We start from the raw sequence: 54202 nt of genomic DNA, 5'->3' as shown, positions 1-54202 counted from the left end.
CACCCGCCCGCCCATGCCCGGCGACTACGAGGAGCGGATCCGCGCGTTCATCGCCGGTGACCGCCGGGCCGACGCGATCCGCTACTTCATGCGGACGGGCGTCGGGCTGCCCGGCATCATGGTGGCCCTGATGAGGCTCATGCCGGGCTGGTCCGGCATGAAGGCGGTGGCCCACACGCTGGCCTACGACGCGGCGCTCGTGGCGCGGTTCGGGCAGGGCCGCCCGCTTCCCGAGAGGGAGTGGGACGGCGTGAAGGTGCCCGCGCTGGTGATCGACGGCGGCAAGAGCCCGGCCTGGATCCGCAACGGCGCCGCCGACCTGGCCCGCGTCCTGCCCGACGCCGAAACGCGCACCCTTGAGGGCCAAACGCACATGGTCAAGCCGCGCGCCCTGGCTCCCGTCCTGAAGGGGTTCTTCCGATGAGCTTTCGCACCACCGTTGAACTGGGCGGCAAGACCGCTACCGGGATCGAGGTGCCGGCCGGCGTCGTGGAGGCGCTCGGCTCGGGCAGGCGGCCCGCCGTCACGGTCACGATCAACGGCTACAGCTACCGCAGCACGGTCGCCGTCATGGGCGGCCGCTACCTGCTGCCGCTCAGCGCCGAGCACCGGCAGGGCGCCGGGGTCGCCGCGGGTGACGAGGTCGACGTGACGGTGGAGCTCGACACCGCGCCGCGCGAGGTGACGGTCCCCGCCGACCTGGCCGAGGCGCTCGACCGGGCCCCCGAGGCGAAGGCGTTCTTCGACAGCCTCTCCTACTCCCGCCGGCTCCGGGTCGTCCTGCTGGTCGAGGGCGCCAAGAAGGCCGAGACCCGGCAGCGCCGCGTCACCGACGCGATCGGCAAGCTCACCGCCGGCGAGGCCTGAGCATCGGCCGTGACGGTGAGGCGGGCTCGCTCTTGAGAGCGAGGGCGAGGATCGCTCCGGGCGGCGATCCCTTTCGCGGCGGAAAATCCGAGGATGAGGGGGATCAACCAGCCACTCTCCCCAGGAGGAGACCATGCGCGTTCGCCCCGCCTACCTGGCCGCACCACTGCTCGCCATGGCCTACGGGCTGCTGCGACTCGTCGACGGGCTCGACGGCAGCCGGGGGCCGGGATTGGCCTGGACGGCCGGACACCTGGCCTTCATGGGTGCCCTAGTGCTGTTTGTCTACGTATTTCGGGATATGTGGATGATGCTCGGGCGGAGCCGGGGAGCCACCGCCACGCTGGTCGCCGGGGCGGCCGGGGCCGGGCTGATGTTCGTCCAGTTCGCGATCGACGTCGTCGTCGGGTTCATGGCGGCCGACCACGAGGCCATGGGGCCGCTGTTCGACCAGGTGCAGGCCGTGCCGGGGGTGTCGCCGCTGGTCTACCAGGCCGGTCCGGTCGTGTTCTACGTCGCGATGTTCGCGCTGGTGGCCCAGCTCGGCGTCCGGCGGCTGGTGCGGCCCTGGGTGCCGGTGCTGGTGCTGGTCCAGGTGCTGCTGCCGTTCGCGTCGATAGACCTGATCACCGTCGGGGCGCTGCTGGCGGTGATCGCCTTCATGCCGCTGGCGCTGCGGGACAAGCGGGTTCCCGCGCATGCCTGATCTTGCGGGAAAATGGGACATCGTGCCCGAACCCCCGCTCGTCACCGTGCTGCGCCGCCGGTTCCGGGCGCTTCCCCCGCTGCTGGTGGACGCCGCCCTCACCGGCGCGATCACGCTCGCCCAGCTCTGGCCGCTGATGTCGAGCACCAGTTACTTCGGCGTGCCCTGGTCCTGGTGGGGCTATGTCGTGGCGGTCGCCGCCTCGCTGCCGGTGCTGTGGCGCCGCCGTTTCCCGGTGACCGTGCTGCTGACGTCCCTCACCGTGAGCGGGCTGTACGACCTGGCCGACAACGTCGCCGACCAGCCGATCTGGTACGGCTCCCTGGTCGCCCTCTACACCGTGGCCGCGTGCTCGCCCCGCTGGGTCCGGGTCACCGCGCTCACGCTCATGGCCGGCGGCATGCTCGTGCTGGTCGGCTCGTCGGAGACGGCCCTGCGCAGCACCGTGCTGTACGTGGCCGCGTACGCCATCGGGCGGGCGGCGGCCACGTCGCGCGCGCAAGCGGCGGCGCTGGAGGAACGGGCGGCGAGGTTGGAAAGGGAACGTGAGATGGAAGCCGAACGCGCGGCCGAACGCGAGCGGGCCAGGATCGCCCGCGACATGCACGACATCCTCGCCCACGCGGTCAGCCTCATGGTCGTGCAGGCCGAGGCCGGGCCGGTGGCGGTGCGGACGAACCCGGCGCGCGCCGAGGCGGCGTTCGACGCCATCGCCGGCGCGGGCCGCGACGCGATGGTCCAGCTCCGGCGCATGCTGGGGGCGCTGAAGGAGGAGCAGGCGCCGCTCGCCCCGCAGCCGACCATCGACGAGCTGCCCGGCCTGGCGGACCAGGTCGCGAACACGGGGCTGCAAGTGGTGTTCGAGACCGTCGGCGAGTCGCGCCCGCTCAGGCCCGACTGCGCCGTCGCGGCGTACCGGATCACGCAGGAAGCGCTCACCAACATCGTCAAACACGCCGGCGCGACCCGCGCGGACATCCGGCTCACCTGGGAGGACGACGCCCTGATGATCGACATCACCGACGACGGCGAGGGCTCCGGCCTGGCCCTGCCCCCGGGCGGGCACGGGCTGATCGGCGTCCGCGAGCGCGCGGCCTCCTGCGGCGGCGCCGCCACCGCCGGCCCCCGCTCCGACGGTCCCGGTTTCCAGGTCTCCGTACGGCTGCCCGCATGACGGTCCGGGTGGTCGTGGCCGACGACCAGGAGCTGGTGAGGGGTGGGTTCGCGATGATCCTGGACGCGCAGCCCGACATCGACGTGGTGGCCGAGGCCGGTGACGGCGTCGAGGCGGTGGCCGCGGTCCGCGAGCACGCCCCCGACGTGCTGCTGCTCGACATCCGCATGCCGAGGATGGACGGCATCGAGGCGGCCCGGATCGTGTGCGCGGAGACCGGCTGCCGGGTGCTCATGCTCACCACGTTCGACCTGGACGACTACGTGTTCGACGCGTTGCGGGCGGGAGCCAGCGGATTCCTGCTCAAGGACGTGCGCCGCGACGACCTGGTGAACGCCGTGCGGGTGGTCGCCGGGGGCGAGTCGCTGCTGGCTCCGGCGGTCACCACGCGGCTGATCCACGAGTTCACCACCCGGCCGGCGGCGAGGCCGGGCGCAGCTCCGGGGGCGCTGGACGTGCTGACCGCCAGGGAGCGCGAGACGCTGCAGCTGATCGCCCGCGGGCTGTCCAACGCGGAGATCGCCGAGGCCCTGGTGGTCAGCGAGCACACCGTGAAGACGCACGTCAGCAACCTGCTGACCAAGCTCGGGCTGCGCGACAGGGTGCAGGCGGTGATCGCCGCGTACGAGTCCGGGCTGGCCGTGCCGGGCGCGTAACGGACCGCGAGGCGGGTAGGCGGGCTCGTATGAGTGAGGGTTTCGACGCGGACATGCTCTGGGACGAGTTCCACCGGGTGGTCAACATGAACTCCGAGGAACTGCGCACTTACCTGCTGGCCGACGCCTCCGGAGAGGACGGCTTCAGCGCCGATCCCGACCTGGGCATCGACGAGCTCGGCAGGGGCGTGCTGCACGTGCTGAGGAAGCGCAAGATGGATCTGACCGACGACGACCGCGACGTGATGCGCCGGGTGGTCGAGCTGGTGGAGACGGTCGGCAACAAGAGCGACGACCAGGCGCGGCACATGCTGATGTCCGCGGGGCACGACCCGTTGCGGGCGTAGGCGATGATCCAGCCGCAGTCCTGGATCGAGGGCTATCTGCGGGCCTGGGAGTCCAACGATCCGGACGAGATCGCCGCCTTGTTCACCGACGACGCGGTGTACTACAACGAGCCGTACAGCATGCCCGTGCGCGGCCGTACCGAGATCGTCGCGAACTGGCTGGCCAGGCAGGACAAGCCGGGCCAGACGACGTTCGAGTGGCATCCGGTGTGCGTGACGGCCGAGGTGAGCGTCGTCCAGGGCGTCACGACATATCCGGACAAAACGTATAGCAACCTTTGGGTGATCCGCTTCGTTCCCGACGGCAGGTGCCGGGAATTCACCGAATGGTGGATGGAGCATGACATCAGGTGATGCAATGAGCCGACAACCATCCGAGGAGGCCCGTTGAGAGACAACCTCGACCTCGCCGCGAACGCCCAGCAGCTCGCCGACGCCGCACCGGCCGGCTCGCTGGACCGGGCGGCGGCGTCGTCCGTGGCGATCACGCTGGCGACGACCCGGGACATCACGCAGGCCAGGCAGACCCTGGACGGCGTCGCGCCCGACGAGGTACGGCAGGCGGCGCTGGCGTTGTTCGAGCGCATCTCAGCGGACTGACCCCGGGGCCGTCCCCAGCCCGGTCCTGATGGAGGCCGGGCCTTTCGTCATGCCCCGGCCAGATGGGTCACCAGGCGGCGGATCTGCTCGGCGTAGTGGGCGGCGAACTCCGGCGAGTCCGGGTCGAGACCGGTGGCGGCCCTGACGACCTGCGGGAACGTGATGCCGGCCGCCGTCATCGCGAACAGCGCCACCAGCACCGCCGCCGGGTCGAGGTCGGCCGGCAGCTCCCCCGCCTCCTGCCTGCGGCGCAGCTGCTCGACGTCGCGGCGCAGGTCGTCGGCGAACCCGGGATCCGGCGGGGCGTCGTCGGTCAGCCCCTGCCAGGCCATCAGCCTGCCGTAGTCACGGCGCTCGGAGTTGGCCCGCACGTAGCCGGCGGCCAGCTCCCCGAGCGTGGCGTCCCGGTCGGCGAACGCGCTCTCCTCGCCCTGCCAGCTCGCGTTGAGCGCCTGATACAGGCCCTCTTTTCCGCCGAAATAGTAGGAGATGAGCTGTTTGTTCATCCCGGCTCTGGCGGCGATCTCGCTCACCCTGGCTCCGGCGAACCCCTTGGCCGCGAACTCTTCCAGCGCCGCCTGAAGGATGCGGGCCTTGGTCCGCTCAGGGTCGCGCTGCTTCTCCTCCGGTGCTCGCCTCATGCCGGGCAACTTTATCATCCATCCGTTTGGTTGACAGTTTCATCCGTGCGGTTGATAGTTGTGGCATGACGAACGACATCGCGATCATCGGCGGCGGGATCGGCGGGCTCTGCCTGGCACACGGGCTGCGCAAGGCGGGCCTCCCCGTGACGGTCCACGAGCGGGACCGCACCCCCGCCGACCGGCTGCAGGGCTACCGGGTGCACATCGACCCGAACGGGGCACGGGCGCTGCGCGACTGCCTGCCGGCCCACCTGTGGCAGGCGTTCCTGGACACGACCGGGCAGGGCGGGCAGGACTTCGGCTTCCTCACCGAACGGCTGGACCTGCTCGCCCTCATCGAGACGCCGCCCGCCGCCGACCCGGTCGACGACCACCACTCGGTCAGCCGCATCACGCTCAGGCAGGTGCTGCTGTCGGACCTGGACGACGTCGTACGGTTCGGGAAGGCGTACGAGAGGTACGAGCGGCTGCCGGACGGGCGGGTCAGGCTGTTCTTCGCCGACGGCACCAGCGAGACCGCCGGCATCGTGGTGGCGGCCGACGGCGGCAACTCACGGGTGCGCCGGCAGTACCTGCCGCACGCCCGGCGGGTCGACACCGGCATCACCACGGTGGCCGGCAAGTTCCCGCTCACCGCGCGGACGCGGCGGCTGCTGTCGCCCCGCCTGGTCGACGGGCCCAACAACGTCATCCCGCCGTCGGGCATGGGGCTGTTCTGCGCCCCGCACGACCTGGCCGACGCGCCGGCCACGGGCATCGGGAGCACCGAACAGGAAGGGGCGCTGATGGACAACGGCAGCAGCTACATCCTGTGGGCGGTCGGCGCGGCCCTCGGCCGCTTCCCGGCCGGCCTCTCCGCGATGTCGGGCGGGCAGCTCCGGGACGCCGTCTCGGGCATGATCGCCTCCTGGCATCCCGACCTGCGCCGCCTCGTCGCCGAATCGGACCCGGAGACGGTCTCGCTGCTCCCGATCCGCACCTCCGTCCCTGTAGACGCCTGGCAGCCGTCGAACATCACCCTGCTCGGCGACGCCATCCACAGCATGACCCCGATGCGCGGCATCGGCGCCAACACCGCGCTGCGCGACGCCCGGCTCCTCACCCGGGCGCTCACCGGCGGCGGCGACCCCGTCCGGGCCATCGGCCGCTACGAGGCGGAGATGCGCGCGTACGGGTTCGCCGCCGTGCGCGACTCGCTCCGGGCGGCCGAGCAGTTCGCCGGCGGCGGCCGCCTGGCCCGTCTCGGGTTCAAGACCTTCCTCCGCACCGCCCAGCGCATCCCGTCCCTCAAGGCGAAGGCCTTCTCCTGAACCTGCGAGCTCCTGAACCCGGCGCGGAACGCCGGGGCATGGGGCGGGCTCGGGTAGTCTCCGGGTGACGTGCTGCGTTCGGTCATCCCGGTGGCCGCGCGTACCCCGCAAGATCCCCCATCGCAAGGGGCGGATCGCACTAGCATGGACGTCGTCCTCCTGGCCGGCGAGGGCGATTCGTCGGCCGAAGTGGCCGCTTTGCGACATCCGGTGGTGGTCTTTCGCAGACAGGCCCGCGGCCGGATGACAGCGATCTTCCGCATCGACGGCGGATAAGCCAGTCTGGGGACAGCTTCCGTCGCAACATGAGGAGACCAGTGGCCGATCCCGTCAAGCTAGAAACGCGGGGCAGCGATTTCGCCAGACTCGCCACCAAGATCACCGAAGCCGGGCTCCTGAACCGGCGTCCCGTCTATTACGCGATCAGGATCAGCCTCGTCATGGCGGCCTATCTGGGCGGCTGGGCGCTGTTCGTCTGGGTCGGCGACTCCTGGCTCCAGCTTCTCGTCGCCGTCCTGATGGCCGTGGTCTTCACCCAGATCGGGTTCGTCGCCCACGACATCGGTCACCGGCAGGTCTTCCGGACCCGGCGGGCCAGCGACATCACCGGGCTGCTGGTCGGCAACCTCGCCATCGGGCTGGGCTGGGGGTGGTGGAACACCAAGCACAACCGCCACCACGCCAACCCCAACCACGAGGACCACGACCCCGACGTCTCCCCCGCCGTGATCGTCTGGTCGGAGGACCAGGTGGCCAAGAGCGTCGGGCTGCCCAAGTTCATCGCCAAGCGGCAGGCTTACTGGTTCTTCCCGCTGCTCACGCTGGAGGCGTGGCACCTGCACGTGGCCAGTGTGAAGGCGGTCTTCAAGCCGACCACCAAGCGCCGGGGCACCGAAGGCGCGCTGCTGCTGGTGCACTTCGTGCTCTACTTCGGGCTCGTCTTCGCCGTGCTGCCGTTCTGGATGGCGCTGGCGTTCCTGGTCGTGCACCAGGGGGTCTTCGGGATCTACCTGGGGTGCTCGTTCGCGCCCAACCACAAGGGGATGCCGATCCTGACCGCCGAGGACAAGCTGGACTTCCTGCGCAAGCAGGTGCTCACCTCGCGCAACGTCAAGGGCGGCCTGCTCACCGACGTGGGGCTCGGCCAGCTCAACTACCAGATCGAGCACCACCTGTTCCCCAACATGCCCGCCCCCAACCTGCGCAAGGCGCAGCCGATCGTCCGGCGCTACTGCGAGGAGATCGGGGTCAGCTACCTGGAGACCGGCCTGTTCAAGTCGTACGGCCAGGCCCTCCAGCACCTGCACGAGGTCGGCGCGGCGCTGAGGTGATCAGCCCTGCTCCAGCCGCCGGCGCAGGGTCTCCCTGCGCTGCTCCAGCTCGGCGATGATCTCGGCCTGCTCGTCCGCCTGGGCGATCTGGGCCGAGATCTCGAACTGGTCGGTGGCGCCCATCTCCCGGATCTGGTCGCGCTGATCCTGGTTGTCACGTTTCAGCTTCGCCAGCTCCGCGTCTAGTCTGCGCAGCTCGTCCTCTGTACTCATCCCCCGCATCTACCCAGCTACCGGCTCCGGTCACGTGGCGTACACAATGGGAGGCATGCGGAGGAGCACGCTCATCTCGGTCGTCGTGGTCGCGGCGATGCTGCTGGGCGTGCTCGCCACCTGGATCATCAGGCCCGATCGCCAGCCGAACGTGCTGGACGTGGTGCTGCCGCTGGTCGCGGCGGCCGGGGTGCTGCTGCGCAAGCGCTATCCGGTGGCGGCGCTGGTCGTGGTGTCGGTCGCCGTGGTGGCCTACTACCCGTTCGCCAGGCTCGACGGGCCGCTCATCTTCGTGCCGTTCCTGGTCCTCTACACGGCGGCCGACCACGGGCACCTCATCGCGGCCATCGCGACCGGGGCGGCGTCGCTGCTGCTCATGGGGCTGGGCGAGACCGGTGACGTCAGGCACGTCGACGACAGCGCGCTGGCGATGATCGCGGGCTGGGTCGTGGCGGCCATCGCGGCCGGCAGCGTGAGCCGCAACCGCCGCGCCTACCTGCAGGAGGCCGACCGCCGGGTGCGGGAGGCCGAGCACGGCAGGGAGGAGGAGGCCAGGCGGCGGGCCGGTGAGGAGCGGCTGCGCATCGCCAGGGAGTTGCACGACGTCCTCGGCCACAACGTCTCGTTGATCAACGTGCAGGCCGCGGCGGCGCTGCACGGGCTGAAGAAGCGGCCGGAGGACGCCGAGAGAGCGCTGCGCACGATCAAGGACACCAGCAAGGAGACCCTGCGCGAGCTGCGCACCACGCTGGGCGTGCTGCGCCAGGTGGACGAGGACGCGCCGACCGCGCCCGCCGACAGCCTGGGCCGGATCGACGCGCTGGTGGCGGCGTCCGGGCTGGCCGTGCGGACCGAGCTGTCGGGGCCGCTGGACGGGGTGCCGGTCGAGGTGGACCTCGCGGCGACGCGGATCATCCGCGAGGCACTGACCAACGTGTCCCGGCATTCCGGCACGAAGGAGGCCACGCTCTCCATCAGCAACACGTCCGGAAATATCATGATTCGCGTGGAAGATGACGGACCGGGGGCCGTGTTCACCGAGGGCAGCGGCTACGGCTTGCAGGGCATGCGCGAGCGCGCCACCGCGCTGGGCGGCAGGCTCGACGCCGGACCCCGGCCGCAGGGCGGCTTCCAGGTCGTCGCCGAACTACCGCTGAACGGAGCTACATGATCCGCACGCTGCTCGCCGACGACCAGACGCTGGTACGGGCCGGCTTCCGGTCCATCCTCAGCGACGAGGACGACATCGAGGTGGTCGCCGAGGCGGCCAACGGCGCGCAGGCCGTGGCCAGGACCCGCGAGACCCGGCCAGACGTGGTGCTCATGGACATCCGCATGCCGGAGCTCGACGGCCTGGAGGCCACCCGGCAGATCGTCACCGACCCCCGGCTGGACGAGGTCAAGGTCATCATCCTGACCACGTTCGACCTCGACGACTACGTCTACGGCGCGCTCAGGTCAGGAGCCAGCGGCTTCCTGGTCAAGGACACCGAACCGGCCGAGCTGATCCACGCGGTCCGGGTGGTGGCCAGGGGCGACGCGCTGATCGCGCCGTCGGTCACCCGGCGGCTGATCGCCGAGTTCGCCGGCCGCGTCAAGCGCCCGGAGCCCGGCCCGGAGCTCAACTCGCTCACCGAACGCGAGCGCGAGGTGATGGGACTGGTGGCCGGCGGCCTGTCCAACGACGAGATCGCGGCCCGGCTGGTGCTGAGCCCGGCGACGGCCAAGACGCACGTCAGCCGCATCATGACCAAGCTCGGCGTCCGCGACCGGGCCCAGCTCGTGGTGCTCGCCTACGAGGCCGGCATGATCACCCCGGGGTGGCTTACAACCTGAGGTGTACGGCACTGCCGCTCATGTCACCCCAGATGTACGGCAGGTGCCCGCCTGAGGTGGACGCCCCGGGTGGAGTCGTCACCCGATCCTGCTACGCATGGACACCGTTGAACTGGCCCGGCTGCAGTTCGCGCTCACCGCGGGCGCGCACTTCCTGTTCGTGGCGCTGACACTCGGCCTGGCGACGCTGGTGGCCGTCATCCAGACCCGGGCCACCCTCGGCGGCAGCCCGGTGCACCAGGGGATGACGCGCTTCTGGGGGCAGCTCTACATCATCAACTACGCCATGGGCATCGTCACCGGGCTCGTCATGGAGTTCCAGCTCGGGCTGTCGTGGAGCGGGCTGACGGAGTTCGCGGGCAACGCGTTCGGCTCGGCGCTGGCCCTGGAGACGATGATCGCGTTCTTCGTCGAGGCGACGTTCCTGGGCCTGTGGATCTTCGGCTGGAACAAGCTGAACCGGTGGGCGCACCTGGCGCTGATCTGGGTGGTCACGCTCACCGCGTACGCGTCGGCGTTCTGGATCATGATTTCGAACGGCTTCCTGCAGAACCCGGTCGGCTACCGGCTCGACGGCGGCGTGCTGCACCTGGCGGACTTCGGCGCGATGATCGCCAACCCGGCGGCGCTGGTGGCGTTCGGGCACGTGCTGAGCGGGGCGATGGTGGCCGGCGGGTTCTTCATGGCCGGGGTGAGCGCGTACCACCTGAGCAGGCGGACCGCCGAGCAGGACTTCTTCCGCAAGTCGCTGCGGCTCGGGCTGGGCCTGGCCACGCCCGCGCTGATGGTCACGGCGACGTTCGGCGGCCTGGGGTTCGAGACGATGCAGGTGACCAAGCTCGCCGCGTGGTCCGGCGACCTGGCGGAGGCGCAGGCCGCGATGGTGGCCCAGCACGGGCCCGGCGACTGGCTGCCTCCGGTGTCCTGGGTGCAGTGGGGCGGCAACGGGATGATGGCGCTGTTCGCGCTGATGCTGCTCGTGGCCGCGCCGAGCGCGCTGCTCATGCTGTTCAGGCCGGCGGTACGCGGCTTGCGGGTGTGGCACTGGCTGCTGGTGGCGATGATCCCGGTGCCGTTCGTCACGACGCTGGCGGGGTGGATCTTCCGGGAGATGGGCCGCCAGCCGTGGGCCGTCTACGGGCTGCTGACCACCTCCGAGGCGATGTCGCCGGTGTCGGCGGGGCAGATGCGGTTCTCGGTCATCGCCTTCACCTCGGTGTTCGCCGTACTGATCGTGATCAACTACTGGCTGCTGGCCAGGGCCGCCAAGGCCGGGCCGGGGGCCGTGGCTCTGGGCGACCGGCCCATCGAGACGCCCGCGCCCGTGCTGACCTTCTGAGGAGCCGACATGGAGATCTTCGTTCTCGCCTTCTTCGCGCTCGGCTACCTGGTGCTGGCCGGTGCCGACATCGGGGTCGGCATGCTGCTGCCGTACCTGGGCCGGACGCCGGGCGAGCGGCGGGAGACGATCGCCGCCATCGCGCCGTTCTTCCTGGGCAACGAGGTGTGGCTGGTGGTGACGGCGGGGGTGCTCGCCGGGCTGTTCCCGGCGCTGGAGGCCGAGCTGCTGCACGAGAACTACCCGCTGGTCGTGGTGCTGCTGCTGGCGTGGGTGGTCCGCGACATGGGGCTGTGGCTGCGCGGGCGGGTGCCGGGGCGCGTCTGGCAGGCGGCGTGGGACGGCGCGATCGTCGCCGGGAGCTGGGGGCTGGCGCTGTGCTGGGGAGCGCTGCTCAGCGTCGTGGCGCTGGGCATCCAGGGGCCGCTGCTGGTGCTGCCGGCGCTGGCGCTGACCGCGCTGTTCGGCACGCACGGGCTGGCGTTCGCCGCGCTGCGGCTGCGCGGGGTGCTGCGTGAGCGCGCGGCGCTGCTCTCCGGCGGCGCGGGCGAGTTGCGTACGTTCGCGCTGACGGCGGCGACGCTGGCCACGGTCGGAGCGCTGACGGGGGTGCGGCTGGAGCCGGTGGCCGGAACGTCCGGCGCGCTGCTGGTGCCGGTGAGCCTGGTGATGATCCCGCTGCTGGTGGCGGCGCAGGCGTGGGTGTGGTGGACGTTCCGGCACCGGGTGACGGGGCCGTCGTACCTGTAGAAGCCTCTAGAGGTTGCCGCCGCCGGTGGCGTCCAGCGTGGTGCCGGTCATGAAGCTCGCCTGCGGTGACGCGGCGAAGGCCACCACGTCGGCGATCTCCTCCGGGCGGCCGACCCGGTTGACCGCGTGGTAGCTCGCGGCGTGCGCCTCGCCCTCGGGGTTGTCACGCAGCCAGCTCGCGTTGATGTCGGTGTCGATGATGCCGGGGGCGACGTTGTTGACCGTGATCCCGCGCGGGCCGAGCTGCTTGGCCAGGGCCAGGGTGAACGTCTGTACGGCGCCCTTGGTCATCGAGTACGCGATGGCGTTGGGGAAGGCGATGCGGGTGACGCCGGAGGTGACGTTGACGATGCGGCCGTTGTCGGGGATGAGCGGCAGCAGGCGCTGGGTGAGGAAGAACAGGCCCTTGACGTTGACCGCGAAGTGCCAGTCGAACGATTCGGGCGTCTCGTCCTCGATGTGCCGGTGCACGCTGACGCCCGCGTTGTTGACCAGCACGTCCAGCACGCCTGTCTCCAGCCGGATCCGCTCCACCAGCGCGTCCACCTGGTCGAGGTCGCCCAGGTCGGCCCGGACGGCGAACGCGCTGCCGCCCTGCTCCTCGATAAGCCGGACGACCTCCTTGGCGGCGGCCTCGCCGGCGACGTAGTTCACCGCGACGCGGAAGCCGTCGCGGGCCAGGCGCAGCGCGATCTCACGGCCGATCCCCCTGCTCGCACCGGTGACGAGGGCAGTCTTCATGACGGAACTCTTTCTGTAGTGATCGATACAGAAAGACCATAACATAACGATCGCTATAGAATGAGCGGCATGGCGAGACAACGGGCCTTCGACCGGGACGCGGCACTGCACAGCGCGGTGCTGGCGTTCTGGCGGCACGGCTACGAGGCGACCTCCGTCGCCGAGCTGACCACCGTCATGGGCATCAGGCCCCCGAGCCTGTACGCCGCGTTCGGGGACAAGCGGCGGCTGTTCGAGGAGGTGCTGCGGCACTACCAGGTGAGCTACGGGGCGTTCGCCACCAGGGCGCTGGCCGAGGAGCCGACCGGACGGCAGGCGATCGGGCGGCTGTTGCACGAGGCGGCCACCGAATACACCGCCCCTGAGCATCCGCCCGGCTGCCTGGTCATCTCGGCGGCGGTCAACTGCGGGCCGGAGTCGGCCGAGGTGGAGGAGCTGCTGCGGAGGCAGCGCGAACGGTCGAAGGCGGCCATCCGGGCACGGTTCGACGACGACGCGGCGGCCGGCCTGCTGCCCCCGGGCACCGACACGGCCGAGCTGGCCACCTTCTACGCGGCGGTGATCCAGGGCATGTCCACCCAGGCCCGCGACGGAGCCGGCCGCGAGGCGCTGGAAGGCGTGGCCGCGCTCGCCATGCGGGCCTGGCCCGTCACCGCGCCTTGACGGAGGCGTCCTCCGGGGCCACCTCGGGGGACGACACCCGCAGCCAGCGGCAGCCGTACGGCTCCATGGGCAGCCGCACCCGGCCCGACCTGGGCACTTCCACCGTGCCGTCGACCAGCAGGTCGGTGAGCAGGCAGCTCTCCAGACCGGCCAGGTCCAGCTCGGCGTCGCACTCCCGGTCGGCCAGGTTGTGCACGGCCACGACCGTGGCCCCGTCGGCGTCGCACCGGTGCGCCAGCACCGCCGGGTCCCCGGCGTCCAGCACCGTGTGATCGCCCCAGGCCAGCTCCAGCGACTCCCGGTAGCGCTCGATGAGCAACTGGATCCAGCGCAGCAACGAGTCGTTGTCGCGCTTCTGGTCGGCCACGTTCGGCCCTTCGGGCATGGCGCGCACCGGCCTTTCCGCGCGGGTGAAGCCGCCCTCCCGCGACCAGCGCATGGGGCTGCGCACCGCCATCCGGCCCTCCGCCGACAGGTCCTCTCCCATGCCGATCTCCTCCCCGTAGAAGATCACCGGTGTGCCGGGCAGCGAGAACAGCATGCTGTAGGCCAGCTTGACCCGCCGCAGGTCGCCGCCGAGCATGGGCGGCAGCCGCCGGCGCAGACCCCGGCCGAAGATCTGCATGTGCTTCTCCGGGCCGAACTCCGCGAAGATCTCCTGGCGCTCCTCCTCGGTGAGCTTGTCCAGCGTCAGCTCGTCGTGGTTGCGCAGGAACATCGCCCACTGGCAGTCCTTGGGCGGCGCCGGCCGCTCGCGCAGCGCGGAGGCCAGCGGCCCGGCCTCCCGCCTGGCCAGCGACAGCCAGGCGCGCTGCATGGCGACGAAGTCGAAGCACATGCTGAGCTGGTCGCCCAGCCCCTCGCCGAAATAGCTGAGGAGCTGGTCGTACTCCAGGTTGACCTCGCCGAGCAGGACCGAGTCGCCCTGGCGCCGGGTCATGAACGCGCGCAGCTCGGCCAGGAAGTCGTGCGGGTCGGCCAGCTCCGGTGAGACGTTCTCGATGAGGAAAGGCACCGCGTCCACCCGGAACCCCGAGAGCCCGAGCTCCATCCAGAAGCCCAGCACCTTGGTGATCTCGTCGCGGACGTCCGGGTTGGCCACGTTCAGGTCCGGCTGGTGGCGGTAGAAGGTGTGCAGGTAGTACTGGCCGGTGCGCTCGTCGTGCTCCCAGACGCTGTCCTCCTTGTCGGGGAAGACGACCTCCTTGGGGTTCGGCTCGGGCGTGTCGGACCAGACGTACCAGTCGCGTTTCGGCGAGTCGCGGCCGGAGCGCGACTCCACGAACCACGGATGCCGGTCGGAGGTGTGGTTGACGACGAGGTCGGCGATGACGCGCAGGCCGCGGTCGTGGGCGGTGCGCATGAACTCCACGAAGTCGCCCAGCGTGCCGAGCCTGGGATCGACGCTGTAGAAGTCGGTGACGTCGTAGCCGTCGTCCTTGTTGGGCGTCGGGTAGAACGGCATCAGCCACAGACAGGTGATCCCGAGGCCCGCGAGATAGTCGATCTCCTGCGTGAGCCCCCTGAAGTCGCCGATGCCGTCCCCGTTGCCGTCCTTGAACGTCTCCACGTCCAGGCAGTAGATGACGGCGTTCTTCCACCACAGGTCGCTGGTGTAGGTCATTCGCATGGGGCCCCTGCTACCCCCAAAAAGGGTTAAAGAAGCGTCCCGCCCGTCACCTCGAACCGGCCGAGGGCGTCGTCGATGGCCGCCAGCGTGTCGGCGTGCAGCGTGATGTCCGCGGCCTCCACGTTCTCCCTGATGTGCGAAGGGGTACGGCTGCCGGGGATGGCCACCACGTGGTCGTCCTGGTGCAGCAGCCAGGCCAGGGCGAGCTGGGCCGGGGTGATGCCGAGCCGGTCGGCCAGCCCGCGGATCGGCGCGTAGCGGTCGTTGTTGGCGGCCAGGTTCTCGGCGGAGAAGCGCGGCGCGTTGTGCCGGAAGTCGCCCTCGCCGAGCTGCTGGACGGTCCCGGTGAGGAACCCGTTGCCCAGCGGGCTCCACGCCACGATCCCCACCCCGAGCTCGCCCGCGGCCTCCAGCAGCAGCGGGTCGATCGGCCGCCACATGGACCACTCGTTCTGCACGGCCGCCACCGGGTGCACGGCGTGTGCCCGGCGCAACTGCGCGGCCGTCACGTTGGACAGGCCCAGATGCCTGACCAGGCCGTCCTTGACCAGCTCGGCCATCGCCCCGACGGTGTCCTCGACGGGCACGCCGGGGTCGGCGTAGTGCAGGTAGTACAGGTCGATCACGTCGGTGCCCAGGTTGCGCAGGCTCGCCTCCGCGTAGCGCCGCACCAGCCGGGGCTCGGCGTTCACCCGCAGCTCGCCGAACTTGTAGCCGACCGGCTGCGCGCGGCTGTCCTCGCCTTCGGGTACGGCCAGGCCGAACTTCGTGGCGACGACCACCTCGTCCCTGCGGCCCTTGATCGCCCGGCCGACCAGGCGTTCGTTCTGCCCGTCCGGGCCGTAGGCGTCACTGGTGTCCACGTGGGTCGCGCCCGCGTCCAGCGCCGCCAGGATGGCCGTCTCCCCCCGGGCCTCGTCGATGTCGCCGTAGATACCGGGCGACAGCACCATCGCGCCGTAGCCGAGTGCCGGAACCGTCAAACCGCCGAGTTCACGTGTCTTCATACCGCCGATCCTGCTGCGCGGCGTGGCGTCCCGTCCAAGACCCTTTGCTATAACCATCAGCTATGGACGTGCATTTGCGAGATCTGCGCTACTTCGTGGCGGTCGCCGAGGAACTGAACGTGACCCGGGCGGCCGAGCGGCTGTTCGTCTCGCAGCCAGCGCTGTCCAAACAGCTCCGGGCGCTCGAACGGCAGCTCGGCTGCACGCTGTTCGACCGGGGGCCCGGCGGCGTCACGCTCACCCGGCAGGGCGCGGCGCTGCTGCCCGTCGCCGCCGACCTGCTCGACCGGTGGAACGCCGGCTACGAGACCGCGAGGGCCGCCGCCCCCACCGGCACGCTGGTCATCGGCCTGCAGACGGCCGTGGGCCGGGGCCTGCAACAGGAGGCGCTGCGCCGCTTCCGCGCCGCCATGCCCGGCTGGGAGGTGGCGCTGCGCCTGGTGAACTGGCACGATCCCAGCGGCGGCCTGGCCGACGGCAGCTCCGACGTGGCCTTCCTCTGGCTGCCCACCCCGCCCGGCCTGGAGACGCACGTGCTGGTCACCGAGCGCCGGTGCGTGGTCCTGCCCGCCGACCACCCGCTCGCCGCCCTGGAGGAGGTCCCGTTCGACCGGCTGCGCGACGAACCCTTCATCGCGCTGCCCGCCGCCGCCGGGCCGCTGCGCGACTTCTGGCTCGGCCGCGACGCCCGCGACGACGAACCCGTCGTCGGCGTCACCGCGAGCACCCCCGAGGAGGTGTTCGAGGCCGTGACCGGCGGTCTCGGCGTCGTGCTCGTCGCCGAGGGCAACGCCCAGCTCTACAAACGGCCCGGCATGCTCTACCGCCCCGTCACCGGCCTGCCGCCCGGCCGCCTCGCCATCGCCTGGCGGTCCGGCAACCGCAGCCCGCAAGTCACGACGTTCATCGACGCACTCCGGCAAATCGCCACTAAGGTCTGACCCATGAGCGACTACGCGATCACCTTCGACCTGATCGACTCCGACAACGACGGCCGCATCTCGGCCGTGGAGCTGGTGCGGCTGATGGAAGTGCTCGGCCAGCCCATCACCCTGGAAGCCGCTCAGGCGGGCGTGCAGCGGCTCGACAAGGACGGCGACGGGCTGATCGACGTCGAGGAGTTCGGCAGCTTCCTCAAGCCGTGACCGTCCCCGCGGGCGCGGTGGAGTGCGGGTACGGGCTCGACATCGTGTCGAAGTAGCCCTCCGGGTCCCCCTCCAGGTAGTCGGGCAGGTTGTCCAGGAAGGCACGCAGCGGCGGATACTGGTTGTGCAGGTCCAGGTCTTCCCGGGAGCGCCAGATCTCGTAGAGGAAGAACCGGCCGTCCTCTTGCTCGTGCAGGTGATATTGCAGGTTGCCGGGCTCGCCACGGGTGGGCTCCACGAGCGACATGAGGATCCGCCGGACCTCGTCCTTGCGTTCCGGCCGGGGGCGAAGGAACCCGTACAGGGAAATCGGTGTCATGCCCGCAACGTTAGGATCTCCAACGGTGTGAGGTTCAAGGTGAGGTAGGTCACGTGAAGATCGGGGATCTGGCGCGCGTCACCGGCGTCAACGTACGCCTGCTGCGCTACTACGAGGACCAGGGGCTGCTGGAGTCGGCCAGGACGGACGGCGGGCACCGCACCTACGCGGCCGACGCGCCTGCCAGGGTGGCGCAGATCCGGGCCCTGCTGGGCGCGGGGCTGCCGACGAAGGTCATCCGCGACGTCATGCCGTGCTTCCTGGACGACGGGGTGGGGCTCCAGGCGTGCGTGCTCGATCACGTGCGGAGCCACCTGGCCGACCTCGACCAGCGCATCGACGAGCTTCAGGACGCGCGGGTGGCGCTCAACGACCTGCTGGACCGGTCGCTGAGCGCCATTGCGTAGCCGGGCGGCCCCTGCCGTCAGAGGGCGCTGTGGAGATACAGCTGCCCGAAGACCTGCGAGAGGTTCTTCAGGTCCGTGGCCGCGTCCACTTCCGGGGCGGCCGGGTTGTACAGGGTGGCCAGCCTCGGCCGCACCGAGGTGAGCTTCTTGAGCTCGTCCCAGGTGGCGTTCGCGGCCCACTTCTCGCCGTACGCCCGGTTCACCTGGCCCTGGTCGTTCTGCCAGCGGGTCCAGAGGGTGACGGTCTCGGCGGCGTCGGCCTGGAGGGGGGCGGCGATGCGGTCGGTGATGGACTGGGCGGTCTGCTCGGCGTTGAGCTGGGCGGCACCGGGGGCGGCGAAGCCGGCGTCCTCGGCGGCGATCTGGCCGTAGGCGTCCCAGGCGCGGGCGCGGACCTGGATCCACTGGTTGCGCTGGGCGTCGGCGGCGGAGATCTGCCAGGTGGCGTACTCGGTGGCCAGGTGGCCGCCGTCGAGGGCGAGCTGGTCGACGAGGCCCTTGGAGAGCCAGCCGCCGACGCGCTCGGGGTCGAGCAGCGGATACTTCTTGGTCAGCTCGGTCTTGCACGCGTCGTCGCCGCCGCAGCCGAGGGCGGGCACGACGGTGTGGACGGCGAGCTTCTTGCCGGGGGCGGCGTTGCGCAGGGCGGTGGCGGCCTCGGTGAGGAAGGCGTCGATCTCGTCGGCGGTCTCGAACGTGTCGTTGGCGCCGAGCTGGGAGCTGAACCGCACGCCCACGACGCCGGGCTGGACGGCGAGTGCGGCGACCTGCTTGGCGGCCTCGGCGAGCTTGCCGGCCTTGTAGTCGTCGGCCAGTTCGGCGTCGATCCAGATCCGCATGCCGGTGGCGGCGGCGGTCTTGACGGCCTGCCCGGCGGGGCTCTCGGCGGCCTGCTTGGCCTGGGCCGGGGTGATGTGGTCGGGGTCGACGTAGCAGGGCTCGGTGCCCTCGCACTCGGGGGTGCCGCCGTCCTCGGCGTCGTCGGGGAGGGGGTCGTCGATGTCGTGCATCTCGCCGTCGCCCTCGCCGCCGCCGGGGCAGACGTTGCCCGGCTGGGTGCAGTCGACGGTGCCCTCGTCCATGGGGCCGGTCTCCCCCATGTTCCGGCCGTCGTTGTCGAGCCAGAACCTGGCGATGTCGGCGGCCTCCTCGGGCGTGGCCAGCCAGGTGCAGACGACGAAGGCGGGGGTGTCGTCGTCCATCAGGTCGTTGCAGCTGCGCGGGTCGTCCGCCGACCACGCGGGGACGCCGATGCCGAGCAGTGACAGGGTCAGTCCGATGACGAAGATCTGCCTCAGTCTCATGGCGCCTTCCGAGGGGGGTGATCGCCGGGCATATCGCACAATATCGGCAGGATCAGTATCGTTCAATGACATCAGGGGGTGCTTTACCGCCGTCCTCCACGACGAGTGCGGGGCGGAGCAAGGGGGACGAAGCGGTGCTCGGGGATCTCGCGCTGCTCCGGGACCGCCGGTTCGCGTTACTGCTGTCGGCCCGCACGATCTCGGTGCTGGGCAGCGCGTTCGCGCCCGTGGCGCTGGCGTTCGGGGTGTTGCGCCTGCCCGGCGCGACCGCCACGACGCTGTCGGTGGTGCTCACCGCGCAGGCACTTCCGACGGTGCTGTTCCTGCTGTTCGGCGGGGTGATCGCGGACCGGCTGCCCCGCAACCGGGTGATGATGGCCGGCGAGTGGGTGAACGCCGCCGGATTCGGCGCGCTGGCGGCGATGATGCTGACCGGCTGGACGCCGCTGCCTCTCATGGCGGCGGCCGCGGCGGTCACCGGCGTGGCCATCGCCGTGCTCTTCCCGGCGCTGACCGGCATCATCCCCGAGGTGGTGCCGCTGGAGCGGCTGCAGGCCGGCAACGCGCTGCTGGGCCTGGGCGCGAACGTCTCCCGGGTGGCGGGCGCGGTCCTCGGCGGCGGCACGGTGGTGCTGCTCGGCGGCGGCTGGGCGCTGGCGGTGAGCGCCGGGCTGTTCGCGCTGGCCGGGGTGCTCATCGCGGCGCTGCGGGTGACCCGGTCGGAACGTTCCGGCAGCGGTGACTCGGTGCTGGCGGAACTGCGCGACGGGTGGCGCGAGTTCAGCTCCCGGCAGTGGATCTGGGTGGTGGTGGCGCAGTTCTCCGTGCTGGTGATGGCGATCCAGGCCGGTCACGGGGTGCTCGGCCCGCTGCTGGCCGAGCAGAGCCTCGGCGGGGCGGCGGCCTGGTCGGCGTTCCTGGCGGGGGAGGGCGTGGGCACGATCGCCGGGGTCGTGGTGTCGCTGCGGCTGCGGCCGCGCCGCCCGATCCTGCTCGGCACCCTGTGCTGCCTGCCGGTCGCGCTGCCGTACTTCCTGCTCGGGGCGCAGGCCCCGCTGTGGGCGAGCGTGGCGGGCGCGTTCCTGCTGGGCGTCTGCTTCGACGTGTTCGGGGTGCTGTGGCAGACGACCATGCAGCGGGAGATCCCGCCGGCCTCGCTGTCGCGGGTGAGCTCGTACGACGCGCTGGGGTCGCTGATGTTCGGGCCGATCGGGATCATGCTGGCGGGACCGGTGGCCGAGCGGGTGGGCGCGCCGGGGGCGCTGATCGGCTGCGGGCTCCTGGTGCTGCTGTCCACGTGCGCCGCGCTGCTCTCCCCCGGGGTGCGCAACCTGCGCGCCCCGGAGCACGCCTCACGTCGACCCGCTGGTACGCAGGCCGCGTGACGGGACCCGTTCGCGCAGGCCGAAACGGGCCTCCGGGGCGTGGTCGCCGTCGAGCACGCCGGCCACGTAGCCGGCCAGCGCCGGAGCGTGCTTGAACCCGTGGCCGGAGTCGCCGCCCAGCAGCCACACGCCGGGCGACACCTCGGCGATGATCCACTCGGCGTCGGGCGTGAGCGCGTACTGGCAGACCTGGCTGAACAGCACCGGCGCCGACACCAGCGACGGGAAGCGGCGGCCGAGGTAGGCGCGGGCGTTCGCGACGCTGGCCTCGTCCACGACGCGCTCGCCGTGCTCGGGCTCGTACGGCCGGCCCTCGGCGTCGGAGGTGGCCTTCATGCCCGCGCCGTCCACGTCGCCGTGGCCGTAGGCGGACGCGCCGTGGTCCACCCAGGCGGGGGTGCCGGGCGTGGTCCAGGCGGCGGGCACGGCGAAGTGCAGCGTGTCCTGCTTGGTCACGGTCATCGGCACCTCGAACAGCTCGGGCAGCCAGGCGCCGCAGGCCCACACCACGCGGTCGGCGGTCAGCACGTCGCCGCCCACCCGGACGCCGCCCGGGGCGGGCACGGCGCGGGCGCGGACCAGGCGGACGCCGGCCGACACGGCGAGCGCGGCGGTGACCTGGGTGGCGCGGCGGGCCCGCAGCACGCCCGCGTGCGGCTCCCAGAGCAGGAAGCTGAGGTCGTCGCCGCGGAACTCGGGGAAGAACCGGGCGCCGTCGGCCGGGTCCAGCACCTCACACGGGATGTCGAGATTTTTCAGGACCTGGGCGCTGGCGTTCTCCCATCCGTCCGGCGTCCCGGCGAACCACACCATGCCCGCCTCGTGGAAGAGCGGCTCCCCGGCCCGCTCCTCCAGCCGCCGCCAGCCGTCCCGCGCCCGCCAGGCCATCCGGGCGTACCACTCCTCGGTTCCGTGCGCGCAGCGCAGCAGCCGGGTCTCACCCGCGCTCGCCTGCCGCACGTGCCCGGGGGTGTGCTGCTCGACCAGCGTCACCGCCCAGCCGGTTTCGGCCAGCCGCAAGGCCAGCGATGATCCCCATATCCCCGCCCCGACCACAATGACCGATTTCATGGGATTACCGTGACCGGAAAGCCGGTCCCGCCGCAAGGGTCAGACCACGATGAGTGTGACCACCACGCCCGCGCAGTTGCCGGCCACGCAGATCCGCACCGGCACCCGCGAGACCCCCGCGACCTTCGGCACGCCGCCGATGTTGCCGTCGGGACCGATGCTCACCCCGTCGGGCAGCGTCTCGTAGTCGGTCACGCTGACGGTCGGCAGCACTCCCGACGGCCCGCCCTTGATCTCGATCTGCCCGGTCAGGGGCCTGCCGGCCGAGCCGGGGAAGGTGAGCACGCCGGCGTCCCACGGCACGTTGCGCAGCACCACGAACGTGACGCGCTCCTCGGTGCAGCTCTGGCCGGCGCAGAGCTGGACCCGGCCCGCGTACGTGCCCGCGCGGTCGGGCGTGCCGTACAGCCTGCCGCCGGCGTCCACCCCGATGCCGGGCGCGAGCTCGGCGGCGGCGCGGAAGGCGACGCCCTTCTCGACGGGCAGCAGCTGGCGCGCCACCTCGATGCCCTCGGTGACGTAGAAGGTGTCCTCCACGAGCCGGTCGGACGGGGTCGCCAGCGGCATCCCCCGGGCCATGTAGATCGCGTGCGCGCCGTCGGAGGGAATGGCGGGAAGCAACGCGCACATGGCCAACCCGGCAACCAGGAGAATCCACGTTGACCGCATTTTTACCCCCCGGTGCTTCTGTTCCGGTACGTACCCCTTTAATCGCGTTGCGTCACCTTCAGCTCACGCATAGATAATCGACCCCATGGCCGCTGAATCCGCCCAGACCCTCGAACGCGGGCTGCGCCTGCTGCGCCTGCTCGCCGACGGCAAGGGCGGCCGGACGCCCACCGAGCTGAGCGCCGAGCTGTCGCTGAGCCGGCCCGTGGTCTACCGCCTGCTGACCACGCTGCTCACCGAGGGGTTCGTGCGCCGCGACGCCGAGGGGCGGGTGCACCTCGGGTTCGGCCTGCTCGTGCTGGCGCAGGCCGTGCAGCCGTTGCTGCGCGCCGCCGCGCTGCCGACGCTGCGGCGGCTGGCCGAGCAGGTGGGCGCGACCGCGCACCTGACCGTGGCCGAGGGCGACGACGGGCTGGCGGTGGCCGTGGTCGAGCCGTCGTGGACCGACATGCACGTGGCCTACCGCGAGGGCTCGCGCCATCCGCTGGCGAAAGGCGCGGCGGGGCGGGCGATCCTGGCCGCGCGCGAGGGCCGGGCCGATTATCTCGTCACCGAGGGGCAGTTGCAGGAGGGCGCGCGGGGGATGGCGGCGCCGGTGACGGGGCTGCCCTGGCTGGAGGCCTCCGTCGGGGTGGTCACGTTCGGGCCGCTGGCCGACTCCACCGGCGCGCGGGTGGTCGAGGCGGCCGCCGAGCTCGCCGACGCCCTGGCTTGACATCTCCGGGGCGATGGCGGACGGTTGTTACACATAAAGGACACATGCGTCCGTTAAGCGGACAGTCTGTGGAGGGGCGGATGCCGTACTACCGCGTCGTGGGAGAGGTGCCCCGCAAGCGCCACGTCCAGTTCAGGCGGCCCGACGGCGGGCTCTACGCCGAGGAGCTGATGGGCGAGGAAGGCTTCTCGTCCGACTCCTCGCTGCTCTACCACCGGCACCTGCCGACCGCCATCGTCAAGGCCGAGGCCGTCACGCCCGAGATCAGCACCCGGCTGGAGCCCAACCTGCCGCTGTCGCCGCGCCACTTCCGCACCCAGCAGCTCGCCAGCGCCGGCGACCTGGTGTCCGGGCGCGTCCTGCTGGCGGGCAACGGCGACGTCCGGTTGTCGTACGCCACCAGCGACCGGCCCAGTGAGCTCTACCGCAACTCGATGGGCGACGAGTGCGTGTACGTCCAGGCCGGCCACGCCCGGTTCGAGTCCACGTACGGGGTGATCGAGGCCGGGCCGGGTGACTACGTCGTCATCCCGACCGGCACCATCCACCGCTGGGTGCCCGACGGGCCGGTCAACGTGCTGGCCATCGAGGCGTCCGGGCACATCAGGCCACCCAAGCGCTACCTGTCGCAGCACGGGCAGTTCCTGGAGCACGCCCCCTACTGCGAGCGCGACCTGCGCGCCCCCGCCGAGCCGCTGACGGTCGAGGGCGAGGAGGTGCCGGTGCTGGTCCGCACCCGGGGCGGGCTGACCAGGCTGGTCTACCGCAACCACCCGTTCGACGTGGTCGGCTGGGACGGCTGTCTCTATCCGTACGCGTTCAACATCGACGACTTCGAGCCCGTGGTGAAGAAGACGCACGCGCCGCCGCCGGTCCACCAGACCTTCGAAGGCCCGGGGTTCGTCGTGTGCTCGTTCTGCCCGCGGCCGCTCGACTTCCATCCCGAGTCTGTGCCGATCCCCTACAACCACCACAACGTGGACTCCGACGAGTTCATGTTCTACGTGGGCGGCGACTACTCCGCACGCAAGGGCTCCGGCATCGACGTGGGCTCGATCTCGCTGCATCCCGCCGGGTTCACGCACGGGCCGCAGCCCGGCGCGGTCGAGGCCGTCATCGACGCCGTCGCCAAGGGCGTCACGACCACCAGCGAGATGGCCGTGATGGTCGACACCTTCCGCCCGCTCGACCTCGGGCAGGGCGCACTGTCCTGCGAGGACCCCGGATACGCCTGGACCTGGTCACGATGACGCTCTTCACCGCACTCGTCGACGACGCGGGCCTGTTCCCGCCGACGTCGCTGCACATGTCCGAAGCCCTGGCCCGCACCAAGCGCGGCGTGGACCAGGGCGTCGAGGTGCTCACCCACCGGTTCCTGTGCCCGGCCAGCCGGCTGGACCGGCTGCGGGCCGAGGACTGGCTGCCGCCCCGGATCGGGCTGATCATGGACACGCCCGAGCCGCCGCCCTTCGACGACCTGCCCGTCGACTTCGTCGAGACCAGGCTGCCCGCCGAACGCACCGTCGAGGACCTGGCCCACGAACTGGACCTGCCGTCGGAGCTGCGGCTGTTCGTCGAGGTGCCGCCGCGCAAGTACATCCCGGACGTGCCCGCCGGGGTGGGACTCAAGGTCCGCTGCGGCGGCGAGTCGGCCGACGCGTTCCCGGCGGTGGAACATCTCGCCGCGTTCATCCGGTTCTGCGTCGACAACGACATCCCGTTCAAGGCGACCGCCGGCCTGCACCATGCCGTACGGCACTTCGACCCGTCGCTGGGCGTGGACCGCTACGGCTTCCTCAACCTGGTGCTGGCCGTGTGCGAAGCCGTCGAACGGCGCGACCCGGCGCCCGTGCTGCGCTCCACCGACGTGGGCCAGCTCGTGCGGCTCGCCCGGAACGTACCGGAGGAGACCGCGAAGCGGGCCAGGCACCTGCTGGTGAGCTACGGCTCGTGCAGCACCGCCACGCCCGTCGACGACCTGCGGGCGCTGGGACTGATCGAGGAGGAAGCGTGAGCTGGGGAGTCGACAACCTGCCCTACGGGGTGTTCTCCCGGCACGGCGAGGCGCCCCGGGTGGGCGTGAGATACGGCGACCGGGTGCTCGATCTGGCGGCCGCGCTGCACGACGAGGTGTTCGCGGCGCCCTCGCTCAACCCGTTCATGGCCCGTGGGCGCGGCGCCTGGCACGACACCCGCACGCTCATCCGCAACAAGCTCACCGGCGACCTGGCCATCACCGAGCCGCACCTGATCCCGCTCGACCAGGTGGAGCTGCACCTGCCGTTCGAGGTGGCCGACTACGTGGACTTCTACTGCTCGATGGAGCACGCGGGCAACCTGGGCCGGATCTTCCGGCCCGGCAGCGAGCCGCTGCTGCCCAACTGGCGGCACCTGCCCGTCGGCTACCACGGCAGGGCCGGCACCGTCGTGGTGTCCGGCACCCCCGTCAGGCGGCCGCACGGGCAGCTCGCCGCCGGGGCGTTCGGCCCGACCGCCAAGCTCGACATCGAGGCGGAGCTGGGGTTCGTGGTGGGCGTGCCGGGCACCGGCGACTTCGAGGACCACGTGTTCGGGGTGACGCTGGTCAACGACTGGACCGCGCGCGACATCCAGGCGTGGGAGTACGTGCCGCTCGGGCCGTTCCTGGGCAAGTCGTTCGCCACCTCGATCTCGCCGTGGATCACGCCGCTGGAGGCGCTGCCGAGGATCCCCGGGCGCGTCCAGGACCCGGAGCCGCTCGGCTACCTGCGCCGGCGGGCCGACTGGGGGCTCGACCTGACGCTGGAGGTCCGGCTCAACGGCGAGGTCGTCTCCCGCCCGCCGTACCGGGACATGTACTGGACGCCGGACCAGATGCTCGCGCACCTGGTCTCGGGCGGCACGCCGCTGCGCACCGGCGACCTGTTCGCCAGCGGCACCGTCTCCGGCGGGCAGGTGGACGAGCGCGGCTCGCTCATCGAGATCACCTGGAACGGCACCGACCCGCTCAAGCTCGCCGGCGGCGACACCCGGACGTTCCTCCAGGACGGCGACACCGTGACCATCAGCGCCACGGCGGGCGACCTCTCCCTGGGGGAGGTAACCGGAACTGTCGGATAAGTGACTCGGCGTGCTTGACTCATGACTCCCCGCTACCCTTGAGGCTCCCCGGTCTCAGGAAAGCAGGAGTGTCATGCTGCGGCGTGCCGCGACGATCTGCCTGGCCGTGCTGCTCGCCGCAGCCGGCTGCGGCTCGGCGGAGACCCCGCCACCCCGCCCGCCGGTCGTGCATGTCTCCCCCGCCTTCGACACCAAACGCGCCCGTCCCGACCAGGGCCTGGTCGTCAGCGCCCGCGGCGGCACGCTCAGCCAGGTGCTGGCGTACGTGTCGGGCATGCCCGTGCGCGGCACGCTCGACGCCACCCGCACCACCTGGCGCTCCGCCTGGACCCTGAAGCCCGGCGCCGAATACACGGTGACCGTCAAGGCGGCCGGCGCCGGCGGCCCCTCGACGGTGGCCATGGGCCGCTTCCGCACCCGCCAGGCCGCGCGCGCCTTCGGCCTGGCCGCCACCACGCCGCAGCCCGGCGAGACCGTCGGCGTCGGCATGCCGGTCATCCTCGACTTCGACACGCCCGTGCGCGACCGGGCCGCCGTCGAGCGCGCGCTGGAGGTCAGCGCCGAGCCGCCCGTCGAAGGCGCCTGGCGGTGGACCGGCGACACCCAGGCGGTCTACCGCCCCCGGCGCTTCTGGCGGCCCCGGCAGCGGGTCACGGTCACCGCCCACCTGGCCGGCGTCCGCCTGGCCCCCGGCGTCTACGGCGTCAGCGACCAGACCTTCGCCTTCACCGTGGGTCGCGCCCAGACCAGCACCATCGACACCCGCGCCCACCAGATGACCGTCCGGCGCGACGGCCGGATCGTGCAGCGCATGGCCATCAGCGCCGGGATGGCCACCACCCGCGAATACACCACGACCAGCGGCATCCACCTGACCATGGACAAGGGCAACCCGGTGCGCATGGTCTCGCCCGGCCGCTCCGAAGGCGACCCCGACTACTACGACATCATGATCGACCACGCCGTCCGCATCTCCAACAGCGGCGAGTACGTGCACGCCAAGGACAACGTGTGGGCCCAGGGCCGGGCCAACGTCAGCCACGGCTGCATCAACGCCCGCCCCGACCAGGCCGCCTGGTTCTACGACGGCTCACTGCGCGGCGACCCCGTGACGATCACCGGCACCGACCGCGCGCTCGAATGGGACAACGGATGGGGCTACTGGCAACTCCCGTGGGAGCAGTGGCTGCGTGGAAGCGCCCTCCGTTCCGGTCCGCCCCTGCCGTAGCGCTGCTTCCGGCATTACGGTGGAACAGGGGGGAACCGGTGCCCCACACAGGCCCGTTGTCCCTATAGGAGGGCCGGAGCATGGATGAATGGATCATCTGGATTATCCTCGCAGTCGTCCTCGGTGTGGCCGAGATCTTCACGCTCACCGCGGCACTCGGCCTGCTCGGCGTCGCCTCCCTGCTGACCGCGGCGGGCGCGGCCCTCGGCCTGCCCGTCCCTCTGCAACTGCTGCTGTTCGCCCTCTCGTCCGCGGCCGGCCTCGTCGTCATCCGGCCGATCGCCAAACGCCACATCCGCGAGCCCCAGCTACGCCGCTTCGGCGTCGAAGCGCTCGTGGGCAAGCCCGCCTATGTGGTCTCCGAAGTCACCGGACGAGACGGCCGGATCCGCCTCGCCGGCGAGGAGTGGTCGGCCCGCGCCTACGACGAGACCCTTGTGATCCCCACCGGCGCCACCGTCGATGTCATCGAGATCGAAGGTGCCACCGCCCTCGTATATCCCCGGGAGTGAGCCATGGATCCGCTGTTGCTAGTCGGCCTGTTCGTCATACTCTTCGCGGTGTTCACCGTGCTCAAGGCCGTGCGGATCATCCCGCAGGCCCGGGCCCGCAACGTCGAGCGCCTCGGCCGTTACCACCGCACGCTCAAGCCGGGCCTCAACTTCGTCATCCCGTACGTGGACCGCGTCTATCCGGTGATCGACCTGCGCGAGCAGGTGGTGTCGTTCCGCCCCCAGCCGGTCATCACCGAGGACAACCTGGTCGTCGAGATCGACACCGTCCTCTACTTCCAGGTCACCGACCCGCGCGCCGCCGCCTACGAGATCGCCAACTACATCCAGGCCGTCGAACAGCTCACGGTCACCACCCTGCGTAACGTCGTCGGCTCCATGGACCTGGAGAAGACGCTGACCTCCCGCGACACCATCAACAGCCAGCTGCGCGGCGTCCTGGACGAGGCGACCGGCAAATGGGGCATCCGGGTCAACCGGGTCGAGATCAAGGCCATCGACCCGCCCAAGACCATCAAGGACGCGATGGAGAAGCAGATGCGCGCCGAACGGGACAAGCGCGCCGCCATCCTCAACGCCGAGGGCCAGCGCCAGTCGCAGATCCTCACCGCCGAAGGTGACAAGCAGAGCAGCATCCTGCGCGCCGAGGGCCAGCGCGCCGCCGCCATCCTCCAGGCCGAAGGCGAGTCGCGCGCCATCGACCAGGTCTTCCAGGCCGTCCACCGCAACGACCCCGATCCCAAGCTGCTGGCCTACCAGTATCTGCAGGTGCTGCCGCAGCTCGCGCAGGGCGAGGGCAACACGTTCTGGGTCATCCCCAGCGAGGTCACCTCGGCCCTGCAGGGCGTGTCGAAGGCCTTCACCGAGGCGCTGCCCCGCTCGACCGCCACCCGCGAGGAGGCGCCGGAGACGTCGGCCATGGACGAGGAGATCGCCAAGGCGTCGGAAGCCGCGGCCGAGGCCGTCGCCGACGCCCAGGACGCCGAGAGCCCCAACGGCCCCCGCCAGCTCACCCAGGGCGCCCAGCAGCCGTCGCCCTTCCCTGGCCTGGACCGCGACGACGCCGCGGCCGCCGACCCGGACAGACAGCACCGCGAGCCGGGACGCTGACCGCCCGTGCCCGCCGCACCGGACGGTGCGGCGGGTCCTGTGGGAGGGATCAGCTCTGCGGGGGGCCGAGGGGGGCCTGGTCGCTGTCGATGAGGTCGCAGGGGGCGACCGGGCCGGTGGACAGGCCGACCCAGATGCCCGCCACCCGTTCGTCGGCCGACACGCTGAACTCCAGCACCGCCGTCTGCCCCGGCTTCACCGCGCCGGGGTCGATCACGTACCCGGGCTCGGTGGGGGGCCAGATGAAGAACGGCCGGCCGTCGGCGGGGTTCCTGACCTCCTCGCGGGGCAGGAAGTCGCCGCGCGGCTGGGTGGCGCAGCGCTTGCCCGTCGGGATGTAGTCGACCACCGCGTTCACGCCCATCGAGCGCAGCGTGCTCTCCAGGCCGTCGGGGTCCTTGGCCTGGGCGATGGTGATGGTCAGGGTGCCGTCGGGGTTGCTCGCCACCGCGTGGGCGGGGGTGCCGCCGCCCAGCAGCAGGGGCGCGGCCACCGCCGCCACGGCGAGCGCCAGTGCGGGAGCCAGGACGGCGGGGCGCAGGACACGCCGGCGGGGCTTGGCGTCGATCTCGTTCATCACGAACTCCTTGAGCAGCCGGTGACGCCCCTCGGGAAGATCACGTTCTGGCCAGGTCATCGGATCTCCTCCTTGTCGGGGCCTCGGTCACCTACTACCTGTCGGGCCGCGGGCGGTGGTTCCGCGTATTCGGCGAGTTTCCTGCGGGCCCGCGACAGCCGGGACTTGACGGTGCCCACGGGCACGCCCAGCGCCTGGGCCGCCTCGGCGTGGTCGAGCCCGGCCCACACGCACAGCGCGAACACGTCCTGCTCCTGGCGGCGCAGCCTGCCGTACGCCTCGCGGACGGCGGCCAGCCGGCCGGCGTCGTCGATGCGCCCCACCACCTCGTCGGCGAAGTCCGGTACCGGCTCGCCGCGCGGCATGCGGGCGAGCGCGGCCTCGTGCCTGCGCGCGGACCGCCGGGCGTTGCGCGCCACGTTGGTGGCGATGCCGAGCAGCCAGGGCCGCAGCGAGCCGCCCTCCCCGTCGATCCTGCGGCGCAACCGCCACGCCTCCAGGAACGTCAGGGCCATCAGGTCCTCGGCCGCCGACCAGTCACCGGTGAGCCGGAAGGCATGGTTGTAGACGGCCTTGGCGTAGTCGTCGAACAACTCCTCGAAGGCGCCCGGGTCTCCGGCACGGATGCGCGCGCGTGCAGACATGTCCACATCTACGTACTGTCCGGGCGCAGCCCCGGGTTCCCGGTCAGCGCTGTCCGGCGTAGAAGTACACGGCCAGCTCCGGGTCCAGGGGCGGGACGTCGTACGGCAGGCCGCCATCGCGCAGCGACATGGTGGCCATGTAGCCGGCCGCGACGCTCATGCGGGCCGCCACCGGTGAGGTGTCGGTGACGCCGCCCTCGCGCACGAACCGGCGGAACTCCCCGACGATCTCCAGGTCGGCGCCGCCGTGGGAGCCCTGCGCGCGCGGGACCCGGTAGGCGATGTCGCAGTCGTCGCGGTAGCCGGTGGGGCCGGTGTTCCACACCTTGACGGTGTCGCCTGGGCCGTCGCCGAAGTTCTCCAGGCGGCCCTCGGTGCCGACGACGGTGTAGTTGCGCCAGTAGTCGGGGGTGAAGTGGCACTGCTGGTAGGCGGCGATGACGCCGTTGTCGAGGCGCATGTTCATGACCGAGACGTCCTCGACGTCGACGACGTGGTGGAGGTCGCGGCGGCGGGTGGGCGGCCAGTCGTAGTCCCGCAGCCAGCCGTCGGGGCGCGGGGTGCCGGGCTCTCGGCGCGGCAGGTCACCGTAGAGCGTGAGGTCGCCCATGGCGTTGACGCGGGTGGTGTAGCCGCCGGCCAGCCAGTGCAGCACGTCGAGGTCGTGGGCGGCCTTCTGCAGCAGCAGGCCGGTGGTGCGGCTGCGGTCGGCGTGCCAGTCCTTGAAGTAGTAGTCGCCGCCGTAGGAGACGAAGTGGCGTACCCAGACGGTCTTCGGCTCGCCGATGTCGCCCCGGCCGATGATGTCGCGCATCAGCCGGACGACGCCCATGTGCCGCATGTTGTGGCCCACGTACAGGCGGGTGCCGGTGTCGCGGGCGGCGCGCAGGATGGCGTCGCAGCCCTCGACGGTGATGGCCAGCGGCTTCTCCAGGTAGACGGTCTTGCCCGCCTCCAGGCAGGCGATCGCGATCTCCTCGTGGGTGTCGTCGGGCGTCAGCACGATGATCGCGTCGAGGTCGTCGCGGCCGAGCAGTTCCCGGTAGTCCGGGGTGGTCACCGGGTCGCCGAAGCGCGCGGCCTGCTCCTTGAGCGTCACCGGGTCGGTGTCGCAGACGGCGGCCACCACCGACCCACGGCCGGGCTGGTGGGCGGCCGTGGCCAGGCTCACGCGAAGGCCGAGGCCGATGACGCCGAAACGCAGGTCTTCCACTGCTGTCCTTCCACTGTTACTTGGAGCCGGTGAAGGCTGACGGCGCCGGACTCGGCCTGGATGCGGTTGGCCGTCTCGGAGCCGAGGAACTTCAGGAACTCCCACGCCTGCTCGGGATGCGGGGTCTTGGCGTAGACGACGCTGGCCAGGCCGTGGATGATCGTGGCCTCGCCGCCGGGGCCGGCGGGCAGCGGTGCGACGTCGGCGTTCAGGCCCTCGGTGCGGAAGTACTGGGGGGCGTCGAAGGAGCCGTCGTACCACATGGCGAGCTTGCCGCTCTTGAACATCTCGATCGGGTCGTTGTCGGTCATCTGCTGGATGGACGGCGACACCCCGGCGTCGAGCAGGCCCTTCCAGAACTTCAGGCCCTCGATCGTGGCGGGGTCGTCGTAGCCGGACTTCTTCTTGTCCTCGGAGATGACCTGTCCGCCGGCCTGGTAGATCGTGTTGTACGTCCCAGGTCCAGTCGGGATGCCGTACTGCTTGCCGTCCAGCGTGTAGAGGTCGACCAGCGACTTGGGGAACTTGCCCAGGTCGACCTTGTCCTCGGCGATCCGGTCGCTGATGGGCATCAGGGCGCCCTGGGAGGCGTACAGGCCGATGCGCGGGCCGTTCATCCGGAACACGTCCGGGGCGCTGCCGCCCGCGGCGGCCGTCTGGAGCTTGGTCCATACTCCTTGTTCGGGGTGAACTGGATCTCGACGTCGATGTCCGGGTGGGTACGGGTGAACTCCTTGACGATCTTGCCCATGGCCTCGCCCTGGTTCTCGTTGTCCCAGATGGCGTAGGTCAGCGTGACCTTGCCGCCGGCGTCCCCGCCGTCCGACGAGCCACATCCCGCGAGGCCCAGCACTCCGGCGCAGATCAGCGCCCACAGCTTGCGTGCCATGGCCTGGAAGGTAGCGGACATTTATGCAGACAACTAGAGATATTTGCACACGAACGAGCAGAAGGTACGGTTCAGCGACTCATCTGTGATGATGTCGTGACTGAATTATCCAAGCCACCTATGTAAAAAGGGTCTGGTCAGCGTGGTTGAGCGCCCATCGGATCGCGCCCAGGGTGATGGACTCCGAGCCCAGGGTGGAGGCGACGACCTTGGGCGGGTAGAGGCAGCGGTCGTCGAGGAACTCCCGGATCGGCTCCACCAGCAGGTCACCGGCCCGCGACAGGCTCCCGCCGATCACCACCAGCTCCGGGTCCAGGGGATTGACCAGCGTGAGCAGGCCCGCGCCCAGGTGCGTGGCGAACGCCCGGACCGCCTCGGCCGCGCCCGCGTCGCCCTCCTCGGCGCGGGCCAGCGCGAAGTCGGCCGCCTGCCGGTGCGTGCGCAGCTCCCCCGGCTCCGCGGCCATGGCGAAGTCCGCCAGGTGCCGGAACGCCTGCCACTGGTCACCGGCCTGCCGTCCGATCTCGCCGGAGGCCGCGTGCGCGCCCCGGTGCGGCCGGCCGCCGATCAGCAGGCCGATGCCGAGACGGTTGCCGGTGAACAGGTAGACCACGTCGCTGTGGCCTCGGGCCGTGCCGCGCCAGTGCTCGGCCAGCACGGCCAGCCGCATGTCATTCTCCACCAGCACCGGGGCCGGGAGCCTGCGGCCCAGCTCGCCCTGGAGGTCGACGCCGGTCCAGCCGGGCAGCACGACGCTCTTGACCACCCGGCCCGCGCCGTCCACCACGCCGGTGGTGCCCACGCCCACGGCGGCCAGGTCGGCCACGGCCGTGCCCGCCCGCCCGGCCACGTCGGCGACCAGCTCCACGATCGCGTCGAGCCGCTCCCCTGCCGGCATCGCGTAATTGGGCACGTGGTGCGCGGCCACGATCGTGCCGCCGAGGTCGCAGACCATCGCGCGCAGCGTCGAGCCGCCCACGCCCACCCCCACGACATGCCCCGACGAGGCGCGGAACCTGAACCGCTTGGCCGGCCTGCCGCGCTGGCGGTCGCCCTGCTCCTCGGCGCACTCCTCCGCCCAGCCCTCGGCGATCAGGTCCTCGACGATCACCTCGGCCGTCGGGCGGGACACGCGGGCCGCCCTGGCCAGCTCGGAGAGCGTCGCCACCTCGTGCTCGCGCAGGATGCGCAGGATGGCCGCCGAGTTGAGCCTGCGCAGGAGGGAGGCGTCGCCGCTCTGCTGTCGCACCGGGTTCCTTCCGTCGTCAGGACGGTCAGCCTACTTAATCAAGTGCCTTACGTAATCGCTGCCTGCGGCGTGAAGCAGAGCTTGGGGGGCAGTTAAGAATCCCTCGATGGACACGCGGGAGGGGGAGGCGGCACAGTGCGTTAGGTTCGGATCGAGGGGGATGCACGCGATGAAAGCGCTGGTCAAGGAGAGGGCGGAGCCCGGGCTCTGGCTGGTCGACGTCCCGGAGCCCGAGGTGGGGCCGGGCGAGGTGAAGATCAGGGTTCTGCGCACCGGCATATGCGGCACGGACCTGCATATCCGGAAATTTGATGACTGGGCGCGGCAAACACTGGAGCTTCCGCTCATCGTGGGACACGAGTTCTCCGGGCACGTGGTGGACGTGGCCCCCGGCGTCGAGGACATCGCGGTCGGCGACCTGGTCAGCGGCGAGGGCCACATCGTCTGCGGCAAATGCCGCAACTGCATGGCCGGCCGCCGCCACCTGTGCCGCAACACCATCGGCCTCGGCGTCAACCGCGACGGCGCGTTCGCCGAGTACGTGACGCTGCCCGCCACCAACGTGTGGGTGCACCGGGTGCCCGTGCACCCCGACGTGGCGGCCATCTTCGACCCGTTCGGCAACGCCGTGCACACCGCGCTGTCCTTCCCCCTGGTCGGCGAGGACGTGCTGATCACCGGAGCCGGCCCGATCGGGCTGATGGCGGCGGCCGTCGCCACCCACGTGGGCGCCCGCCACGTGGCGATCACCGACGTCAGCGACGAGCGGCTCAACCTGGCCGGCAAGCTCGGCGTCAACCTCGCGCTGAACGTCTCGCGCGACACCATCGCCGACGGCATGCGCCGCCTCGACATGCGCGAGGGCTTCGACGTGGGGCTGGAGATGTCCGGCAACCCCGCGGCGATGCGCGACATGATCGCGCACATGACCCACGGCGGCCGGATCGCCATGCTCGGGCTGCCCGCCGAGGAGTTCCCGATCGACTGGGCGACGGTCGTCACCTCGATGCTCACCATCAAGGGCATCTACGGCCGCGAGATGTTCGAGACCTGGTACAACATGTCGGTCCTGCTGGAGAAGGGACTCGACCTCACCCCGGTGATCACCGACCGGTTCCCCTACGACGAGTTCGACGCCGCCTTCGACACGGCCGCGAGCGGCCGCACCGGCAAGGTCATCCTCGACTGGAGCGAAGGAGCCTGGCCGGAGAGAGCGAGCGACGGGCCAACGCAGGCCGAAGCGGCCGCGACCACGAACAGGAGCGCCTGAATATGTTCACCAACGTACGCGACCAGCTGCGTGCGACGCTCGACGAGATCACCGAGGCCGGGCTGCTCAAGCCCGAGCGGGTGATCAGTACGCCGCAGAGCTCGGCGGTGAGCGTGGCCGGCCAGGAGGTGCTCAACTTCTGCGCCAACAACTACCTGGGCCTGGCCGACCACCCCGAGGTCGTCGAGGCGGCCAAGCAGGCGCTGGACCGCTGGGGGTTCGGCATGGCGTCGGTGCGGTTCATCTGCGGCACCCAGGAGGTGCACAAGGAGCTCGAAGCCCGGCTGTCGGACTTCCTCAGCCAGGAGGACACCGTCCTCTACAGCTCGTGCTTCGACGCCAACGGCGGCGTGTTCGAGACGCTGCTCGATGCCCAGGACGCGGTGATCTCCGACGCGCTCAACCACGCCAGCATCATCGACGGCATCCGGCTGTCGAAGGCCCGCCGCTACCGCTACGCCAACCGCGACATGGCCGAGCTGGAGGCCAGGCTGAAGGAGTCGGCCGACGCGCGGCGCAGGCTGATCGTCACCGACGGCGTCTTCTCCATGGACGGCTACCTCGCGCCGCTCGCCGACATCTGCGACCTGGCCGAGCGCTACGACGCCATGGTCATGGTCGACGACTCGCACGCGGTCGGCTTCGTCGGCCCCACCGGGCGCGGCACGCCCGAGCTGCACGGGGTGACCGACCGGGTCGACATCATCACCGGCACCCTCGGCAAGGCGCTCGGCGGGGCCAGCGGCGGCTACGTCGCGGCCCGCCAGGAGATCTGCGAGCTGCTCAGGCAGCGTTCACGCCCGTACCTGTTCTCCAACTCGCTGGCGCCGGTCATCGCCGCGGCCTCGCTGCGCATCCTCGACCTGCTGGAGACCTCCAGCGACGCCCGCGAGCGGCTGCGCGCCAACACCGAGCGGTTCCGGAGCCGGATGGCCGCCGAGGGGTTCGACATCCTGCCGGGCGAGCACCCGATCGTCCCCGTCATGATCGGTGACGCCGCAGAGGCCGGCGCCATGGCCGAGCGGCTGCTGGCGCTGGGCATCTACGTGGTGGGCTTCTCCTACCCGGTGGTGCCGCACGGCCAGGCCAGGATCCGCGTCCAGCTCTCGGCGGCCCACTCCGCCGCCGACGTGGACCGCGCGGTGTCCGCGTTCGTACGGGCGCGCGCCTGACCCTATCCTCGCAGGCGTGACTTCTTCCCGCGGCGTGATCGACACGCGGCGGCTGCGCACGCTGCGCGCGGTGGCCGACCACGGCACGGTCACCGCCGCGGCGGCGACGCTCCACCTGACGCCGTCGGCCGTCTCCCAGCAGCTCGTCGCCCTGGAGCACGAGGTGGGGCACCGGCTGTTCGTCCGCGACGGCCGCGGCGTCCGCCTCACCGCCGTCGGCAAGATCATGCTCGCCCACGCGAACGAGGTGCTGGCCCAGCTCGAACGCGCCGAGGCCGAGGTGGCCGCCTACGCCACGGGGGCGGCGGGCGAGGTCACCGCGGCCTGCTTCGCCACCGCGATCAGCGCCGTGCTCTCCCCCGCGATCGTCGCGCTGCGCGCCGCCGCGCCCGGCATCCAGCTACGGGTCCGCGACGCCGAAGGGCACCAGAGCCTGGCCATGCTCCTCGACGGGGAGGCCGACGTGGCCATCGCCGTCGAGTACCGAGGCGGCCCCGACGCCGCCGACCGCCGCCTGTTCCGCGTCCCCCTGTACGCCGAGCCGTTCGACCTCGTCCTCCCGCACGACCACCCCCTCGCCGGCACCGGCGACCCACCGCTCGGCCTCGGTGCAGCGAGTGGGGAGAGGTGGATCGGGCCCTACCCCGGCAATCCGGTGCACGACGTGATCGCCTTCGCCTGCGAGCAGGCCGGCTTCTCCCCCCGGTTCGCGCACTGCTCGGACGACTTCCGTGCCGTGGTGGCGCTGGTCGGCGCGGGGGCGGGGGTCGCCCTGGTGCCCCGGCTGGCGCTGCGCGACATGACGCTCCCCGGCGTCACGGTGCACCACACGCCGGGCCCGGAGCGCCGCGTGTTCGCCGCGGTCCGGCGCGGCGCCGAGTCCCATCCGCTGCTGCGCCCGCTGCTGGACAGCCTCCAGAAAGTCTCCGGCTCACTCGGGATCGGGTGAACCACTCCACGGGCCGTCGGCGGCGTTCAGCCCCGGGCGGTCTCCACGGCTTCGGCGAAGCGGGCGTGGCGGGCCAGTTCCTCCCGCACCGGGCCGAGCACGTACCCGCTGCCGACCTCGCCGATCGCCTCCCGCAGGGCCCTGGCGGCCTTGCGGGCACGGCGGCGTCCGCCGAGCCAGGCCGCCAGCCTCGACAGCAGCGCGACCAGCACGCCCGCCAGCGCCCGGCCGGCCAGCAGCGCGGTCGGCCACGGCACCTCCCACACGGTCGGCGTGGGCGGCTCGGGCAGCCGCAGGTAGTCCATCCCGAACAGCCCGGCCAGCCATCCCGCGCCCGCCACCATGGTCGCGAACACCAGCCACTGCACCACGTTCACCGCTCGCCACCAGCGCGGTCGCCGCGTCACCCCCAGCGACGTACGCCCCACGGCCCGATCCACCGCGTCGGGCAGTTCGGCCGCCCGGGAGCGCGCCGCCCGCCGCACCGCGGCGTCCCACGCCGCCGGCAGCCCTCGCGCGGCCTGCTCGCCGACGTCCCTGATCGCCGTCTCCACCTGCGCCCGCTGCACCATCGACGCCGCCGGCACCGACGTGCGGCTCACCGGCTCGACGGCGCGCCCGTCGCCCTTGCCGGCCCGGCCCGCACGGCCGCCGAGCTCCCGCCGGGCCGGGGCCGCAGCCCCGATCCGCAGCCTGCGCAGCGGATCCGGCCTGAACCGGCGCACCCATCGCGTCACCGGCCACCCGGTCGCCACCACCGCCCGGTGCCGGTGCCCCTTCGCCACGGCCTCCACCACCAGCGGCACCCCGGCCGCCTTCGACAGCGCGGCGGTCAGCGCCCCCTCCAGCCCTTCCCCCTGCCGCGCGACCGCCCCCGTGGCCGGCCCCTCGGAGGCCCCGTCTCTCCCTTCGGAGAGGGCGGCCCGCCCTTGGGCGAGAGCACTCCTCCCGAGGGCGCCCTTCCCGCCGGGGCGGCCGGGGATGTCGTCCCCGTCCGCGATGGTCCCGGGTCGCTCCGGGATGTCGTCCCCGGGCGGGCCGGTGTCGCGGGGCGCGGTGGCGGAGGCGGCCCGGAGCAGGGCGGCGGCGTCGCGGACGTCGGCCGCCAACCGGTCCGACCACGCCTTGCGTTCGGCCACCCGGCCGGCCAGGAGCGCGCGGAGCTCGGGCACCCCGGCGCCCGTACGCGCCGAGACCCCGAGGACGGGCACCCCGGTGAGCCCGTCGTCGTCGAGCAGGCGGCGCAGGTCGCGCAGGCACCGGTCGACGGCGTCGGGCGGCAGCCGGTCGATCTGGTTGAGCACGACGACCATGACGTCCCGATGCCCGGCCAACGGCCGCAGGTAGCGCTCGTGGACGGCCGCGTCGGCGTACTTCTGCGGATCGAGCACCCACACCAGCAGGTCGACCAGCTCCACCAGCCGATCCACCTCCAGCCGGTGCGTGAGCCGGATCGAGTCGTGGTCGGGCAGGTCCAGCAGGACGAGCCCGGTCAGCCCGTCGCCGGACGCCGAGTGCCGGTGCGGCACGTCGAGCCAGTCGAGCAGCGGCCCGGCCTCCTCACCGTCCCAGAGGGCCGCCTGCGCGGTCGCGGTCGTGGGCCGGGTGACGCCGACGCCCGCCAATTCCTCCCCGGCCAGCGCGTTGTACAGGGACGACTTCCCGCTGCCGGTCGCCCCGGCCAGCGCCACCACGGTGTGCGCCACGGACAGCCGTCGTCGCGCCCCGGCCCGCTCGGCCACCTCGCGTGCGGCCCGCACGGCATCACCGGCCAGCCGTCCCTCGCCGAGCGACGCGGCTTCCAGCAGGGCGTCCAGCCGCGACTCCAGCGTGGGCCGGTCCTTGCGACGCAGCAGCTTCATGCCTGGCCACCACCCGAATCGCCGGAATCCCCGGGATCGCCGGAATCGGCCGGCAGTTCGGCGCGATGGCGGCGGACGGTCGCGGCGGCCTCGCGGAGGGCGTCGGCCGTGCCCGCCGGGGGCTCGGCGGAGGCCAGCAGCGCCAGGTAGCGATCCGCCTCGCCGTCCAGCAGCTCCCGCACCCGTTCGCGCAGGTCGTCGCGGGCCCGCGCGGTCAGCGTGCGGACGGCCTGATCGCCGAAGATGGCCTCCAGGAGCTTCTGCGACAGCACGCTGGTGCCGCCCGCGATGCCGACCTCGATCCCGGTCAGCCCGCCTGTCGAGGCGAACACGGCCAGCATCAGCAGCAGCCCGGCCCCGTTCACCCCGAACGACGCCATCCGCGCCGTGGTGCGCCTGGCAGCGCCTTCCTCCCGGACGAGGTCGAGCACGTACTCCTGCCATCCGCGCACCGCCGACTCGGCCTGCTCGCCGAGGGCGGCGGAGGCGCGGCCGAGGCGGGCGGACTCGACGGGGCCGGCGCGCTGGAGGAGGCCGGGCCCGCCGGGCGCGGCCGCCCAGCCGTCGAGGGCGCGTTCGGCGGCGCCGTCGGCGACGCCCTTGATGAGGGTCTCGACGCCGCTCTCCAGCGCGTCGCGCAGCTCCACCTCGGGCGCGCGCCCGGTGAAGAAGCCGACGACCCGGTCGCGCAGCCAGCCGACCCGGCTCTCCAGGGAGCGCATCAGGTCGCCGGTGCCGATGAAGTCCTGCCAGCGGGCCAGCACCTCGCCGCGCAGCAGCGACCCATCGCGCATGCCCTCGTCGAAGCCGGCCATCCCGCTCGCGTAGGCGGCGGTCACGATGGAGCGCAGCGCGGCGAACCCGTCCTCCTGCCGTTCGACGGCGGCGGCCAGCGACGGCACCCGGGTGGCCAGGCTGTCGAGCGCACCCGACAGCGTCTGCCGTACGACACGGGAGCGTTCGGCGGCGTCGGCGGCGAGCCCGGCGAGCCAGCCCGAGATGGGCGCGACGGCGGCGGCGGGCAGCCGGGCCTTCTCGGTGGGCAGCGTCGACTCGGGGACGGTGAACAGGCGGCTGCCGGACAGGCCGTTCTCCTCCAGGAGGCGTTCGAGGTCACGGGCGACGGGCCCGGCGGCCTCGGGCGGGACGCGGTCGAGCACGACGGCGAGCGCGGTGCTGCGTTCGCGGGCCGAGCGCAGGAAGCTCCACGGCACCTCGTCGGCGTAGCGGGCGGCGGTGGTGACGAACAGCCACAGGTCGGCGGCGGCCAGGAGTTGCGCGGCCAGCTCGCGGTTGGCGGTCACCACGGAGTCGATGTCGGGCGCGTCGAGCAGCGCCAGCCCGGCCCCCAGCGCCTCGGCGGTGACCACGCGCAGCGCGCCGGGACCGGCGCCGGTGGCGCGCGACAGGCCGGGCAGCACGTTCTGCGCCATGAACCAGTCGCGGTCGGCCGGGCTCACCACGAGCGTCGGCACCAGTGTGGTGGGCCGCAGCACGCCGGGCTCGGCCACGTCGGCCCCGACCAGCGAGTTGACCAGCGTGGACTTGCCCGCGCCGGTGGACCCGCCGACGACGGCGAGCAGCGGCGCGTCGATCGCCCGCAGCCGGGGCAGCAGGTAGTCGTCGAGCTGCCCGGTCAGTTCGCGCAGCGCGCGCCGGTCGGTCTCGGCGTCGCCGATCTCGAGCGGGAGAAGCTCCCGGTCGAGCGGCCGCCGCAGCTCCTCGAGCGCGCCCAGCAGGTCCATACGGACCACGCTAGCCCGCGGGCGGCTCTCTCAGCACGTAACCGACGCTGCGCAGCGTGTGAATCAGCCGCGGCTCCACGTCGTCGACCTTGCGCCGCAGGTAGGACACGTACGACTCGACCACGCCGGCGTCGCCGCCGAAGTCGTAGTTCCACACGTGGTCGAGGATCTGCGCCTTGGACAGCACCCGCCCGGCGTTGGCCATGAAGTAGTGCAGCAGCTTGAACTCCGTGGGCGACAGCCGCACCTGCCGGCCGCCGCGCCACACCTCGCGCGCGTCCTCGTCGAGCTCCAGGTCGGCCACCTTCAGGCGGCTCGCGGGCGCGGCCTCGCCCCGGGTACGGCGCAGCACGGCGCGAATCCTGGCCTGGACCTCCTCCAGGCTGAACGGCTTGGTCACGTAGTCGTCGCCGACCCGCAGCCCGGCGATCTTGTCCTCGGTGGCGTCGCGGGCGGTCAGGAACAGCACGGGCGCGTCGATCCGCCGCGCCACCTCGAACCCGTCCAGGTCCGGCAGCATGACGTCGAGCACCACCAGGTCGGGCGCGGCCCGCTGGGCGACCTCCACGGCCTCGTTGCCGTCGGCGGCGGTGAGGACCTCGAACCCGGAGAAGCGCAGGCTGGCCGAGAGCAGGTCCCTGATGCTGGGCTCGTCGTCCACCACCATGATCAGCGCTTCGCTCTTGGTCACCGTTCCAGGGTGACCCAGCGACCTGAGGAAATGCTGAAGGCTCACTCCAAGGCGAGTGGGAGTTCGACCCGGAACGTCGACCCCTCGCCGGGGGCGCTCTCCACCACGACCGTGCCGCCGTGGGCGTGCGCCAGCGCCTGGACGATGGCCAGGCCGAGCCCGCTGCCCCGGTCCTCGCCCGACCTGCGCCTGGACCTGGCCGAGTCGGCCCGGTAGAAGCGCTCGAAGACCCGCTCGACCTGCTCGGGCGTCAGGCCGGGGCCCTTGTCGGCCACCTCCAGGAAGACCGTGCCGCCGCCCGCCCCGACCCGCACGGTGATGGGCGTGCCCGGGTCGGTGTGGATGAGCGCGTTGGAGGTCAGGTTGCCCACGACCTGGCGCAGCCGTACCTCGTCACCGGAGACGATCAGCGCGGCGCCGCCGACGACGTCCAGCCCGATCTCCCGGTCGGGGGCCAGGATGCGGGCGTCCTGGACGGCGTCGGCGGCCAGCGCCAGCATGTCGACCGGGCGCATCCGCAGCGGCCTGGACTGGTCCACCTGGGCGAGCAGCAGCAGGTCGTCCACGAGCAGGCTCATCCGGCCCGCCGCGTGCTCGACGCGCCTCATCAGCTCGGCGGGGTCGGCCCCGGGGTTCTGGCGGGCGTACTCGGCGAAGCCGCGGATCGAGGTCAGCGGGGTGCGCAGCTCGTGGGAGGCGTCGGCGACGAACTGCCGCATCCGGTCCTCCGACCGGCGCGCCGCCGCCTCGCCCTCCGACCGGGCGGTGAACGCGCTTTCGAGCTGCGCCAGCATCCCGTTGAGCGCCGCGGCCAGCCGGCCCACCTCGGTACGGGGGTCGCCGTCGGGCACCCGGCGGCCGAGTTCGCCGGCGGCGATGGTGCCCGCGGTGCGCTCGATCTCGGCCAGCGGCCGCATGCTGCGCCGCACGGTCGCCACGCCGACGATCGCGAGCAGGATGACGATGCCGCCGCCGCCCAGCAGCTCGATGAGGACGAGCCGCCGGGTGATCTCGTTCACCTCGCCGAGGTCGGTGGCGACCACGTACGTGCCCTGCGGCGTGGTGCTCTGCAGCACCCGCCACTCCCCGTCGCCGTCGGTGGCCGGCGCGGTGTAGATCTCGCGGCCGGGCGACGGCCGCAGCACCGGCTTGGGCTTGATGTCGACGTCGCGCTCGCTCTGCGTGGGCGTGAAGGCTCCGGCCGCGTCCTTGACCAGGACGATCGTGTCGGACTCGATGAGCAGCGGCTTCTCGTTGCTCTGCCGGCCGGCCGCGCGCCGCTGCACGTCGTTGACCAGCCGCTTGTGCACCCGTACGGAGACCAGGTTGACCTGGCTGTCGACCCGGTCGAGCAGGTAGCCGTGCAGGACCGAGACGCTCACCACCCCGATGAACGTCATGCCGAGCCCCAGCAGCGCCAGCATGACGGCCATGAGCTTGATCCTGAGCGGCAGGCCGCCCGACACGGTCATCTACGGGCCCGAGGGCAGGCGCAGAACGTAGCCGACACCGCGCAGGGTGTGGATCAGCCGTGGGCTGCGGTTGTCTATCTTGCGCCGCAGCACCGACACGTACGACTCGACGATGCCGACCTCGCCCCGGAAGTCGTAGTCCCACACGTGGTCGAGGATCTGCGGCTTGGACAGCACGCGGCCGGCGTTCGTCATGAAGTAGCGCAGCAGCTTGAACTCGGTGGGCGACAGCGCGACCGCGTGCCCGCCCCGCCACACCTCGTGGCTCTCCTCGTCCAGCTCGATGTCGGCGAACGTCAGCCGGGGCGGCGGCGGCTGCGCCTCACCGCTGGTGCGGCGGAGCACCGCGTGGATCCGGGCGACGACCTCCTCCAGGCTGAACGGCTTGGTCACGTAGTCGTCGCCGCCGATCGTCAGGCCGCGGATCTTGTCCTCGGTCTCGTCCCGGGCGGTGAGGAAGACCACGGGCGTGTGCACGCCGCCGCCGCGCATCCGCCGGACGATCTCGAAGCCATCCAGATCGGGCAGCATGACGTCGAGCACCACCAGGTCGGGGCGCTGCCGCTGCACCGCCGCGACCGCGTCGTGGCCGCTCTTGGCCGTGCACACGTCGAAACCCGCGAACCTCAGGCTCGCGGCGAGGAGTTCGAGGATGTTCGGGTCGTCCTCGACGATCAGTAGGCGCGCTTCCATCAATGTCAAGGATGCCTTCATCGGACGGGTGCTGGGACAATTCCGGCGATGTGCCGGGCGATGGCCAGACTGGACGTGGCGGCGGGAGATGGGGCGTTGCGCACCAGCACCACGTCGCCGTGCACGTCCACGGCGAAGTCGTCGACCAGCCGGCCGTCCCGGGCGACGGCCTGCGCGCGTACGCCGCCCTCGGCCCGCAGCAGGTCGGCGGCGGTGAGCTCGGGCACGTAGCGGCGCGCGGCGCGGACGAAGGCCGCTTTGGCGAGCGAGCCGTAGACCTCCTTGACGCCGGTGCGCCAGTGGTGGCGGGCCATGCGGAGGGTGCCGGGCCACCGAAGAATTTGCCCAATATTACGAAAATTTCGCCATCTGTAGCCTTCGTACGCCCCGGCCAGCACCGCGTTCGGCCCCACCAGCACCTCGCCGTCGATGTGCCGGGTCAGGTGCACCCCGAGGAACGGATAGCGCGGGTCCGGCACCGGATAGATCAATCCCCGCACCAGCTCCCTGGCCGTCTCGCCGAGCGCGTAGTACTCGCCCCTGAACGGCACGATCCGCACCTCACCCGGCTGCCCGGCCATCCGCGCCACCGCGTCGGTGCCCAGCCCGGCGCACACCACCAGCCGGTCGAAGACGAATTTGCGCTTCCCGGCCAGCACCTCGACACCCGCGGCGCCCTCCCGGATGCCCCTGACCGGGTGTTCGAGCCGTACCGACCCGCCCAGCTCGGCCACGTCCAGCGCGAGCCGGCGCGCGACCGCCGGGAAGTCGGCGATCGCCGTGTGCGGCGAGTGCACCGCGCCCACGCCCACCGCGTGCGGCTCGACCTCGCGCAACGCCAGCCCGTCGAGCTCCGCGATGCCCGGCACGCCGTTGGCCCTGGCCCGCTCCGCCAGCGCCGCCAGCCTCGGCCGCTCGGCCCGCGTGCTCGCCACGACCAGCTTGCCGACCTCCCGGTACGGCAGCGCGTGCTCGGCGCAGTAGTCCTTGAGCATGGCCACGCCCTCACGGCACAGCCTGGCCTTGAGCGAGCCCGGCGGGTAGTAGATGCCGGCGTGCACGACGCCGCTGTTGTGGCCGGTCTGGTGGGCGCCGACGCGGCTCTCCTTCTCCAGCACGGTCACCTCGGCGCCCCGCGCGCCGGCGAGCTCGCGGGCCACCGCCAGGCCGACGATCCCGGCCCCCACGACTCCGATCTTCTCCGTCACGAGGCCAGTGTGCCTACTCGGCGGCCGTTCGTCCCCCATCGGGTGCAATGTATCCGAAACGGTAGACACGCCTCGGCTGAACAATCGAACACGAGTACGATGGCGGCATGTACGTCCCGCCCGACTGGCCCGCGGAGGTCCGGCCGCCCAGCGTCCCCGATTGGGAGACCTCGGCCGTGGCGTGGCTGCTCGACGCCGTCCCGCCCGACTACCGCGCCTACGAGGTGCTCCGGCGCCATCCCGTCGCGCTGGCCCGCATGGCCGGCCACCACGTCCGTTCGGCCGTCGAGGCCGCGCGTGCCGGTTATCGGGGCGCCGCCGTCGAGCTCAAGGGCCATCTACCGCCGCACGCCATCGAGGCGGTCCTCGACGCCTACCGCGAGGAAGGCCCCCGCCTGGTCCGCCTGTCGCGCTCCATCGAGGCCGTCGAGCGCGCGCTGCGCGGCGACATGTTCACCGCCACCATGCGCAACTCCCCCACCTGACCTGCGGCGACACTCCTCCCAGCGAAGTGTCAGCGGGTGCGGCGGGCGAGGAAGGTGATGAAGCCGATCGCGATGGCCGCCGCCGCGAGCCAGATGAGGACGTCCCGCAGGGTGAGCCCCGACGACGCCGCCGGGGAGTCGGCGGCGGCCTGGGTGCCCTCCGGCGCCGCCTGCCGGGAGGGGGGCGGCGACGGGGAGGGTGCCGCCGCCGGGATCGGGACCCGGTAGACCGGGCTGTCGGCGCCTTCGGACCCGGTCAGCAGGGCCTTGCCGTCACGCGTGTAGGCGATCGACTCGGCCTGCTCCAGCTCGGGCATCGACACGCGGGTGAGCACCTCGCCCGACGGCCGGTAGACGGTCGCCGAGAAGTAGGTGCGGATCACGTACGAGGAACCGTCGGGCGCGTAGGCGGCGTCGGTGGCCATGATGGGCGCGGCCGAGACCTTGCGCAGGACGTTGGCCCGCCCGGTGCGCAGCCTCGCCGGCGCCTCGTAGACGGCCCCGCTGAACTCCTTGGACACCACGTAGAGCCGCCCGGTCACCGGGTTGACCATGATGCCCTCGGCGTTGCGCCCGCCGCCGGCGTAGCGGAACCGGTAGCGGGTGGCGGGCAGGGTGGCGTCGGCCAGCGTGCGCGGCTCGGTGACCTTGTAGACGGACACGTCGGGCCAGGCGCCGTCGAGGTTGTCGCCGATGTCGGCGAGCCAGAGGACGCCCCGCCCGGTCTCCGGGTCGCGGGTGGCGGCCATGGCCTCCCAGTCGCGGGCCTCCGCGCCCCGCAGGCGGAAGGTCGCCCTGGTGCGGCCGTCGGAGCCGACGGCGTAGAACTCGGGCCGGGCGGCGCTGTCGTTGTGCGTGTAGTAGACGTCGTCGTGGGTGGGCGACAGGGCCAGGCCGCTGGACTCGGTGATCCGCGGGTCCTCGAAGGCGAACAGCTTCTCCTCGTCGGGAGACGGGGCGGACGCGGCGGCGGGGGCCGCGCAGGCGGCTAGCGCCACCACGGCCGCGGCACAGGTTCTGATCAGGACCACGTCGCCATCATGCCGCAGCCAGGACGGTGCCGACGCGAGCGCTGTGCCGGTGGAAGCCGGCGCCCTGGAGGGCGAGGAGCAGCACGTTCCCGGCGGCCATGGCGGCCCACAGGCCGGTGATCCCCCAGGAGGCGGCGACCGGCACGGCGGCCAGCGCGAGCAGCCCGTAGCCCGCGGCGAAGTAGAGCAGGCTGGCCCCGGACCGCTTGAGCGCGGTGAGCCCGAAGCCCTGCACCGCCTGGGCGGCGTCGGCCATGGAGGAGAGGAGCATCAGCGGCATCAGCCCCAGCACCCGCTCCCGCACCACGGGGTCGTCGCTGAACAGGCCCAGCAGCGGATCGCCGAGCCCGAGCAGCGCAAGGGCGGCCAGTGCGGTGCCGGCGACGGCGAGCAGCGCGGCGGTGCGGTTGGCGCGGCGGCTGGCGGCGGGGGTGCCGGCACGGGCCACGTCCGGCACCGACGCCTGCGCCACCGCCAGCGAGGCCAGCATGGTGAACCCGGTGAGCGTCGTCAGCACGGCGTGCGCGGCGATGTCGCGGGTGCTGGTGGTGCTCGCGGCGAACGTGACGACGCCGAGCGCGCCGAACTTGATCAGCACCGTCGCCGCCAGCGGCACGCTCACCCTGGCCAGCCGCGCGATCTCGCGCGGGCGCGGCAGCCCACGGCCGATGCGGCGGCCGAGCGCGCGGCGCAGGCTGAGGTCGGCGACGCTCACCGAGGCGATCCCGGACAGCAACCAGGCGACGCCCACGCCGGTGAGGCCGAACCGGGGCACCAGCGTCACGGCGAGAACGATCATCACGGACGTGCCGGCGAGGCTGGACCAGAACACCGGCCGGCCGCGCCCGATCGCGACGAGCACCGACGTGGCGCCGCCCCCGGCCGCGAACACCAGCAGGTAGAGGGCCAGCAGCCAGGGCAGCGCGCCGAGCTCGGCCACCACCTCGGCGGGCACCCCGGTCGCCCCGGCGAGCGCCGGCACGCCGAGCACGGCCAGCGCACCCGCGGCCCCGACCAGCAGGCTGAGCCAGCGCGCGTCACGCAGGATCGGCACCACCGTGCCGGGGTCGTCGCGGTGGGGCGCCACGAACGGCGCCAGCCCGCGCAGCGCACCCGCGACGGCGGTGGAGGCGGGGTTGAGCACGGCCGTCATGACGGCGAAGGCGGCCAGCGTGACGGTCGCGTGACGGCCGAGCACGGCGGTGACCACGAGCGACCCGGCCAGCCCGGTGACCATGGACAGGAACAGTGGCAAGGCAGCCCTGAACAGGCCGATCACCGAACTCACCCGGCCACCCTATGGCCTGGAGTCCACTCCAGGTACTTAGGGTTGAACCATGGATTACGTGAACCTCGGACGCAGTGGCCTCCAGGTCAGCCCGCTCTGTCTCGGCACGATGAACTTCGGGCCGGAGACCTCGGAGGACGACTCCTTCGCGATCATGGACAGGGCGCACGAGCTGGGCATCAACTTCTTCGACACCGCCAACGTCTACGGCTGGAAAAAGGGCGAAGGCGTCACCGAGCACATCCTCGGCAGGTGGTTCGCGCAGGGCGGCGGCCGCAGGGAGAAGACGGTCATCGCGACCAAGCTCTACGGCGACATGGGCGACTGGCCCAACGACCGCGGACTGTCGGCGCTGAACATCCGCCGGGCCTGCGACGCCTCGCTCCGGCGCATGCAGACCGACTACATCGACATCTACCAGGCGCACCACATCGACCGGAACACCCCGTTCGAGGAGTTCTGGGAGGCCATGGAGATCCTGCGCCAGCAGGGCAAGATCCTGTACGTGGGCTCGTCGAACTTCGCCGGATGGCACATCGCCAAGGCGCAGGAGACGGCCGCGCGGCGCAGCTTCTTCGGCCTGACCAGCGAGCAGAGCCACTACAACCTGCTGACCAGGGCCGCCGAGCTGGAGGTGCTGCCCGCCTGCCTCGACTACGGGCTCGGCGTGATCCCGTGGAGCCCGCTGGCCGGCGGCCTGCTCGGCGGCGTGCTGCGCAAGCTGGACAAGGGCCGCTCGGCGAGCGAGCACATGGTCAAGGAGCTCGACAAGCATCGCGACAAGATCGTGGCCTACGAGAAGCTCTGCGACGAGCTGGGCGAGGACCCGGCGTACGTGGCGCTGGCGTGGCTCCTGGCGCAGCCCGCGGTCACCGCGCCGATCATCGGCCCGCGCACGCTGGAGCAGCTCGAAGGCACCATGCGCACGCTGGAGATCACGCTGGACGAGCAGACGCTGGCCCGCCTGGACGAGATCTTCCCGGGTCACCGCGCGGCCCCCGAGGACTACGCCTGGTAGGTCAGGTCACCAGGGCGCCGACGATCACGATCAGCATCAGAAGGCCGAGCACGACGGGCAACAGCCAGGAACGGGGACGGTCCACGCCCTGGAGCCTAGCCCCGCCGCGCGGGTGCCAGGTCCCATTCGTCGAGTGACTCGTACCTCACCTGCGCCCCGAGCTCGCTCTTGACGAGCCGTACGGTCTCCGCCCGCCAGGGCGAGCCGCTGAACCCGGACAGCGACTCGGCCAGCGGGCGCAGGTCCGTCTCGGCCTTGGCGCGGGCGAGCGTGAGATGCGGGTGGAACCGTTTCTCGTCGGTCTGTACGGCACCGGCGCGGCGGGCGCCGGCCTTGACCGAGTCGGCCAGCCGGTTCATCGGGTCGCCCGACAGCCCGGCCCAGAACACCCTGGCCCGGCGCAGCGACGAGAACGCCCCGAACCCGGTGAAGGCCAGGTCCGGGACGGGGTGGCGGCCGACGGCGCGGGCCAGCCGGGTGCGCAGCTCGGGCAGCGCCCGCTCGGGCACCTCGCCGAAGAACGCCAGCGTGATGTGCCACGTGGCCCGGTCGGGCCAGCGCAGCCCCGGCACCTGCCCGACGTGCGGCGCGATCGCCCGCTGCAGCTCGTCGAGCACCCCGGAGGGCGGCACCACGGCCGCGAACAGTCTCATGCCAACCGATTGTGCCCCGCCCCGGACCGGGACCAGGCTCAAGCCCGGGCTCAGGCCCGGACCAGGCTCAGGGCCCGGGCCAGGCTCAGGCCGGGGCCAGGGCCGGTTCGGCGAGCCGGGTCCAGATCAGGCGCGTCGCCAGCACCGCCAGCCCGGTGCCGACCAGCACGAGCGTGCCGGACAGCATGACGCCCGCGCGCGGCCCGGCCAGATCCGACAGCCACCCGATCAGCGGCGCCCCCAGCGGCGCGCCACCGGTGAACACCAGCATGTAGATGCCCATCACCCGCCCCCGCATCTCGGGCGAGGTGGCGAGCTGGACGCTGGCGTTGGCCGCCGTGTTGATGGTGATCAGCGCGATGCCGGTGGGCACCAGCAGCGCCAGGTAGACCGGGTAGACCGGCGCGAGCCCGCTGGCGACCTGGAACAGCCCGAACCCGATGGCCCCGGCGAACAGCACCTTGCGCGACAGCCGGGCCCTGCGCGCGGCCAGCAGCGCCCCGCCGAGCGCCCCGACGGCGAACATGCTGGACGCCAGCCCGAACGAGGACGCCCCCGCGTCGAAGACCTCGCGCGCCATGAGCGCTATCGACATCGAGAACGACTGCGAGAACATCGACACGAACGCGATCAGCAGGATCGGCATCAGCAGTTCCTCGCGCCGGACCACGTACTTCAGCCCCTCGCGGAGCTGCCCCTTGGCCCTCGGCACCGGTGCGGCCAGGTTCAGCTCGGACTTGCGCATGAAGGCCAGGCTGGAGATGACCGCGGCGAACGTGAGCGCGTTGACCAGGAAGATCGGGCCCGTCCCGCCGAGCAGGTAGATGAGCACGCCGGCCAGCGCCGGGCCCAGCACGCGGGCCAGGTTGAAGCTGGAGCTGTTGAGCGCGATGGCGTTGGGCAGGTCGCGCCGCCCGACCATCTCGACCACGAACGCCTGCCGGGCCGGCACCTCGACGCAGGAGATGAGCCCGAGCGCGAACGCCATCACGTACACATGCCACACCTGGGCGGTGCCCGTCATGGTGAGCACGCCGAGCCCGAGCGCGAGCGCGGCCATCATCGACTGGGCGGTGATGAGGATGGGCCGCTTGGGGTAGCGGTCGGCGAGCACGCCGCCGAACATCCCGAACAGCAGCATCGGCAGGAACTGCAGGGCGGTGGCGGTGCCGAGCGCGGAAGCGCTGCCGCCGGTCAGTTCGAGGATCAGCCAGTCCTGGGCGGTGCGCTGCAGCCATCCCCCCACGTTGGACACAGCGCCGCCGACCGCGAACATGCGGTAGTTGCGAATCTTGAGCGACCGGAACATCCCGGTCTTGGGTTGTTCAGGCTCTATATCCTGCTGAGCTTCTCCAGGATCGGCGCCGCCTGCCTGAGGATCGACCGCTCCTCCGGTGTCAGCGCCTTCAGCTGCTTGGTGAGCCACGCCTCCTTGCGGCGGCGTTCCTCCTTCAGCAACGTCTGACCGGCCTCGGTCACGGACACGGTCACCTGACGCCGGTCGGTCGGATGCGGGGTGCGCTGGAGCAGGCCGCGTTCCTCGAGCGCGGAGATCACGCGCGTCATCGAGGGTGGTTGCACCTTCTCGAGCTCGGCCAATTCGCCGGGGGTTATCGCGGAATGCCGTTCCACCGCGGCGAGGGTCGCGAACTGCGTGGGCGTCAGCGGGTGCGCCGCTCCCTGTCGTCGGAGTCGCCTGTTCAGCCTTGCGAGGGAGACGCGCAAAGCTGTAGCCAGGCCTGCGTCGCTGCGCAGGTTGATCTTGGGCTGCTGGGGTCTGGTTAGCACGAGTCATTACCTTTGCTAACTATACAGGAAGACAAGATATTTCTCTCGGGCGGGGCGTGTCTCACTCCTTGATACCCCGGGGCCGCCCGGCCTGAGCATGGCGGCCCCGCCTTCCTCAGACTCCGAGCAGGACCTTGATCGGCCCGAGCGCGAAGTACACGACGAACAGCCCGGCGACGGCCCACATCAGCGGGTGCAGCTCCCTGCTCTTGCCCCGCACGACCTTGATCAGCACGTAGCTGATGAAGCCGGCGCCGATGCCGTTGGAGATCGAGTACGTGAACGGCATGATGACGATGGTCAGGAACGCCGGGATGGCGATCTCGTACTCGCTCCAGTCGATCTCGCGGACCGCGGTCATCATCAGGAAGCCCACGATGACCAGCGCCGGCGCGGCGGCCTCGTACGGCACGACCGTGACGAGCGGCGCGAAGAAGATGGCGATCAGGAACAGCACGCCGGTGACCACGCTGGCCAGGCCGGTGCGCGCGCCTTCGCCGACGCCCGCGGCCGACTCGATGTAGGTGGTGTTGGACGACACCGAGCCGGCGCCGCCCGCGACCGCGCCGAGCGAGTCGACGAGCAGGATCTCGCGGGTACGCGGCAGCGTCCCGTCCTCCTGGACCAGGTTCGCCTGGCGGCCGACGCCCACCATCGTGCCCATCGTGTCGAAGAAGTCCGTGATGAGCAGCGTGAACACGAGCAGGACGACGAGCAGCACCGAGACCCGGCTGAACGCGCCGAGCGGGTCGAACTCGGTGAAGAGGCTGAACACGTTGTGCAGCCCGAAGATCTGCTCGGGCACGGACGGCACGTTGAGCTGCCAGCCGCCCGGGTTCTCGGGGCCGAACGCGCCGGACTTGGTGATCAGCTCGACCACGATGGCCAGCACGGTGGTGCCCACGATGCCGATCAGGATCGCGCCCCGCACCTTCCGCGCCACCAGTACGGCCGTGGTCAGCAGGCCGACGATGAACACGAGGATCGGCCACGACGTCAGGTTGCCGGCGATGCCCATCTCCAGCGGCGTTCCGGCCGCGCGGCGCACGAAGCCCGCGTCCACGAACCCGATCAGCGCGATGAACAGGCCGATGCCGACGCTGATGGCCGTCTTGAGCTGGTCGGGGATGGCCTTGAACACCGCCACCCGCAGCCCGGTCAGCACCAGGACGCCGATGATGACGCCCTCCAGGAAGACCAGGCCCATGGCCTCTTCCCAGGTCATCTGCGTGGCGATGTTGAAGGTCACGAAGGCGTTGAGCCCGAGCCCGGCGGCCATGGCGAACGGCACTTTGCCGATGACGCCCATGAGGATGGTCAGCACGCCGGCCACGAACGCGGTGCCCGCGGCCACGAGGGCCGTGTTGGGCGTCGTGCCGTCACCGATGACCTGGCCGTCGATGTCGGTGCCGTTGGCGATGATGATCGGGTTCAGCACCACGATGTAGGCCATGGTGAAGAACGTGGCCAGACCGCCACGGATCTCACGGGACATCGTGGAACCACGTGCGGTGATTGCGAAGTATCGATCGATTGCGTTACGAGTGTCACTCACGCGCGAAGAGTGACAGTCCTCGGGTTTTGTGACAAATGCCGGTAATCGTATCGAGACCCGATTGGAAGCTAGGCTGGACCACGTGACGCAGCAGTGGCACCCCGACCCCGAGCCGATCGAGACCAACGACACCGCGGCGGTCGCCGCAGGCACCGGCCTGTGGGCGCTCGCCCTGGTGGTGCTGCTCATCTTCCGTCCGGCACCCGAGAACACCTGGTGGATCTGGACCTGCGTCACGGGCGTGGGCTTCGGGCTGCTCGGCATGTGGATGGTGCGCAAGCGCTGACATCTGTCATGTCCAGCCCCTTCCGGATGTCACCCGGAAGTGCTGTTACAGACCACTACCTGGGCAAAAGTGGTCGTACGATGCTGGATGCCATGAAGAAGACCTTGACCGCCCTGCTCCTGTGCGCCACCGCCGCGACCGCGTGCAGCACCGCGGAGCCGGCCGCCCCGAAGGAGGCCGTCCGCGACACCGGCACCGTCGCGTGGAGCCCGTGCACCGACCTGACCGGCGCCGACGGCAAGCCCATGGCGCCCGACCCCGCCATCGAGTGCGGCAAGGTCGCGGTGCCGCTCGACTACGCCAAGCCCGGCGGCGAGACGATCGACCTGGCGCTGATCCGCGTCAAGGCCACCGGTGACAAGCTCGGCTCCCTGGTCTTCAACTTCGGCGGCCCCGGCGGGTCCGGCGTCGACACGCTCGCCCTGGCCCGCCAGGCGTTCGCCGGCCTCGGCGCCTCCTACGACCTGGTCAGCTTCGACCCGCGCGGCGTCGACCGCAGCTCCGGCGTCAAGTGCGGCGGGCAGGTCGACAAGCTCCTGGAGATGACCGGCGACGGCTCCGACCGGCTCGCCAAGGAGTTCGCCGCCGCCTGCGAGCAGGACTCCGGCAAGGTCCTGCCGCACGTCGGCACCGTCAACGCCGCCCAGGACCTGGACCGCCTGCGCACCGCGCTCGGCGACGAGAAGCTCAACTACTTCGGCCTCTCGTACGGGACACACCTCGGCGCCGTGTACGCCACCAAGTTCCCGGCGAACGTCGGCCGATTCGTCCTCGACAGCGCCTTCGACCCCTCGGTCACCTTCGAGGAGCGGGCCGTCATCCAGGCGACCGGCTTCGCCGACGCCTTCGACGCCTTCGCCACCGACTGCGTCGCCCAGGGCTGCGACCTCGGCAAGACGCCCGCCACCGTGCTGCGGACCGTCGAAGGGCTCCTGGACGACCTCGAGACCAAACCGCTCAAGGTCGGCGACCGCGAGCTCACCTACGGCCTGGCCCAGCTCTCGGTCATCACCCCGCTGTACGCCAAGGCCACCTGGCCGATCCTGGAGCAGGCCACCGCGGCGGCACTCAAGGGCGACGGCGCCATGCTGCTCGCGCTGGCCGACTCCTACACCGGCCGCAAGCCCGACGGCACCTACTCGACCATGATGACCAGCCTCCAGGCGATCAACTGCGTCGACAGCGCCGAGCGGCCCACCAAGGCCGAGACCGCCGCCATCAACGAGAAGGTCAGCAAGATCTTCCCCGTCCTGGCCGCCGACGGCGCCAGCGCGGCCTGCGCGTACTGGCCGGTCAAGGGCACCGACGAGGCCAAGCGCATCGACGCCACCGGCTCCGCGCCCATCATGGTGATCGGCGGCAAGGGCGACCCCGCGACCCCGTACCGCTGGGCTGTCTCCCTCACCGAGAAGCTCAAGACCGGCCACCTGGTCACCTACGAGGGCGAAGGCCACGGCGCCTACCTCAGCGGCAGCGCCTGCGTCACCCGGACGGTCGACTCCTACCTGCTCAAGGGCACCCTGCCCGAGTCCGGCGCGAGCTGCCCGGCCGCCTGAGGCCGGCCCGTCAGCGGCGGGCGACGAGGTGGCGGGCGCGTGGCCGATGCCGCCACTCGCCCGCCGGCGCGCCGCTCAGGAACTCCGCTCGCAACCGGCCGACGAACGCCTCCCCGCGGGCGTCGGCCAG

The 54202-nt window shown here is 71.6% G+C and carries 62 protein-coding genes (2 of these 62 running past the window's edge); 34 read left to right on the top strand and 28 right to left on the bottom strand.

Annotated features, from left to right (window positions below):
• From ADY59_RS08865 to ADY59_RS08830, 8 genes are all read left to right on the top strand, one after another.
• Positions 1-424: the 3' portion of an alpha/beta fold hydrolase gene (locus ADY59_RS08865; RefSeq protein WP_049560012.1), read on the top strand. It extends 374 nt beyond the left edge of the window; only the last 424 of its 798 coding nucleotides appear in the window; the start codon falls outside the window, past its left edge; the stop codon is at positions 422-424.
• Positions 421-867, top strand: coding sequence for a YdeI/OmpD-associated family protein (locus ADY59_RS08860; protein ID WP_049560010.1), 447 nt, complete (start codon positions 421-423; stop codon positions 865-867). The genes ADY59_RS08865 and ADY59_RS08860 overlap by 4 nt, the downstream gene beginning before the upstream one ends.
• Before the next feature lie 133 nt (positions 868-1000).
• Entirely contained in the window at positions 1001-1573 is a 573-nt protein-coding gene (locus tag ADY59_RS08855; protein WP_049560009.1) for a hypothetical protein, read from the top strand.
• Entirely contained in the window at positions 1566-2747 is a 1182-nt protein-coding gene (locus ADY59_RS08850) for a sensor histidine kinase (protein WP_082309958.1), read from the top strand. The genes ADY59_RS08855 and ADY59_RS08850 overlap by 8 nt, the downstream gene beginning before the upstream one ends.
• A complete protein-coding gene (locus ADY59_RS08845) occupies positions 2744-3403 on the top strand; it encodes a response regulator (RefSeq protein WP_049560006.1) in 660 nt (219 codons plus the stop codon). The genes ADY59_RS08850 and ADY59_RS08845 overlap by 4 nt, the downstream gene beginning before the upstream one ends.
• 29 nt (positions 3404-3432) lie before the next feature.
• The gene (locus ADY59_RS08840; RefSeq protein WP_049560003.1) at positions 3433-3750 is read left to right on the top strand and encodes a DUF3140 domain-containing protein; all 318 of its coding nucleotides are present in this window, start codon (positions 3433-3435) and stop codon (positions 3748-3750) included.
• A gap of 3 nt (positions 3751-3753) precedes the next feature.
• Positions 3754-4104, top strand: a complete 351-nt coding sequence (locus tag ADY59_RS08835) for a nuclear transport factor 2 family protein (protein ID WP_049560000.1) — start codon at positions 3754-3756, stop codon at positions 4102-4104.
• 33 nt (positions 4105-4137) lie between these two features.
• Positions 4138-4350: a hypothetical protein gene (locus ADY59_RS08830; protein WP_049559996.1), complete on the top strand. Its 213-nt coding sequence runs from the start codon at positions 4138-4140 to the stop codon at positions 4348-4350.
• Positions 4351-4397: 47 nt separating this feature from the next.
• Here the strand turns inward: ADY59_RS08830 and ADY59_RS08825 are convergent, their stop codons facing one another.
• Positions 4398-4991, bottom strand: a complete 594-nt coding sequence (locus tag ADY59_RS08825; protein WP_197093505.1) for a TetR/AcrR family transcriptional regulator — start codon at positions 4989-4991, stop codon at positions 4398-4400.
• Between the two features lie 65 nt (positions 4992-5056).
• On the opposite strand from ADY59_RS08825, the gene ADY59_RS08820 reads away from it, so the two are divergent.
• The 3 genes from ADY59_RS08820 to ADY59_RS08815 all read left to right on the top strand — a co-directional run bounded on the left by ADY59_RS08820 (position 5057) and on the right by ADY59_RS08815 (position 7635).
• The gene (locus ADY59_RS08820) at positions 5057-6304 is read left to right on the top strand and encodes an FAD-dependent oxidoreductase (protein ID WP_049559991.1); all 1248 of its coding nucleotides are present in this window, start codon (positions 5057-5059) and stop codon (positions 6302-6304) included.
• A 144-nt stretch (positions 6305-6448) separates the two neighbouring features.
• Complete coding sequence (locus ADY59_RS53265; protein ID WP_269433566.1) at positions 6449-6580, top strand: hypothetical protein; 132 nt, start codon at positions 6449-6451, stop codon at positions 6578-6580.
• A gap of 29 nt (positions 6581-6609) precedes the next feature.
• On the top strand, positions 6610-7635 hold the full coding sequence (locus tag ADY59_RS08815; RefSeq protein WP_049559988.1) for a fatty acid desaturase family protein: 1026 nt from the start codon (positions 6610-6612) through the stop codon (positions 7633-7635).
• Here ADY59_RS08815 and ADY59_RS08810 read toward each other — a convergent pair whose 3' ends face one another.
• A complete protein-coding gene (locus tag ADY59_RS08810; protein ID WP_156325382.1) occupies positions 7636-7848 on the bottom strand; it encodes a hypothetical protein in 213 nt (70 codons plus the stop codon).
• 55 nt (positions 7849-7903) lie between these two features.
• Between ADY59_RS08810 and ADY59_RS08805 the strand changes: the two genes are divergently transcribed.
• From ADY59_RS08805 to ADY59_RS08790, 4 genes are all read left to right on the top strand, one after another.
• Complete coding sequence (locus tag ADY59_RS08805; RefSeq protein WP_231618610.1) at positions 7904-9019, top strand: sensor histidine kinase; 1116 nt, start codon at positions 7904-7906, stop codon at positions 9017-9019.
• Positions 9016-9684 (top strand): response regulator transcription factor, encoded by a 669-nt coding sequence (locus ADY59_RS08800; RefSeq protein WP_049559980.1) that lies wholly within the window; start codon positions 9016-9018, stop codon positions 9682-9684. The genes ADY59_RS08805 and ADY59_RS08800 overlap by 4 nt, the downstream gene beginning before the upstream one ends.
• Positions 9685-9781: 97 nt before the next feature.
• Positions 9782-11023 carry a cytochrome ubiquinol oxidase subunit I gene (locus ADY59_RS08795; RefSeq protein WP_049559977.1) on the top strand — a complete coding sequence of 414 codons (1242 nt, stop codon included), beginning with the start codon at positions 9782-9784 and terminating at the stop codon, positions 11021-11023.
• Positions 11024-11032: 9 nt separating this feature from the next.
• On the top strand, positions 11033-11773 hold the full coding sequence (locus ADY59_RS08790) for a cytochrome d ubiquinol oxidase subunit II (RefSeq protein WP_049559975.1): 741 nt from the start codon (positions 11033-11035) through the stop codon (positions 11771-11773).
• Between the two features lie 6 nt (positions 11774-11779).
• Here the strand turns inward: ADY59_RS08790 and ADY59_RS08785 are convergent, their stop codons facing one another.
• On the bottom strand, positions 11780-12514 hold the full coding sequence (locus ADY59_RS08785; RefSeq protein WP_049559972.1) for an SDR family NAD(P)-dependent oxidoreductase: 735 nt from the start codon (positions 12512-12514) through the stop codon (positions 11780-11782).
• Positions 12515-12583: 69 nt separating this feature from the next.
• Here ADY59_RS08785 and ADY59_RS08780 point away from each other — a divergent pair, with 69 nt between their 5' ends.
• Positions 12584-13177 carry a TetR/AcrR family transcriptional regulator gene (locus tag ADY59_RS08780; RefSeq protein ID WP_197093504.1) on the top strand — a complete coding sequence of 198 codons (594 nt, stop codon included), beginning with the start codon at positions 12584-12586 and terminating at the stop codon, positions 13175-13177.
• Here ADY59_RS08780 and ADY59_RS08775 read toward each other — a convergent pair.
• Complete coding sequence (locus tag ADY59_RS08775; RefSeq protein WP_049559967.1) at positions 13164-14807, bottom strand: alpha-amylase family protein; 1644 nt, start codon at positions 14805-14807, stop codon at positions 13164-13166. The two genes, ADY59_RS08780 and ADY59_RS08775, sit on opposite strands and share 14 nt — an antisense overlap.
• A 26-nt stretch (positions 14808-14833) precedes the next feature.
• Complete coding sequence (locus ADY59_RS08770; protein ID WP_049559965.1) at positions 14834-15814, bottom strand: aldo/keto reductase; 981 nt, start codon at positions 15812-15814, stop codon at positions 14834-14836.
• Positions 15815-15876: 62 nt separating this feature from the next.
• Here ADY59_RS08770 and ADY59_RS08765 point away from each other — a divergent pair, with 62 nt between their 5' ends.
• Positions 15877-16755, top strand: coding sequence for a LysR family transcriptional regulator (locus ADY59_RS08765; protein WP_049559962.1), 879 nt, complete (start codon positions 15877-15879; stop codon positions 16753-16755).
• Positions 16756-16758: 3 nt separating this feature from the next.
• Entirely contained in the window at positions 16759-16959 is a 201-nt protein-coding gene (locus ADY59_RS08760) for an EF-hand domain-containing protein (RefSeq protein ID WP_049559960.1), read from the top strand.
• On the opposite strand, the gene ADY59_RS08755 is transcribed toward ADY59_RS08760, so the two are convergent.
• Positions 16949-17278 carry a putative quinol monooxygenase gene (locus tag ADY59_RS08755; RefSeq protein ID WP_049559957.1) on the bottom strand — a complete coding sequence of 110 codons (330 nt, stop codon included), beginning with the start codon at positions 17276-17278 and terminating at the stop codon, positions 16949-16951. The genes ADY59_RS08760 and ADY59_RS08755 overlap by 11 nt on opposite strands.
• Before the next feature lie 53 nt (positions 17279-17331).
• On the opposite strand from ADY59_RS08755, the gene ADY59_RS08750 reads away from it, so the two are divergent.
• Complete coding sequence (locus ADY59_RS08750; RefSeq protein WP_049559954.1) at positions 17332-17685, top strand: MerR family transcriptional regulator; 354 nt, start codon at positions 17332-17334, stop codon at positions 17683-17685.
• 17 nt (positions 17686-17702) lie between these two features.
• On the opposite strand, the gene ADY59_RS08745 is transcribed toward ADY59_RS08750, so the two are convergent.
• Positions 17703-18989 (bottom strand): hypothetical protein, encoded by a 1287-nt coding sequence (locus ADY59_RS08745; RefSeq protein WP_049559952.1) that lies wholly within the window; start codon positions 18987-18989, stop codon positions 17703-17705.
• 134 nt (positions 18990-19123) lie between these two features.
• On the opposite strand from ADY59_RS08745, the gene ADY59_RS08740 reads away from it, so the two are divergent.
• Positions 19124-20374 (top strand): MFS transporter, encoded by a 1251-nt coding sequence (locus tag ADY59_RS08740; RefSeq protein WP_049559949.1) that lies wholly within the window; start codon positions 19124-19126, stop codon positions 20372-20374.
• On the opposite strand, the gene ADY59_RS08735 is transcribed toward ADY59_RS08740, so the two are convergent.
• A complete protein-coding gene (locus tag ADY59_RS08735) occupies positions 20342-21445 on the bottom strand; it encodes an NAD(P)/FAD-dependent oxidoreductase (protein ID WP_082309956.1) in 1104 nt (367 codons plus the stop codon). The genes ADY59_RS08740 and ADY59_RS08735 overlap by 33 nt on opposite strands.
• 39 nt (positions 21446-21484) lie before the next feature.
• Complete coding sequence (locus tag ADY59_RS08730) at positions 21485-22066, bottom strand: hypothetical protein (RefSeq protein ID WP_156325381.1); 582 nt, start codon at positions 22064-22066, stop codon at positions 21485-21487.
• A gap of 133 nt (positions 22067-22199) precedes the next feature.
• On the opposite strand from ADY59_RS08730, the gene ADY59_RS08725 reads away from it, so the two are divergent.
• From ADY59_RS08725 to ADY59_RS08695, 7 genes are all read left to right on the top strand, one after another.
• Positions 22200-22829: a helix-turn-helix domain-containing protein gene (locus tag ADY59_RS08725; RefSeq protein WP_049559942.1), complete on the top strand. Its 630-nt coding sequence runs from the start codon at positions 22200-22202 to the stop codon at positions 22827-22829.
• An 80-nt stretch (positions 22830-22909) separates the two neighbouring features.
• Positions 22910-24079 (top strand): homogentisate 1,2-dioxygenase, encoded by a 1170-nt coding sequence (locus tag ADY59_RS08720; protein ID WP_049559939.1) that lies wholly within the window; start codon positions 22910-22912, stop codon positions 24077-24079.
• A complete protein-coding gene (locus ADY59_RS08715) occupies positions 24076-24843 on the top strand; it encodes a hypothetical protein (protein WP_049559935.1) in 768 nt (255 codons plus the stop codon). Before ADY59_RS08720 ends, ADY59_RS08715 begins: the two co-directional genes overlap by 4 nt.
• Complete coding sequence (locus ADY59_RS08710; protein ID WP_049559933.1) at positions 24840-25928, top strand: fumarylacetoacetate hydrolase family protein; 1089 nt, start codon at positions 24840-24842, stop codon at positions 25926-25928. Before ADY59_RS08715 ends, ADY59_RS08710 begins: the two co-directional genes overlap by 4 nt.
• Positions 25929-26001: 73 nt before the next feature.
• Positions 26002-27156, top strand: a complete 1155-nt coding sequence (locus ADY59_RS08705) for a L,D-transpeptidase (RefSeq protein ID WP_156325380.1) — start codon at positions 26002-26004, stop codon at positions 27154-27156.
• 80 nt (positions 27157-27236) lie between these two features.
• Entirely contained in the window at positions 27237-27668 is a 432-nt protein-coding gene (locus ADY59_RS08700) for an NfeD family protein (protein ID WP_049559930.1), read from the top strand.
• A 3-nt stretch (positions 27669-27671) separates the two neighbouring features.
• Entirely contained in the window at positions 27672-28778 is a 1107-nt protein-coding gene (locus ADY59_RS08695; protein WP_049559927.1) for an SPFH domain-containing protein, read from the top strand.
• Between the two features lie 49 nt (positions 28779-28827).
• On the opposite strand, the gene ADY59_RS08690 is transcribed toward ADY59_RS08695, so the two are convergent.
• The 6 genes from ADY59_RS08690 to ADY59_RS08665 all read right to left on the bottom strand — a co-directional run bounded on the left by ADY59_RS08690 (position 28828) and on the right by ADY59_RS08665 (position 33350).
• Positions 28828-29415, bottom strand: a complete 588-nt coding sequence (locus ADY59_RS08690) for a hypothetical protein (protein ID WP_049559925.1) — start codon at positions 29413-29415, stop codon at positions 28828-28830.
• Positions 29412-29999: an RNA polymerase sigma factor gene (locus ADY59_RS08685; RefSeq protein WP_049560049.1), complete on the bottom strand. Its 588-nt coding sequence runs from the start codon at positions 29997-29999 to the stop codon at positions 29412-29414. Before ADY59_RS08685 ends, ADY59_RS08690 begins: the two co-directional genes overlap by 4 nt.
• A 43-nt stretch (positions 30000-30042) precedes the next feature.
• Positions 30043-31212, bottom strand: coding sequence for a Gfo/Idh/MocA family protein (locus tag ADY59_RS08680; protein WP_049559922.1), 1170 nt, complete (start codon positions 31210-31212; stop codon positions 30043-30045).
• Positions 31167-31838: an extracellular solute-binding protein gene (locus ADY59_RS08675; RefSeq protein ID WP_231618609.1), complete on the bottom strand. Its 672-nt coding sequence runs from the start codon at positions 31836-31838 to the stop codon at positions 31167-31169. The genes ADY59_RS08680 and ADY59_RS08675 overlap by 46 nt, the downstream gene beginning before the upstream one ends.
• The gene (locus tag ADY59_RS52380) at positions 31826-32101 is read right to left on the bottom strand and encodes a hypothetical protein (RefSeq protein WP_049559917.1); all 276 of its coding nucleotides are present in this window, start codon (positions 32099-32101) and stop codon (positions 31826-31828) included. The genes ADY59_RS08675 and ADY59_RS52380 overlap by 13 nt, the downstream gene beginning before the upstream one ends.
• A gap of 118 nt (positions 32102-32219) precedes the next feature.
• Complete coding sequence (locus tag ADY59_RS08665) at positions 32220-33350, bottom strand: ROK family transcriptional regulator (RefSeq protein WP_049559914.1); 1131 nt, start codon at positions 33348-33350, stop codon at positions 32220-32222.
• Between the two features lie 169 nt (positions 33351-33519).
• Between ADY59_RS08665 and tdh the strand changes: the two genes are divergently transcribed.
• From tdh to ADY59_RS08650, 3 genes are read left to right on the top strand one after another with little or no spacing between them, the layout of a single operon-like run.
• Positions 33520-34620: an L-threonine 3-dehydrogenase gene (gene tdh / locus ADY59_RS08660; RefSeq protein ID WP_197093503.1), complete on the top strand. Its 1101-nt coding sequence runs from the start codon at positions 33520-33522 to the stop codon at positions 34618-34620.
• A 2-nt stretch (positions 34621-34622) separates the two neighbouring features.
• Positions 34623-35792 carry a glycine C-acetyltransferase gene (locus ADY59_RS08655; protein WP_049559911.1) on the top strand — a complete coding sequence of 390 codons (1170 nt, stop codon included), beginning with the start codon at positions 34623-34625 and terminating at the stop codon, positions 35790-35792.
• Positions 35793-35808: 16 nt separating this feature from the next.
• Entirely contained in the window at positions 35809-36741 is a 933-nt protein-coding gene (locus tag ADY59_RS08650) for a LysR family transcriptional regulator (protein ID WP_231618608.1), read from the top strand.
• A 26-nt stretch (positions 36742-36767) separates the two neighbouring features.
• Here the strand turns inward: ADY59_RS08650 and ADY59_RS52375 are convergent, their stop codons facing one another.
• From ADY59_RS52375 to lhgO, 6 genes are all read right to left on the bottom strand, one after another.
• A complete protein-coding gene (locus tag ADY59_RS52375) occupies positions 36768-38603 on the bottom strand; it encodes a YfjP family GTPase (protein ID WP_049559905.1) in 1836 nt (611 codons plus the stop codon).
• The gene (locus ADY59_RS08640; protein WP_049559904.1) at positions 38600-40348 is read right to left on the bottom strand and encodes an ABC transporter; all 1749 of its coding nucleotides are present in this window, start codon (positions 40346-40348) and stop codon (positions 38600-38602) included. The genes ADY59_RS52375 and ADY59_RS08640 overlap by 4 nt, the downstream gene beginning before the upstream one ends.
• 10 nt (positions 40349-40358) lie before the next feature.
• The gene (locus tag ADY59_RS08635) at positions 40359-41015 is read right to left on the bottom strand and encodes a response regulator transcription factor (RefSeq protein ID WP_049560044.1); all 657 of its coding nucleotides are present in this window, start codon (positions 41013-41015) and stop codon (positions 40359-40361) included.
• A gap of 65 nt (positions 41016-41080) precedes the next feature.
• The gene (locus ADY59_RS08630) at positions 41081-42511 is read right to left on the bottom strand and encodes a sensor histidine kinase (RefSeq protein ID WP_049559902.1); all 1431 of its coding nucleotides are present in this window, start codon (positions 42509-42511) and stop codon (positions 41081-41083) included.
• Positions 42512-43204: a response regulator transcription factor gene (locus ADY59_RS08625; RefSeq protein ID WP_156325379.1), complete on the bottom strand. Its 693-nt coding sequence runs from the start codon at positions 43202-43204 to the stop codon at positions 42512-42514.
• A 17-nt stretch (positions 43205-43221) separates the two neighbouring features.
• Entirely contained in the window at positions 43222-44451 is a 1230-nt protein-coding gene (lhgO, locus tag ADY59_RS08620; RefSeq protein ID WP_049559897.1) for an L-2-hydroxyglutarate oxidase, read from the bottom strand.
• A 68-nt stretch (positions 44452-44519) separates the two neighbouring features.
• Here lhgO and ADY59_RS08615 point away from each other — a divergent pair, with 68 nt between their 5' ends.
• Positions 44520-44897, top strand: a complete 378-nt coding sequence (locus ADY59_RS08615) for a hypothetical protein (protein WP_049559895.1) — start codon at positions 44520-44522, stop codon at positions 44895-44897.
• Between the two features lie 29 nt (positions 44898-44926).
• Here the strand turns inward: ADY59_RS08615 and ADY59_RS08610 are convergent, their stop codons facing one another.
• Entirely contained in the window at positions 44927-45928 is a 1002-nt protein-coding gene (locus ADY59_RS08610) for a hypothetical protein (RefSeq protein ID WP_156325378.1), read from the bottom strand.
• Between the two features lie 7 nt (positions 45929-45935).
• Positions 45936-47216: an MATE family efflux transporter gene (locus ADY59_RS08605; RefSeq protein WP_156325377.1), complete on the bottom strand. Its 1281-nt coding sequence runs from the start codon at positions 47214-47216 to the stop codon at positions 45936-45938.
• Between the two features lie 49 nt (positions 47217-47265).
• Between ADY59_RS08605 and ADY59_RS08600 the strand changes: the two genes are divergently transcribed.
• The gene (locus ADY59_RS08600; RefSeq protein ID WP_049559891.1) at positions 47266-48234 is read left to right on the top strand and encodes an aldo/keto reductase; all 969 of its coding nucleotides are present in this window, start codon (positions 47266-47268) and stop codon (positions 48232-48234) included.
• 95 nt (positions 48235-48329) lie between these two features.
• Here ADY59_RS08600 and thpR read toward each other — a convergent pair whose 3' ends face one another.
• The 4 genes from thpR to ADY59_RS08580 all read right to left on the bottom strand — a co-directional run bounded on the left by thpR (position 48330) and on the right by ADY59_RS08580 (position 52170).
• Positions 48330-48887 carry an RNA 2',3'-cyclic phosphodiesterase gene (gene thpR, locus ADY59_RS08595; protein WP_049559890.1) on the bottom strand — a complete coding sequence of 186 codons (558 nt, stop codon included), beginning with the start codon at positions 48885-48887 and terminating at the stop codon, positions 48330-48332.
• An 85-nt stretch (positions 48888-48972) separates the two neighbouring features.
• Positions 48973-50196, bottom strand: coding sequence for an MFS transporter (locus tag ADY59_RS08590; RefSeq protein ID WP_049559888.1), 1224 nt, complete (start codon positions 50194-50196; stop codon positions 48973-48975).
• Positions 50197-50219: 23 nt separating this feature from the next.
• Positions 50220-50612, bottom strand: a complete 393-nt coding sequence (locus ADY59_RS08585; protein WP_082309961.1) for a MarR family winged helix-turn-helix transcriptional regulator — start codon at positions 50610-50612, stop codon at positions 50220-50222.
• A 178-nt stretch (positions 50613-50790) separates the two neighbouring features.
• Positions 50791-52170, bottom strand: coding sequence for an NCS2 family permease (locus tag ADY59_RS08580; protein WP_082309953.1), 1380 nt, complete (start codon positions 52168-52170; stop codon positions 50791-50793).
• Positions 52171-52312: 142 nt separating this feature from the next.
• On the opposite strand from ADY59_RS08580, the gene ADY59_RS08575 reads away from it, so the two are divergent.
• Both ADY59_RS08575 and ADY59_RS08570 read left to right on the top strand, forming a co-directional pair.
• Entirely contained in the window at positions 52313-52516 is a 204-nt protein-coding gene (locus tag ADY59_RS08575; RefSeq protein ID WP_049559886.1) for a DUF2530 domain-containing protein, read from the top strand.
• A 92-nt stretch (positions 52517-52608) separates the two neighbouring features.
• Positions 52609-54072 (top strand): alpha/beta hydrolase, encoded by a 1464-nt coding sequence (locus ADY59_RS08570; RefSeq protein ID WP_049559884.1) that lies wholly within the window; start codon positions 52609-52611, stop codon positions 54070-54072.
• A 10-nt stretch (positions 54073-54082) separates the two neighbouring features.
• Here the strand turns inward: ADY59_RS08570 and ADY59_RS08565 are convergent, their stop codons facing one another.
• Positions 54083-54202, bottom strand: the 3' portion of a protein-coding gene (locus ADY59_RS08565) for a class I SAM-dependent methyltransferase (RefSeq protein ID WP_049559882.1). It continues 675 nt past the right edge of the window; 120 of the gene's 795 nt are visible here — the last part of the coding sequence; its start codon lies beyond the right edge, outside the window; it ends in the stop codon at positions 54083-54085.

This window comes from Nonomuraea sp. SBT364 (assembly GCF_001083785.1).
Classification (GTDB): Bacteria; Actinomycetota; Actinomycetes; order Streptosporangiales; family Streptosporangiaceae; genus Nonomuraea.
The sequence above is the reverse complement of the archived record's forward strand: the minus strand, read 5'-3'. Positions and strand labels throughout refer to the sequence as shown.

Bases quoted from the DNA above. Each gene is read 5' to 3' on its own strand.
- ADY59_RS08655 (WP_049559911.1), top strand. From the start codon at position 34,623: ATGTTCACCAACGTACGCGACCAGCTGCGTGCGACGCTCGACGAGATC.
- ADY59_RS52375 (WP_049559905.1), bottom strand. From the start codon at position 38,603: ATGAAGCTGCTGCGTCGCAAGGACCGGCCCACGCTGGAGTCGCGGCTG.
- ADY59_RS08715 (WP_049559935.1), top strand. From the start codon at position 24,076: ATGACGCTCTTCACCGCACTCGTCGACGACGCGGGCCTGTTCCCGCCG.
- ADY59_RS08640 (WP_049559904.1), bottom strand. From the start codon at position 40,348: ATGGACCTGCTGGGCGCGCTCGAGGAGCTGCGGCGGCCGCTCGACCGG.
- ADY59_RS08850 (WP_082309958.1), top strand. From the start codon at position 1,566: ATGCCTGATCTTGCGGGAAAATGGGACATCGTGCCCGAACCCCCGCTC.
- ADY59_RS08685 (WP_049560049.1), bottom strand. From the start codon at position 29,999: ATGTCTGCACGCGCGCGCATCCGTGCCGGAGACCCGGGCGCCTTCGAG.
- ADY59_RS08845 (WP_049560006.1), top strand. From the start codon at position 2,744: ATGACGGTCCGGGTGGTCGTGGCCGACGACCAGGAGCTGGTGAGGGGT.
- ADY59_RS08800 (WP_049559980.1), top strand. From the start codon at position 9,016: ATGATCCGCACGCTGCTCGCCGACGACCAGACGCTGGTACGGGCCGGC.
- ADY59_RS08735 (WP_082309956.1), bottom strand. From the start codon at position 21,445: ATGAAATCGGTCATTGTGGTCGGGGCGGGGATATGGGGATCATCGCTG.
- ADY59_RS53265 (WP_269433566.1), top strand. From the start codon at position 6,449: ATGGACGTCGTCCTCCTGGCCGGCGAGGGCGATTCGTCGGCCGAAGTG.
- ADY59_RS08570 (WP_049559884.1), top strand. From the start codon at position 52,609: ATGAAGAAGACCTTGACCGCCCTGCTCCTGTGCGCCACCGCCGCGACC.
- ADY59_RS08775 (WP_049559967.1), bottom strand. From the start codon at position 14,807: ATGCGAATGACCTACACCAGCGACCTGTGGTGGAAGAACGCCGTCATC.
- ADY59_RS08805 (WP_231618610.1), top strand. From the start codon at position 7,904: ATGCGGAGGAGCACGCTCATCTCGGTCGTCGTGGTCGCGGCGATGCTG.
- ADY59_RS08835 (WP_049560000.1), top strand. From the start codon at position 3,754: ATGATCCAGCCGCAGTCCTGGATCGAGGGCTATCTGCGGGCCTGGGAG.
- ADY59_RS08705 (WP_156325380.1), top strand. From the start codon at position 26,002: ATGCTGCGGCGTGCCGCGACGATCTGCCTGGCCGTGCTGCTCGCCGCA.
- ADY59_RS08630 (WP_049559902.1), bottom strand. From the start codon at position 42,511: ATGACCGTGTCGGGCGGCCTGCCGCTCAGGATCAAGCTCATGGCCGTC.
- ADY59_RS08770 (WP_049559965.1), bottom strand. From the start codon at position 15,814: ATGAAGACACGTGAACTCGGCGGTTTGACGGTTCCGGCACTCGGCTAC.
- ADY59_RS52380 (WP_049559917.1), bottom strand. From the start codon at position 32,101: ATGGCACGCAAGCTGTGGGCGCTGATCTGCGCCGGAGTGCTGGGCCTC.
- ADY59_RS08625 (WP_156325379.1), bottom strand. From the start codon at position 43,204: ATGGAAGCGCGCCTACTGATCGTCGAGGACGACCCGAACATCCTCGAA.
- ADY59_RS08810 (WP_156325382.1), bottom strand. From the start codon at position 7,848: ATGAGTACAGAGGACGAGCTGCGCAGACTAGACGCGGAGCTGGCGAAG.
- ADY59_RS08855 (WP_049560009.1), top strand. From the start codon at position 1,001: ATGCGCGTTCGCCCCGCCTACCTGGCCGCACCACTGCTCGCCATGGCC.
- tdh (WP_197093503.1), top strand. From the start codon at position 33,520: ATGAAAGCGCTGGTCAAGGAGAGGGCGGAGCCCGGGCTCTGGCTGGTC.
- ADY59_RS08700 (WP_049559930.1), top strand. From the start codon at position 27,237: ATGGATGAATGGATCATCTGGATTATCCTCGCAGTCGTCCTCGGTGTG.
- ADY59_RS08820 (WP_049559991.1), top strand. From the start codon at position 5,057: ATGACGAACGACATCGCGATCATCGGCGGCGGGATCGGCGGGCTCTGC.
- ADY59_RS08580 (WP_082309953.1), bottom strand. From the start codon at position 52,170: ATGTCCCGTGAGATCCGTGGCGGTCTGGCCACGTTCTTCACCATGGCC.
- ADY59_RS08720 (WP_049559939.1), top strand. From the start codon at position 22,910: ATGCCGTACTACCGCGTCGTGGGAGAGGTGCCCCGCAAGCGCCACGTC.
- ADY59_RS08860 (WP_049560010.1), top strand. From the start codon at position 421: ATGAGCTTTCGCACCACCGTTGAACTGGGCGGCAAGACCGCTACCGGG.
- ADY59_RS08760 (WP_049559960.1), top strand. From the start codon at position 16,759: ATGAGCGACTACGCGATCACCTTCGACCTGATCGACTCCGACAACGAC.
- ADY59_RS08785 (WP_049559972.1), bottom strand. From the start codon at position 12,514: ATGAAGACTGCCCTCGTCACCGGTGCGAGCAGGGGGATCGGCCGTGAG.
- ADY59_RS08825 (WP_197093505.1), bottom strand. From the start codon at position 4,991: ATGAGGCGAGCACCGGAGGAGAAGCAGCGCGACCCTGAGCGGACCAAG.
- ADY59_RS08690 (WP_049559925.1), bottom strand. From the start codon at position 29,415: ATGACCTGGCCAGAACGTGATCTTCCCGAGGGGCGTCACCGGCTGCTC.
- ADY59_RS08615 (WP_049559895.1), top strand. From the start codon at position 44,520: ATGTACGTCCCGCCCGACTGGCCCGCGGAGGTCCGGCCGCCCAGCGTC.
- ADY59_RS08590 (WP_049559888.1), bottom strand. From the start codon at position 50,196: ATGTTCCGGTCGCTCAAGATTCGCAACTACCGCATGTTCGCGGTCGGC.
- ADY59_RS08755 (WP_049559957.1), bottom strand. From the start codon at position 17,278: ATGACACCGATTTCCCTGTACGGGTTCCTTCGCCCCCGGCCGGAACGC.
- thpR (WP_049559890.1), bottom strand. From the start codon at position 48,887: ATGAGACTGTTCGCGGCCGTGGTGCCGCCCTCCGGGGTGCTCGACGAG.
- ADY59_RS08840 (WP_049560003.1), top strand. From the start codon at position 3,433: ATGAGTGAGGGTTTCGACGCGGACATGCTCTGGGACGAGTTCCACCGG.
- ADY59_RS08790 (WP_049559975.1), top strand. From the start codon at position 11,033: ATGGAGATCTTCGTTCTCGCCTTCTTCGCGCTCGGCTACCTGGTGCTG.
- ADY59_RS08745 (WP_049559952.1), bottom strand. From the start codon at position 18,989: ATGAGACTGAGGCAGATCTTCGTCATCGGACTGACCCTGTCACTGCTC.
- ADY59_RS08695 (WP_049559927.1), top strand. From the start codon at position 27,672: ATGGATCCGCTGTTGCTAGTCGGCCTGTTCGTCATACTCTTCGCGGTG.
- ADY59_RS08780 (WP_197093504.1), top strand. From the start codon at position 12,584: ATGGCGAGACAACGGGCCTTCGACCGGGACGCGGCACTGCACAGCGCG.
- ADY59_RS08725 (WP_049559942.1), top strand. From the start codon at position 22,200: ATGGCCGCTGAATCCGCCCAGACCCTCGAACGCGGGCTGCGCCTGCTG.
- ADY59_RS08765 (WP_049559962.1), top strand. From the start codon at position 15,877: ATGGACGTGCATTTGCGAGATCTGCGCTACTTCGTGGCGGTCGCCGAG.
- ADY59_RS08795 (WP_049559977.1), top strand. From the start codon at position 9,782: ATGGACACCGTTGAACTGGCCCGGCTGCAGTTCGCGCTCACCGCGGGC.
- lhgO (WP_049559897.1), bottom strand. From the start codon at position 44,451: ATGGGGGACGAACGGCCGCCGAGTAGGCACACTGGCCTCGTGACGGAG.
- ADY59_RS08600 (WP_049559891.1), top strand. From the start codon at position 47,266: ATGGATTACGTGAACCTCGGACGCAGTGGCCTCCAGGTCAGCCCGCTC.
- ADY59_RS08635 (WP_049560044.1), bottom strand. From the start codon at position 41,015: ATGGTGGTGGACGACGAGCCCAGCATCAGGGACCTGCTCTCGGCCAGC.
- ADY59_RS08815 (WP_049559988.1), top strand. From the start codon at position 6,610: ATGAGGAGACCAGTGGCCGATCCCGTCAAGCTAGAAACGCGGGGCAGC.